Source organism: Vallitalea sediminicola, from assembly GCF_054408565.1.
Window position 1 is genome coordinate 1 of record NZ_BTPT01000017.1, and the last position, 57671, is coordinate 57671.

A 57671-nucleotide genomic window follows, 5' to 3' on the forward strand; every position below is an offset into this window, starting at 1 on the left:
GGATTCTCCACTGGTTCTTCTGGATTCTCCACTGGTTCTTCTGGATTCTCCACTGGCTCTTCTGGATTCTCCACTGGCTCTTCTAGATTCTCTGTTTCATTTTCAGATACTATAATATTACCAGTTAAATCTTGTTGCTCTGTTTGAGCATATACTAGACTACTCGTTAAGTACATGAAAGCAAACAAAAACACTAACGTTTTCTTTAACAACTTCTTCTTCAACTAATCACCTCTTATAATAGTTTTCTGCCCTTCTTTCTTATAGAGGTAGGCTCTCTGTTTTCAGCCTCGTTTTTTTTGGAACGTGGTTAACCTTAAGAAAATCATTAACAGTCTAATTTTCAATATAATATTGTCAACATGATGATATATATTATTATGTTGTTAATATTAATATATATCACAAATAAAGCAAAAATGCTTTATTATTATTAAATTTATACCTTACAATAATATAAAATTACTGATTTTAGGCAATATAAAAGCTGCTTTGAACATATATATTCAAAGCAGCCAAACTGTCATATTATTCACCTAAGATACATAACAAATATTAATAAATTATTCACCATGTACTACATCTACCAAATATTTACCATCCTTATTCTCTGTCACCCTTTTTCCATAATCTACTAATTTATTAAATGTTAATTTATATTCTATTTCATTATTTAATAAATCAAAATTCAAGATAATTGTACTTGGGTCTATATAATTAGCTCCAATTGGAATTTTACTGTATTCTACACCATTATCTAAATAAGTTAATTTGTAATTAGATGCTTGTACATTATCTATATTATAATCAATTTCTTTATTAAAACTTAATTTAATTGTATTATTACCAATAATTTTTGCATCTGTAATAAATATATCTGGTGAGTTTGATGTTGTAAAACTAAACTGTTTAGTCTTAATAACATTTTGTGTATTACCTAATGTATCTTTAAATGATATAATTCTCAATTTGTATGTTTGTGATTGATTGAATTTAACATTATTACCAAAATAAAGTTTAATTTGGTGTGCTTCCTTAGTGTTATCATAATATACAGCTGTTGGAACTGCTATAAAACCAGAAGTAGTTACTCCTTGCACTTGATAATTACCTAACATTTTTGCTGCATCATCGTCAAGGGCTTTATTAACATAAACTATTAAAGTACTTTCATCTAAAGGTAAAATAGCTTCTATATCAATATTTTCTACACTATAGTAACCACCATTAAAAGCGTATTGTTTCTCAACTATTGAAAATTGTCTTGTGATATCAGTCATATCATTAATTAAAACTTTATATTCTTTATTAATTATTATACTTGTATTAATAGTTAATCTTACAACTCTACCTGCATTACTACCTTCATTTATAACTTCAGCCTTATCAATTTTAATAGGTTGATTGTTATAATCCGTAACATAATAACTAAATATTTGCTCTGCTCTTACAGGATTTACTTCTTTATTAAATACTAATTGTATTGTTCTATTATTTATTGGTAAACAACTTTCTACCATAAATGGGTCATTAGATTTAATAGATGATTTAAAATTAATTGTATCCCCTTCACCATCATTTAATCTGACACCATAGATACTTGATAACATACCATCAACAGTTAATTTAAAATATTCTTCTGATTCAAATATTTGATTCTTAAAGAAAATAGATAAACCATTATCACATGTTGATAATTTAGTAATCATCATATTCATATTATTTCCCTTAATATACTCTGTATCATCCTTATTAATTGTATAGAATGCTGTTTGTAGAGCATTGTCATTAATAGGTTGAGTAAAATAAACATATATTACATTATTACTAATTGCTTCAATCTTACTAACTTCAAAAAGATCTGAAACTATTTCATCAGGACGATATCCAATAAAATTATTACTAAGAGTATTAGAAGGATTACCAAAAGTATCTATTACTTTATCTACTAATATAGTATATTCTTCATCTCTCTTTTGCTCTTGAGCTGTTTTTATAATATATGTATCAGCAGAATCTTTTTTTGTAACACTTTCAAAGGATAATACATTTGATGTCCCACTAGATTCATATATTAATAGATTTTCTGGTGTAATTGGTTGTATAGATTCATTAAACTTAATCTCAATAGTGGTTGAATCAGTTGGCGTAACACTTACTATTTCTGTAAATATTTCGTCTTCAAGCAAATTATAATCAATAGCTTCTGCTTTAGAAATAATACCCTTGTCCACAAATTTTTGTATCATACGAACTTTTGTCTTATTATGATTCATTTGAAGCGAACGATATATAAGATCAGCTACTTCGCCTCTAGTAAAATTCTTATCCTCTTCATGTCCACTGGAATAGCTTAAATCTTGTACAAGTCCTATACCATAAGCCGTTCCAAAAACATTATTCCAAGTAAAATCTACATTATATTCATGACCCATAGCTGTTAAAATAAGTTTCAGAAAAGCTTTTTCACCTAGAGTATCTTTTGGTTTGAATGTATCATCTTTGTAACCATTTATGATTCCATTTTGAGCACAATACCCGATATAAGGTGCAAACCATTCACTATAACGAACATCTGAAAAACCAGTATGATTATACTTACCTTTATTTTCCTTTACTTCGTTCTCCTCACCTAATAATCTTACAATAAAAGCTGCTGCTTCAGCTCTAGATAACTTACTATCAAGGTCAAGACTAACACCATTCCCTTTTAAGATTTCTAGTTTTGTTAATACATCAATTTTATTAACATTATTATTTTCGGCATATATGTATTGACTACTAGTAATAACCAGACAAACAACCAATAATAATGTATAAATCCTTTTCGTCATTAATACCCGCCCTTTCTTAATTAATTTATCATTGATAATATTATATCATTTGACAATATATGAAACAATAGGAAATAAATATAGGCTATTTGATGTTTTTTAACATTGAATAGCCACCTATTTAATAAATTATACTTTATTGTAATATATATTTAATTGTATTTGAATTTCTTTTTTAAAAATAAACCATTAGTCCTATGACTAATAACTATTACTCTACTATAAAACTGTAATTATTTGGACTTAAATCATGTCCATATACGCTATTTATATTTTCAATCTTAACCTCATATAAAGTATTACCTTTCATTTGAGAAGTAGTTAAGATAACTTTTTTATTCTCTACATCGTAGTTAACACCTGTTATAGATACTTCTTCTTTATTACCATACTTCTGATTAATCTTATAATTAATAACTATTGTAGCTTGATCAATTTCTACTTTCTGACTAAAAATAATTTCCACTGACGTATTAGAAATATTATTTACTTCTTTAACGGGAAAAGTTTCGTTGCTAGTATCTTGTTCAGTACTATCATTGGATTGCATGCCTACAAAAGCTTTTGAATATTTGTCCATTGTATTTCCTGCTAAATCAGTTATATTACTTATCTCAATATTAAACAATATCATTCCTTGATCTAATGTTGTTAATATTACCTTTTTACTTGTACTATCTAACTTAATCTCTTTAATAGTTAATTCTTTTTTACTACCATATTTTTCTGTAATTAAATAATTTTTTACTTCTTCTGCTGTTTTTTTATCTATTTCTTCATTAAATACAACTTCTACTTCTGTAGATGATAAAGAATTTATATTTGAAATTTGAGGTTTAGTTTTATCGTTAGTTGAAACATCTTTTTTAGTATCAACGATATCTTTTTCAACTTCATCTTTATCCATAATACAAACTGTTTTTGAATCTTGATCCCAATCTATATCTTTATTTAGTAATTCTGATATCTTTCTTATTGGTAGATATGTTGTATCTTTATAAGATATAGTATTAGGAACTTTATTACCATTATCAAGAGTATAATTCTCACCTATTTTACCTACAACTTCATTATTAACAGATATATTAACATTATTTAACATAACATTGATAGCTTCCTTAATATCCTCTGCAAAAACCATTGTTGACATACATAATAAAACTCCTACTGATAAACCTACTACAAATCCTTTGAATTTTTTCAATGGTGTATCCTCCTTGTGTGTAATAATATGAAGCAACCTAATAGCTTAATATCTACTAGGTTGCTCATATAATATTTTATTAATATTTGTACTTTAGAAATGCAAAATCTTTAATCTCTTATAGTTTAGCATCTAATTCAATAACATTTGAATAAGCACTTTCATTACCTTTATCATCAACTAATGTTATTTTTATAGATTTTGATTCCTTATATGCATCTAACTCAATTACTTCAAATGAAGCATGATTACTATCTGTACCAGCTGTTAAAGCTTTTTTATCAATTAGAGTTGTTGTTTCACCATCAATACCATAGATACGAATTTCTCCTCTAACTTTTGTTATGATATCATTACCTATAATTGTATCTTTTTCAGTATCTACTTTATCAATATAAGTAAAACCATCTTTTTCAGTATTACCCTCTAATGTTTGATTGGTAGTTAAATCACCTAATGGTGTTACTACTGTTCCATCTTCAACCCACTCACTAGCATTACCCACTTGGTCAATTAATCTATAAAAGATTTTTAGTCCAGCAGTTTGTTCAGGAATAGAAGTAATAATATCAGGTTCAGAAGTATTCCATCTCATGTCATCATCTAAAGTACTACTTCCAATATTTCCTTCTACAATATCAGCTTTATCATTAGCAAAAGCTACTTGTAATTTGCCTTTTTCAGCTACACTTGCTGCTACTTCTGCAATTGCTATCACTTTATTACTTGAGTTGCTGAATACTAATCCATCTAAGTCTGTTGCATCTAACATTGAAGGTGCTGTTGTGTCAATAACTACATTATATGTTTTAGATGGTATAGTTGTAACAATATCATTACCTGCTCTATCTTTAATAGTTCCAACTAATCCAGTAATGGTTAAATCATTACTATTTTGATTTTCAAGTACTGTATAATCAAATGTCAATGTAGTTGAACCTGTTCCAGTAGCGTAATCAACATTTCCAATACTATCTGATAATGTTACAGCTGGAGTATCAGTTACATTAACATCTTCTGAGAATGTAACATTGATTTGAATTAAATCATCTTTTTTATAAATTCCATCTGTAATACTAATACTATTTATAGTTGGTTTTGTAGTATCAATTACTATATCATATGAACCACTAAGAGCATTAGAAGCAACTTCTAAATTAGCATCATTATTATTATTACTTTTTATTGTACCATCGTTTAATTGTATGCTTGTTACATTTAAATCACTACTATTTTCACCTGCTACAACAGTATATGTGAATACTATATTTTGCGAATCTGAGCCAGTTAAATAAGTAGCTGTTCCTCCTGATGATAAACTTAGAGTTGGTGCACCAGTTATTTTAACTATTTCTGTAAAATGTACTGTAATAGGTATAACTTGTGACTCTTTATATGTGTTATTCTCTATTGATGTAGTAATATTATTTATTGTAGCCACATTATTATCAATGACTATATTATGCTCATCACTAAATGCTCCATTTAAAGTCGTATCAGCATTATTTAAAGCACTATCTTGAATTGTACTACTAATAGTTTCTATACCTTCTATATTTAAATCATTGCTATTATCATTTTCTCCAACAATATATCTAAATAATAATTTATCAGTAGTAGTTCCTGAAATATAGTCTGCTTTTGTATTAATACCTGTAAACTTAATTGTTGGTGTACCAGTAATATTAACCACTTCTGAAAAATCAACTGTAATAAGAATTTCTTCACCATTTGTGTATGTCTTATTTTCAGATGTTGTAGTTATATCTTCTATAGTTGGTTTTGTAGTATCAATTACTACATTATGTGAACCACTAAAAGTATTTGCTGCTACTGTTAACTCGGCATCATCTACGCCATCAGCACTTTTAATTGTCCCGCCGTTTAAATCTATGTCTATTACATCTAAATCATTACTATTCTGACCAGATTGAATAGTATATGTGAATATTATATCTTGTGAATCTGAGCCAGTTAAATAAGTGGCTGTTCCTCCTGATGATAAGTTCAGAATTGGTGTACCCGTTACTTTAACTATTTCTGTGAAATGAACAGTAATAGGTATTTCATCCGCTTCTTTATATGCTCCGTTTGTTTTTGTTGTAGTTATACTATTTACGACTACAGCTGGACTATCAATAACTATATCATGCGCATCCTTAAATAAGTTATTAGCAAATGATAGATTAGCATTATTATTACTACTATCTTTAATTGATGCTCCATTTAATTTAATCTCTGCAACATCTAAATCACTACTATTGTCACCTGGTTTAACAGTATACTTGAATGTTAATAATCTAGTACCAGTACCCGATGTATAATTTACCTCACCAATATTATCAGATAATAATAGAGTAGGTTTAGCTGCTGGTATACCTATTACATCAACATTTTCTGAGAATGATACAGTAATATCAATTTCATCTCCAGTTGAATATGTGTCACTTGGTGAAGCTGTTGTAATATTAACTACTTTTGGAACAAAGCTATCTATTGAAACAGTTATAGCTCCATTAATCTTATTATTATTGTTATCACTTATACTATTAGTATCATTAAAGTTGAATGAAACATTAACTGTTCCAGTACCTATACCTACAGTATTTTTCATATTGATAACAATTTTGTTATTATTTATAGTTAGATTATCTACATTTGTTAATTCATTTACACCATCTATTGTTATTGCAGATAATGCATTTCTTAATATACCAACTGTTCTTAATTCTTCATTAAACCCAACTTCAATTTTATTTATCTTACCATCATTATCTGTGTCATAAGCCACACACTCTGATTGAACTAAATTAGGTGGATAGTAATCAAATATACCTGAGTTAGGAGCTCCAAATGATACTTTTGATTCATAATCTGTCTTTGAACGTTTCATCATTGAGTAATTATATAAATCAGTATTATTAGTTGTATCATTCGTCTTAGTAGTTACATAACCATTAGCACCTGCTGCAATAGCTTTATTAAATGTAAATGTTAATGTTTTACCATCAATACCAATATTTATATTATTTACATCATTAGCACTTACAGTTTTTTCATTTCCACCTACAAAAGTGGTAACTATACGTAATGCTTTTAATATATCTTCAGTAACATTTAAAGTTTTAGTTTTTGGATTAGAAGCACTAACTGTATCATTAGTAATCTTATTAACGAATTCATCTATTGTAGTATAAACTCCATCAGTATCGACAGAATGGGAACCATCACCGAAAGCAATTGCTGAATCCATACCGACTTGTAATTGCATTCTATCTCCAGATACAGCTGCATTAGCAATTTTAGGTCCTCTATTTATTTCGTATTTATTATTAACAACTTGAACAACTAAATCACCATTATTATCTGGTGCTCTAGCAATAGTCTTATTTCCTGTCATACTTGCCATATTTGTATCAATCACAAGTCCAAACAAAGAAATTGATGAATCAATTGCATTATCTAAATATATTGTAGCTTTTGTATTACGCTCATCGTATTCAATATATTTAATATTTGGTAAATTTCCTGTCATTGTATTACCATATCTATCTCTTAACCTATAACTTGTTATATTATCAACATTTTGATGCTGTGTTGAAGTTGCTTGATTATTATCAATAACATCACGATCATAATTCATTGGTTCAGTAAAATGTACATCAATAGTTCTGTCATCTTTCATTATTCCATATACAGATGTAATATAAGTTACATTAGTACCATTACCAGCAAGCGGCCTAGTAAAATCTCTATTATGCTGTTCGTATGGTAATTCTGATAAAGTTACATTGTTAGCATATTTATCATGAATATATCCATGTCTAAATGTTGCTGTATAAGATACTGACTGCATTGCTGTATCTATTGGAATATACCACTCTCTATTACTAGTTCCAACAATGGCTATAGCATCTTTAGTTATAGATACTGGAGAGTTATCACTAGTTCTTCTAAGTTGTATTGCTGAACCATTAAAATTAGCTACTGGTTTAGAAAAATAAACTTTTATTGTTTGACTATCAATTCCTTCAACACCAGCTATTGTAGGATTTGCATATACCAAATTATTAGATGGAACTATTAATTCTGTATTATTATTATCAAATGATACGTATCTATTATCATAATTAGCTGCTAAGTCGAATATGAAACTATTATATCCATATCCTGTATCCCAAGAAGGATTATCATCAACAACAATTAATGCATTTCTATCATCTACATCTTGATATGCCTTTAATCCTGATAAGGTTGTAAATGAATTAGATGTTCCACTTTGTTTTATCATAAAGAATGGAGCTACATCATCCTCTGCATTTATTCCCCATAAAACACCTTTTATCTTACGATCAGTTACATCTCTATCAAAATATATTTTAACAGTCTGTCTGTCTGTAGAGAATGCTGCTTGAATCGCAGGAAGTCCCTGAGCAATACCTCTACCTGTGAAAACTCCTGTTGCTCCTGATGAATCCATTGCAACTCCATCAGCATTATAAAGACCTTTTACTGTCAATCTGTAACTAACTGTTTCTGTAGTTTTTGGAATAGTCAATATAACTGCATTAGGATTATCATTATCAGTTGTTACTGTTTCTGGATAACCTACTCCACGATCTATTGTATATAATGCAACGTCTGTGGCATTAGTCCCGACTTTTGAATTAAATATAACTTTAATATCTGTATCTGTAATTCTAGTAATAGAAGTTATACTAGTAATTCTAGCTTCTTTTTTCTGACCTACAAAACTTGTAGAAGCTTTAGTTCCTGTTTCTTGTGAATTACCATATATATCAACTAAATCACTAATAGTTAATGTATAGAGTTGATTTTCCATCTCACTTACATTTAATTTAACAGTTTTACCATCTTCTAATAATTCTGCTGAATAAATTGCAAGAGAAGTATCAGTTATATAAGTTCGTTTTATTTCATAGTTTCCAATATCTTCTGCTAGGTCTTTTTCTACTTTACGTTGGAAATAAACTTTTAGCGATGAAGCACTTGTAGGTACTACAGCATTAGCAGCAAAACTAAAAGCACCTGTTGGTTTTGGCTTACCTACAAATGTAGATTCTTTATCAGTTTTAGATGAAGACATTGCTTTTCCATATAATGTTCTTAATCCATCAACTGTTACCTTATATAATGTTGATGGTTTCATTGTTCCATCAACTGTTAGAACGACACCTTTTTTAATTGCATTTGCTTTGGATGCTTCACTATTATAAGATGAATCAAATTCAGCAGCTTCAACTGTAGTAGCTTGTTCTGCACCAAATACATTAACTACAACATCATGATAAGTTTCTTCTAATTTGAACGTTGATTGATCTAAAGAATCAAAATCAACATTAGTCTTGAATTCTATATAAATTTTATTATAATCAATTGCATCTGCTCTACTTATTGCTTGATTAGCTGTTGATTTAGCTTTACCTACAAATGACTTATCATCATCTGTATCCATAACATTTCCAGCTAAATCTGTTGCACCAGATACAGTTATACCATATAAAGTAGAACCTCTTTGATCTGATGTAATTACTCTTACTGTTTTGTTATCTAGATATTCAATACCAACTATATCAAGTGATTTTCTTGATAGGTATTTTTCACTTGATGTTACTTTTAAATTATCTATTCTTACTGCTTCTGAAAATTCTATAACAAACTCATTAAAATCAGTTCCGTATGTTTGAGATATCTTAGGTTTTTTGATATCTGTAGACTTACCACCGAAGTTAATAGTTGTATCACCACTTGTTACTGAATAAAGCGTTCCAGCCTTAAGGTTATCCTCTAATAAAACCAATACTGTTTTATTATTCTTATCCCATGGTGCTACCTCAGCTGATACTACTTCCATTATCATATTATCTGTTTTTATCTTAAAAACACTAGCATCTACTGCATCAACTGGATTAGTTAATTTTATTTCAACAACTTTTGAATTAAGGGCCATAGCTGATTTTATATCTTCTATAGTAAAAGTCTTTAATAAACCACATTGTTCAGCGATACTGGAATCAATAATATTAGCACTAACTAGTTCATCCACCAACTTATTGCCTTTATTATTGTTTGCTTTCAAAGCCTCAACAGTTAAACTTGCAATGTCTCTATTAGTAAATGTTTGAATACTAGATGCCTTCGTAAGTCCTTTACTTTCAGCAAATTTGAATACTTCATTCCATTCAAAATCTACTCCATGTTCGTATCCAAGTGCACTAAGCATTACTTTACAGTACTCCTGGGCACTAACAACATCTCTTGGATTAAATTCACCTTTTGTATTTCCTTGCCAACCTAAGTGTGGGTTAGCTTTAAGATATGCCATGATAGCTTTACCTTCTAACCATGTTATATCATTGGAATCTACAAAAGTTTCTTTACCTCTATATTGTTTAGCTTCATTTTCAAGTCCTTTTAGTCTCAAAAACATTATTGCCGCTTGTAATCTGGTAGTTCTCTTGGCTAGATATTCTTCTGTTACACCATCATTATCACCTTTCAACATACCAAGTAATTCTACAATCTGTACATCACTTATTTCTTGTGTTTTTGCTGCAAATGATATAGTATGAATAGACAATACCATCACTAAGGCTAACACAATAGAAAGTGATTTTTTTAATTTCTTCACATAAATTCCTCCTCATCATTTTTTTGATTCTAAAATTAAGTACACTATGCAGGCCCTTATGTTAAATTATACCATTATATCTATTTTATAGCAATATAACCAACTTTTATGTAATATTATTGTAATCATTTACTAATATGTTTGTATTATTAGTAATGTATTCGACATTAAAGCATGTCCATATATAAGCAATATTACCTATAGTACATAACAAAATATTTTGGTATTAAAAAAGACTTAACAAGAATAACTCGTTAAGCCCTAATATTATAATATCTTATTGTCCTAAACCAACACCATAACTATTAGATGATATATTAGTCATAATACCACTTTCATCAACTATACTATCAATTTTAAGTTCATATACTTTAGCTTCTATATTGGAAAAGTTCAATACAATTGTCTTAGGTCCAACAAAGTTAGGTCCGGATATAGGTGTGACAGATACATCTTTACCATCTGAATCAGTATATACTAAATGATAATTTGATGCTGAACTATTAGACCCTCCGCCAGAAATAAATCTGCTAAATATTACTTTGACTTTATTATCACCTATTGTCATTACCTCAACAGGTTCTGGGAATTCTGATCTATAACCTGTTCCAGCAAATTCTCTTACTTCTGATTGAGTTGTATTATTACCTACTAAATCTTTTAATAAAGATTGTGTTACTAATTCATAAGATTCTCCATCTTTCATAGTGTTTGATAATGATAGAATAACCATTTCTGGTGTTTTAATATCATAATAAGCTTCTAGTGGAGATTGAGTTGTATATGATGAATCAGATTTACCTCTAATCAAGTAAGATGATATCTGCTGTGCTGACATTGGATCTAATGGACGATCAAAAAATACGTATACTGTTTTATTATCATAAGATGATACATCAACGATATATGGCTGACCTTCTCTATTTTCTGGTAAAGCCATTTGTAACTTAGTATCTTCAACAGTACTCATTCTTGTATCATCTTGTACATTCTTAATCTCTATTTCATACACTTTTGATTTATCAAGAGGTGTAATTGTCTTTAACATTACAGTCTTGCCATCAGCCATAACTTTCGCTGTATTAACAGGTGTAGAATAACTTGCTCCAACTTCTTTTATAGTGTAGTTAGTAATTAGTTCTCCAGATGATTGATCTACTTGTCTATTGAACATTACTTTTACAGTATTTTTATCAATAGGTTCAGGGAATATAACACCTATCTTTTCATATTCTTCCATCTTAGCAGCAAAATCAATATTAGTCTCTTCACCTTCATTTACTCTTGTTCCAAAAGCTCCTGTTAAAGTTCCTTTTACTTTTAATGTATAGATTCTATTACCGTTAAAAGACTTATTACCTTTCAAGAATAAACGTACACCATTATTAGTTCCTTTTATAATTTTTGCACTTAGCTGACTAAAATCACCATAGTTGATAAAGCTTTTACCTTCTTCAAGTATTTCATAATATGTTACTACTTCAGCATTAGTATTAATCGGTTGTGTAAAGTATACATCTATTTCTTTATCAGAAACACCTTGTACTTCAGATATTTTTAATAAATCTGATTTTACAACTGTTTCAACATAACCCTTGAACTCTTTTGTAACAGTTGATGAAATACCTTGCTTATCTACAACATCCATAATATTAACAGTATAATCTTTACCCTCAGCTTGAGTTGATGTTTTTAATGTTAATACTTTATCTTTATAAGATTTTACAGTTACTGTTAATGTTTTACTTGTTTCTTCAGTTTCATATATTACAACTTGCTCTTTTGCAATATCTTCTACATCTTCGTTAAGTGTTATAACTAACTCTGTAGCTGATTTTACATCTATTTTTTCAATATCTGTAACTGTTTCATCAGTTATTAATCCAGCTTTTACTGCTAAATCAGTTGTTATGGCTTTATTATCAATTAAACATTCAACAACATTCTTGTCTTGACCTTTTACCTCTATACTAAGTGCATTGTATAGTGCATTAACTACTGCTTCTCTTTTATAATCCATATTGTCAGCTGTTTTTGTTTTATATCTACTATCCTTAACTAATCCTATCTTATAGGAGTAGCTATAAACTTCATCCCATGAAAAATCAACATCTTTTACATAACTTAAAACTCCTAGAGTTAACTTTAGAAAAGCCTTTTCACTAATAATATCATCTGGTTTGTATGTATTATCACTAAAACCATCAATGACACCTTGTTCTACACAATATCCTACATATGGTGCATACCACTGTGATGAATCTACATCAGTGAATTTAGTTTTGGAATAGCTATTTTCATTTTCCATTACCATATTTTCTTTACCCATCATTCTTACAATGAATGTTGCTGCTTCTTTCCTTGTAAGTGTTCCTGATAGGTTATAACCATTTCCATCCCCTTTGAGTACATTAATCGTATTAAGTACATCTGCCTTTGCATTAGTATCTACAGCAGCTAAACTTGGTACATAGATACATGTACAAAGCGCAATTATACATAATACAGCTGTTAGTTTTTTCATTATATACGCCTCCTATTTTTTTATACTGCTATATTATACCATATTTGGAATGAAATATTTATTACAAGATGAGAACAATTATAATTTTGTTTATTTATTATATTATTTAATTAAGTTTTTATTACTAGAGAGTTCTATTATATAAATAAGTAGTATATCTTTAACAATAACAATTTAATTTAAAAAGCATACCTGAATCATCAAATTCAGGTATGCTTTAATTTTAGTTTTATTTAATAACGTTAATTATTATTAATATTATACTGCTGGTGTAATTACTCCAATTGTAATTGCTCCAGTTGCATCTACTGTTACAGCTATTGTTGCTGTTTTAACTCCGTCAGTAACTGAAATTGTTGCTGCTCCTGCTGATACAGAAGTAATAACAATTTTTGTTGTATCTGCTGATATAGCAACTGTTGCAACAGCTTCAGCATCTGATGATGCTGTTGTTCCTACTACATTTAAAGTAGCTAGATCATTTGCAGTACTGTTATCTGTACTAGCTAAAAACGCTTTTGTAATTACTCCAATTGTAATTGCTCCAGTTTCATCTACTGTTACAGCTATTGTTGCCTCATTTCCTGGTGTATCATCATCAACTGAAATTGTTGCTGAGCCTACTGCTACAGATGTAATAGCTATTTTTTCATCAACTATAGCTACTGTTGCAACAGTTTCATCATCTGATGTTGCTGTTGTTCCTATTACATTTAAAGTAGCTAGATCATTTGCAGTACTGTTATTTGTACTAGCTAAAAACGCTTTTGTAATTAATCCAATTGTAATTGTTCCATCAGCATTTACTGTTACAGCTATTGTTGCCTCATTTCCTGGTGTATCATCATCAACTGAAATTGTTGCTGAGCCTACTGCTACAGATGTAATAGCTATTTTTTCATCAACTATAGCTACTGTTGCAACAGTTTCATCATCTGATGTTGCTGTTGTTCCTATTACATTTAAAGTAGCTAGATCATTTGCAGTACTGTTATTTGTTTGTACTGGAAATGCACCGGCTACCGTTTCATTCACTTCAGCTGTACCTAAATTATTAGTACTTGTATCTTTTAAGGCATCTGCCTCAACTGTAATTACAGTTGATCCTGTTAATGCATTTTCAAATGTAATTACTAATTTATTTCCTGAAATGGCAACTGTATCACTTGCACCTAATACTGGGGATGTTACTTGAGCCTTTAAATCAGATGCTTTAGATACTATATCTTCATCAAATATTAAAGTAACTATCTTTTTAGTAGTATCAATTGTAGCACCTTGGAATTGAGGCTTTTGTGAATCATATAATGGTGAACTAGCTACACCTGTTGTTGAGCTACTAGCATTAGAACCAGTATTTGCTACTTTATTATTAATTGATCTAATTTCATAAGTTAATTCACTAGAACTTGCTGGGTCAAATTTAACATATGAAATTACCTTAACTCTAACTTCTGAACCTTTTTTAAGAGCTTTGCTTAATGTAAATTCTAATGTTTTATTATCTGATTTTCTAACAACTGATGTTACGTAGTTGTTAAGAGCATTATCAACTGATGCATCATCACCAAATAAAGCATTTAAGTTAAAGTTCTTAGCAATTGCTTTTGCATCTGTACTAGTAAATGTTTGATCATTAGTAGTTAAGATATCGTTTAAACCTGTTCCTGTATAATCAACAGTTGAACCAAATACAATCATCTTATCCATTTTAACTGTTAATGTAGTTCTATCATCATCAACAGATAAACTATCAATACCAGGAGCTGCTACTTCAGTACTTGATTGAGCAACTAATGTTTCATAAGCTTGACTTCTACCAGTAGTATTAGACTTATCTTTACAAACATTAATACCTGCTGTAGTCTTAACATCTGTAGCAATTTGTAATTTCATTTCATTTTGGCTTGAGCCTAATACAACTGGAGTATTGAAATATACAACAGCTTTATTATCTTTAGCTGAATAAGTTACATATTTACCTACAGCGATTTGTGCTGGAGTACTATTTTGGTATCCATTTACAACAAATCTGTCTGCATGTAATACGATAGAAGATGAATCCATAGCTTGTGGGAACATTACTTCTAAAGTTCTGTCATCTGTAAATACTCCATAAATACCTGTATCTAATCCATTAACTCTTTCAGTAGTAGTACCTGCAAATGGAATAGTTTGATATCCACAAGTATCTTGATCATGTTTAGCACTTAATCCGTCTATACCTTTTACATTTGTAACATTAAGTATTTCTAAAACAAATTGATTATCTTTATCAGATGAGTTTTGAGGCTCTTCGATTTCATTTTGTGTGAATAAATCAACTTTTGTTGCATTATTTGGATCAATTCTATAAGTTACTGTACCAAGTTCTACTGGTCCATTATCTTTAGCAACATCAAATACTCTAAAATTACCAGTTGGGTTAGTGATAGTTCCAACAGGTTGGTCAAAATGTACTTCTAAATGTTGTTTATCCATAGCAACAACACCTATCATCTTTGGACCATGAGCTTCAGCTACACTAGTTGCTACAGTTAAAGTTCTATCTGTAGTACTAGAATTCCCTTTAATATTTTCTCTTCTACCAGTTAAAATAAGTTTATCATATGTAGTTCCTGTTGTTACAGGAGCAAATGCATCATTTGCACCAACTACTATTAAGCTATTTTTGTTTTGAGGGTTTTGATAAGCAAAAACTGTTCCTATTGGAGTTGTATTATTTGCATAATCTGCTACAATAGTTAACACACTTCCATCAAGTTTGTCTGTTGCAGAAGTAGTATCCCAAATTTTCCCTTGTACAGTAGAATCAGTTACATCTCTGTCAAAGTAGATTTCCATCTTTTTATTGTTTAATGTAACAGCACCAGTAATTTGTGGTAATGTAGCTTCAAGCCCTCTACCTACAAAAGTACCTTTAACACCATCAGCGTCCATAGCTATTGCATCAGCATTATTAAGACCTTTAACTGCTAATTCATAAGTTCTACCATCAGTAGTTTTAGGAATAGTTAATTTAACAGCAGTAGGATCATCATCAACTAAAGCAACGCTTTCTGGATATCCAACACCATTATTAATAAAGTATAATGCAACATCAGTAGCATTATCTCCTACACTCTTATCGAATTTAGCAACGATTTCTGTATCATTACCTGTACGAGAAATAGTTACTTTAGTGATCTTAGTTTGTTTTCCTTGACCTACGAATGATGGTTCAATTTTATCTTGATCATTTCCATAGATATCTTTTAAGTTAGTTACAGTTAATTTATATAATGTTGAATTTTTCATTTCTCCAACTGTTAATCTAACTGTATATCCATCAGTTTTTACTTCTGCTGCTAATACTTCTAATTCAGCATTATCACCATAAGCTTTTTTGATATCATAGTTAGCAATATCTTCTGCTAAATCTTTTTCTACTTTTCTTTGGAATTTAACATCAATAGTTGTTGCACTAACAGCTTTTACATCTCCATCTTCTTTGAATTTACCAGATGGTTTTGCCATACCTACAAAAGAAGTATTTTTATCAGCTGTAGTAGTAGACATTGGTTGACCATATAATGTACCAACACCTTCAACCGTTACTTTATAAAGTGTTGAAGCTTTCATATCTTCAACCATTAATACAACACCAGTTTTGATTGCAGTATTTTGTTCTGCAGTTGTATCATTACTTGAATTAAATTCAGCTGTTTCAGTAGTAGTCGCTTGTCTAACCTCTAACACTTGAAGTTCTGTAGCAGTACCATAAGCTTTTTCAAGCTTGAAAGTAGCATCATTTAATGTATCGAAGTCTACTTTAGTTTTAAAGTCAACGTATACTTTGTTATAATCTAAAGCTTTTGCTTCTTTAATTGCTTGTTTAGAATCATCTTTCTTAGTTCCTACGAAAGATTTATCATCATCTTTATCCATTGTATTTCCTGCTAAGTCAACTGCACCTTCAACTTCTACACCATAAAGAGTAGATGCTGCTTGATCATCAGTTTTAACTATAACAGTTTTTTCATCTAAATAAGTAAAGTCCATAGTAGCTAATTCAGCTTTATCAGCATATTTTTTAGCAAGTTTAACAGTTAATCCATCAATTCTTACAGCTTCTTTGAAAGTAATTGTCATTTCATTGTAATCATTTGATGAAACTGATTCGATAGCTGGTTTAGTTTCGTCTTTAGCTTTTCCACCAAAGTTGACTGAAACTTCTCCACTTGTTACTGTATAAAGATTACCACTTGTTGAATCTTCAGCTAATGTAATTAAAACTGTTTTGTTCTCAGCATCCCAAGGAGCTAATTCAACATCAGCAATTTCAACTGGTGTAGCATCTTTATCTACGATTGTGAATTGTGATAAACTTACATTTTCAGCAGCTTCTTTTAAAGTTACTTTAATCACTTTTGAGTTAAGAGCAACAGCTGATTTAACAGCAACTTCTGAAGAAACTTCTACTAAACCAACTTCAACAGCTTTTGCTTCATCAATAGCACCTTTTTCGATTAATGCATCGATAAGTTTAACACCTTCGCTATTTTCAGCATTTAAAGTTTCAACAGTTACAGCTGCGATATCATTGTTAGTGAAGTTTTCAACTTCTGAAGCAGCTTTTAAGCCTTTTTCTTCAGCAAATGTAAGAACTGCATCCCAAGTGAAATCTCCTTCTTCACCATATTCATAACCTAATGCTTCAAGCATTACTTTGTAATATTCTTGAGCAGTTACAACACGATTAGGATTAATCTTTCCTTCAAATCCAACCCATCCTAATTCTGGATTAGCTTTTAAATAAGCTAATGCATTTCTTCCAACTACCCATTGTAAATCTTCTGCATCTTCAAAATTCTCAGTTCCTTCAAAAGCTAACGCTTCATCTTCAAGATCTTGTAATCTTAGGAACATAAGAGCAGCTTGGAATCTTGTAGTTGATTTTGCAAGATACTCCTCAGTTACACCTTCGTCGCCATCACCTTTTAACATACCTAAGGCAGCGCACTTATCTGCATCAGTCATTGTATCTTCAGCAGCAAATGACATAGTGAATGATGACACGATCATTGCTAATGAAAGAACTAATGCACAAACTTTCTTTAAGTTTTTCATTAATATTTCTCCTCCTTTTAATTTGCTTTCTTTAAATTGGAAAGGTTATCCACCTTTCAAGCACATGGTAAATTATAGCACTACATTATTTTCCAGTCAATATAATATATCTATATGTAACAAATCTGTAATAGAATTCTTACATGAAAAAATTATATATTATGGATAATAATGACACTTAGCTAATTATATAACATTATTAACCATTAATACAAGCATTTTCCTGCATTGTAATATTACCGTAATATATAGTTATAGTATTTCTTGACTATGTTAAGAATTCATTGTGAAATCATTAATTAATAAGAAAAATCACCACATTATTATATTTATAATAGTGTAGTGATTAATACTGCTATTCAATATATAATTCTTAAGCTTTTATAAATCTCTCTAACCCTGCAATACCTTCCTCATCCATCTTATAAACTCCAGCACACTCAAGTACCTGAGCAAAGATGTTACCTACTTCTTTCCTAATACACTCTTTCGCTTCATCAACCTTCATATCTCTACCATACTCTTTGACTAATCTCTGGGTCCACACACAATGTTTCTCTAGCACTTCATACTTTTCAACATCTTTTATCTTACCTATTAGAATATCTTCTATTAATGAAAGCTCTTTCTTAAGTCTTGCAGGAAGTACAGCAAGTCCCATAACTTCAATAAGTCCAATATTTTCTTTTTTAATATGATGTAGATGTGCATGAGGATGGAATATACCATCTGGATGTTCCTCACTTCTTCTATTATTTCTAAGAACTAAATCAAGTTCATAATCCCCATCTCCATTAATCCTTGCTATAGGTGTTATAGTATTATGAGGAATCCTCTTACCATCTTCTTCTGTATAAGCTAATATACCAAGACTCTCATCAGAATAATTTCTCCACTTACCTAGAATCTCATCAGCAAGCTCAATCAACTTATCCTTATCCCCAGAAGATAATCTAACAACCGATAAAGGCCACCTAACCAATCCTATCTTAACCTCTTCATAACCATCTTTCCTTAACTCCTTAATAATAGATGCCTTTTCCATAGGAAAAACATGATGTCCACCTTGAAAATGGTCATGGCTAAGAATAGAACCACCAACTATTGGCAGATCAGCATTAGACCCAACAAAATAATGAGGAACCTTCTCCACAAATGACAATAACCTAACAAAAGTATCCTTAGATATCTTCATAGGAACATGCTTCTCATTAAAAACTATACAATGCTCATTATAATATACATAAGGCGAATACTGCAGATACCAACTCTCACTACTTAACTCAACTGGAATCACCCTATGATTATTCCTAGCCGGATGATTCAATCTCCCTGGATATCCAACATTATCTATACATAAAAAACACTTAGGATAATTGGCACTAGGCATACTCCTAGCCTTCTCAATCTCCTTAGGATCTTTCTCTGGCTTAGAAAGATTAATAGTAATCTCCAATTGCCCTACCTGAGTATCAGCAACCCAATACTCATTCTTAGCTATCCTATCCATCCTTATATAATTAGAATCCTTAGACAATTTATAATAATAATCCGTCGCACTCTCTATACCTTCTCCATCAGCTATACCATAAAATCTATTAACTAATTCAGAAGGTCTAGGCATAAGCGTAGCCATAATCCTAGCATCCAACATATCTCTATATGTAACAGTATCTTCTATTATATTATTATCCACAGCATACTGTAATAATTCCCCCAATATCCCCACGGGAGAATCTATCTCTTCATAACTATCTAGCTCTCCATCATAAGGCTCGGAAATTGCTAATATATCCATAATAGAATTTCTTACTAACTGAGTATCCCATTTTGTTATCATATTGTTACTAAGTCCAAACTTAATAAGTCTTTCAATATTACTCTGCACTTTTTCCACAGTTCTACCTCCAATTCAAGTTTGATTAATTAACACTCTACTTATTTATCACCATATCCATTAGGATTATTCACATGCCATTTCCACGCACTCTCAATAATTCTTTCCAAAGAATTATACTGTGGCTTCCAATTCAACTCCTTAACCGCCTTGTCAGAAGAAGCTATTAACACAGCAGGGTCCCCTGCTCTCCTAGCAACTTCTTCAACAGGTATAGAATGTCCTGTAACTTTTCTAGTTACTTCAATAACTTCTTTAACAGAAAATCCTTTTCCATTACCAAGATTAAATACAGTACTAACTCCACCATTTTGCAATCTTTCAAGAGCTAAGATATGAGCATCTGCTAAATCAGTAACATGAATATAATCTCTGACACAAGTACCATCTTCTGTAGGATAATCATTACCAAATATAGATATTTTCTCTCTCTTACCAAGTGCTACTTCTAATATAATAGGTATAAGATGAGACTCTGGAGTATGGTCTTCACCTATATGTCCATCAACATGAGCCCCTGCCGCATTAAAATATCTAAGTGCTGTATACTTAATTCCATAAGCATTATCCGACCACTTCAGCATCTTCTCAACAGATAATTTAGTCTCTCCATAAGGATTAGTAGGCACAGTTCTATCTGTCTCCACAATAGGAATACTCTCTGGTTCTCCATATGTAGCCGCTGTAGATGAGAATACAATATATTTAATTCCATATTCCTTCATCTTCTCTAATAAACACATAGTTCCATACATATTGTTGTTATAATATTTTAATGGCTCATTAACACTCTCACCAACAAGAGAATCTGCTGCAAAATCAATAATAGCATCTATCTTATTCTCACTAAAAACTTTATCTAGAGCATCTCTATCCCTAAGATCACCTATACATAACTTAACATTCTCTGGTACTGCCTCTTTATGTCCTTTTTGTAAGTTATCAAATACAATAACTTCTTGACCTTTCTGGACAAGTCTTGCCACTGTATGAGAACCAATATATCCTGCTCCACCACATACTAAAATTGCCATTGTAATATCTCCCTTCTATTTTTAGATTCTTCCAGCTCCATTACCAACATTAGCTACATAAAACTCAGGGTTCAACCCTATTTTTCTTTCATAATTCTTACCAACTTGTTCTATAAACTCATCAACACAATCTTCCTTCACAATGCTAACTGTACAACCACCGAAACCAGCACCAGTCATACGTGAACCTATAGTTCCTTTTATCTTTCTAGCTTCTTCTACCATAGTATCAAGTTCAACACCTGTAACTTCATACAAATCTCTGAGTGATTCATGAGAAGCATTCATCAATTTACCAAATGTAATAATATCTTCATTATTAAGTGCTTCTACTGCTTCTATAACTCTTATATTTTCTTCTACAGCATGTTTAGCTCTATCTCTAGGAATATCTTTATCAATAAAATGCTTATACTTATCAAATGTCTCTACATCCATCTCACATAGATTCTTGATATCCAATTCTTTTCGAATACATTCTAGACCATATTGGCACTCTGAACGTCTTTCATTGTATTTAGAATCTGCTAAACCTCTTCTTTTCTTAGTGTTTCCTATAACAATCTTATAACCCTCTAGCTTAAGAGGTGCATATTTATATTCTAATGTTTCACAATCAAGTAATATTGCATGGTTTAATTTTCCCATACCTGAAGCAAATTGGTCCATGATACCACAATTAACTCCTACGAATTGATTCTCTGCTTTCTGACTCATTTTTACCATTTCAACCATATCTTCCTTACAATCAAACAACTCATTAACAACTACAGCTGTCAGAACTTCAAGAGATGCCGAAGAAGATAACCCCGAACCATTAGGAATATTTCCATAATACAAAATATCAAAACCGCCAACTTCATGACCCTTATCAATAAACTCCTTAAGAACTCCCTTAGGATAATTAGTCCAATCATGTTCTTCCTTATAACTAATATTATCAACATCAATTTCTACCTTAAGATCAAAATTAAGAGTAGCAAACCTAACCTTACCATCATCCCTCTTCCTAGCCGCCGCATATGTACCAAAATCAAGAGCACATGGAAAAACATAACCTCCATTATAATCAATATGCTCCCCAATCAAATTAACTCTCCCCGGCGCAAAAAACTTATCTACACCACTCTCTTCTCCACCATACAACTCCACAAACTTACCAACAATCTCTCTCTCCATATCTATTTCATTCCTCTCTATAATTTTAATCTTATATTATTTTTATTATCTAATTATTATATCTCTATCAATATCTAACATAGCCCAGTAGGTAATATATATACAAATAAAGCGACTTTTTAATATTTGTTAGAAAATCTTAATGAGTGGAAATAAATATTACGTTAAGAACCTTGACTGTTTGACGTCAGGAGTTGTCAAGGTTTAGTAATATTTATTGGAACGAATTTAGTTTTTCTTCAATTATTAAATATGAGCTGTTTTGTATATATATTACCTACGGTAGCCACACTAAAATTTATAATCTCCCAGCTACGCTATCTCTACTAATTAACCTAGTTTCAATAATAATCTTCTTATTCTCCTTATCCCTATCTCTAATAATCTCACATATCCTATTACCCGATATCTGTCCAAGTCCTGTCATGTTCTGATCTACTGTTGTGAGACTAGGTTCTGTTATCTGACTTATAATAGTATTATCAAACCCTATAATAGAAAATTCTTGTGGTACCGATATATTCAGAGACTTAGCCGCATTCAATGCTCCTACTGCCATCCAATCATTACAAGCAAATAAACAAGTAGCTTTACCATTTCTCTTAATTATATTTTCAACTATCGCTTTTGACTGCTCAACAGCTTCAAGTCCATTACCATCTTCAATCACCAATATGTTTTCTTCATTAAAATCCAGCTTATTCTCTTCACAGAATTGTCTATATATATCCTCTTTCACATCATATGAGTAACTGTATCGTCCTCTTAGGAAAACTATATCCCTATGACCTAATTCATATAGATACTTTAATGCTTCATAAGTCCCTACTTCTCCATCATTAAGAACATAGTTACAGTGAATACCTCTGTTATATCCATTAATAATGACTAGCGGTATTTGTTTACTAATCCCCTCATAATAACCTGATTTGATATTCTTGGTTCTAGGGTTAATTGCAATAATACCGTCAACACTTCTATCTTTCATATTGTCAATCATTAGCTTTTCCTGCTCTGGATCTCCTTCAGTATTACACAAAAACGTTGTATACCCTTTGTTTTTAATAACACTATCAATTCCTTTTACCACTTCAGAAAAGAAAAGGTTTTCTATGCTAGGCGTAAGAATTCCTATAGTTTGGGTTTTGTTATGTATAAGTCCTCTAGCTAGTAGATTAGGCTTAAATTCTAGTTCTTCTATTGCTTTTTGAACTTTTTTTGCAGTTGTTTCTTTTACAGGATAGTTCTTATTCATTACTCTTGATACTGTAGTAATGGAAACTCCTGCTAGTTTGGCAACATCAGCGATTGTAGCTCTTTTTTGCTGATCCATCCCTTCACCTCCTATTATAGAAAAGGTTTTCTAAAATCATTATATGATATAATATTAATATTTGCAAGTACTAATATTATTTTTTATAGCTCTTGTCATATGAAACTTACTATGTCATAAAAAAACGGTTATATCTATTTATAATTATCTAGATATAACCGTTTCACCTATTATATATTCTTATATTCTGTCAGACTATCCACGAATGAATTTTAACTATTAATGTATCTTCTAGTTATTTTTGAAATAATATTGAAGTATTTATTCCATTACCATCAATATCCATAACATTTTCAATAAGTACTGCATATACAGATTCAGCTCGTAAATTATTAACATTAAGTATTGCTTTAGTACCAGTAATATCAAGTTCTGCTGATTGGATATCTACCACTCCATATGTTTCACATCCATATGTATAATATACATCACTTATATTATAATTAGAGATATTTTCAACTGATTTTTTATCTACTACACGATTAAAATTAATCTCTACTTTATTATTATCAATAATTTTCACTTGCATATTTTCAGCTTGTGGATGATAACAGAATATTCTCCAACAATTATCAATGTTAACACCATTTATATCTTTGATGTTGTTATTGATACCAAGCATGAACATATCATGACTTATATCACCAGTATTAAGTGTAACTACAGTGTTAGTTTCATCAAGCTTAGCTGATTTGATATCTACATAATAGAATACGGCTCCTATAGATGGATGTATATTATAATTAGAAATATCTTCAGCTGCTTCTTTGTCTACTGCTCTACTAAATGTAATCTGTAATTGATTTTCGTTCAAGATCTTAAAATCTGAAATACTTGTCCTCTCATAGTCATTAGTGCTAGCATAAGCAACTACATTAGTACAAAAAAGTACAGTTACCAAAAAACCCATACTAATTCTTTTAATCTGTTTCATAATTTGCATCGTCTCCTTTAATTAATATTATATTTGGTTTTCTACAAGCCATATTCTAATATTTTCGATAATATTTATCAATAGTTATAGTATAATTTCATGTTTTATTAAAGTATTATTTAGTTTTATTTATTTTATACTGTTTAATTATCAAAATATTTTATATAATTAATATAATAAAGATTTGTTAATTTATCTATTATTATTTTTAAAGCAATACTTTATAACCAAGTAATTATATTAATCATTTTTATGGATTGGCCTATTAATAAATATTAAGAGCAATCAACCTATACTTCAAAAAAACTTAGCCAACCGCTTCACAAAGAATAAGATTCATAAAGAAAGGTTATATTCATTAAAATGAATATAACCTTTCTTTTCAATTTATTTGATTTAAATTAAGCTTATCTACCCACAAAACATTTAGCAACAGGTTCTAAAACATTTCCCCATACGCTATTCACATTTTGGACTTTTAATTCATATAGCCAATTAGGCTCTAACTCATCTGTTGCTAATATTATTTTTTTTGAATCAGATGAAATAGAAGCACTAAGTACTTGTACTTTTTGTTTATCTCCATACTTTTTACTAATTTCATAATATGACATATTATGTATTGTTTGTTCATTGATTTCACAGTTGAAAGTTATTTCTACTGTATTATCAGCAGTACATTTAACACTTGTAACTACAAATTCTTCTGAAGAACTAACCCCCACAAATAGTGAATCTACCTCTCTAAAGATCTGTCCTGATGCATCCATAAGATTATTTATTACAACACTATATAAGATTGAGCCTCTCAATTCTTCTGTTATTAATGTAACTTCATAACCAGTTGAATCCAATTTTGCACTAAGTACTTTTAATACTGGTTTAACACCGTATTTTTCTTTAATTACATAATTAGTTAAATTTTCAGCCGAAACATCACTAATCTTTTTATTAAATTTTAAAATAATTTTTGTTTTAGTAATTGCCCTCACACTAACTATATCAAAATCCTTATCATCTACGATGTAATCTGATTCCAAACCAACAAAAACTTTATAGTCATTATCCATCACATTACCAGCTAAATCTGCTATTCCAGAAATATCAATTCCATATAGAGTACAACCTTTTTGTTTTTCTGTAGTAACAATAACCTTAGTCTTAGACTCGTCAACTACTGCTTCTAATACTTGTAACTGTTCTTTACTTCCGTATTTTTCAAAGATAGTATAATTGGAAATTTCTTCAACTGTAGTTTTATCTAGCTCTTCATTAAAAGTAATCTCTACTCTATTTCCTTCAATTCCCATAACTTTAGTTACTTCTGGTTTTGCCAGATCATCACTGTTAGCATACACACATGTAGTTGTACACAAAAGTACTGCAATTAATAAACACACACTAAATTCCCTTAATCTTTTCATAATTATTACTCACTCCATCTCTTTTGTTTTATTTTTTTATATTTTACGACTATATTCTACCGTTCTTTCATATCATTGTCAATGATGCGTTTTATTTATATAATGTTTTACGATAAACACATATTTTTATATGGTATTTTTAATACAAATATGCTTATTGAAAGATATTTTTATCAGCACTTTTACTATAAACCTATTGACATTTATTTTACCAAAAGGGATAATAATAATACAAACAGACTTAGATTCACACTGGAGGTAAAAAATGTGAAACGAATTGTATTAACAGGTGGAGGAACCGCTGGACATGTAACGCCTAATCTAGCTCTTATCCCTCATCTAGACAAACTTGGTTATGATGTTCATTATATAGGTTCTTACAATGGTATGGAAAAAGATTTAGTAGAGAAAAAAGGTATTCCTTATCATGGAATTTCATCTGGAAAACTTAGAAGATATATTGATTTCAAGAATCTATCAGACCCATTTAGAGTTGTAAAAGGCGTGGGTCAGGCAGCTAAAGTAATTAGAAAATTAAAACCCGACATAATATTTTCAAAAGGTGGTTTTGTATCAGTTCCCGTTATTCTAGGTGCCAAGTTAAATAGAGTACCTTCAATTATACACGAATCAGATATGACTCCAGGACTTGCTAACAAAATAAGTATTCCTTTTGCAACAAAAGTATGTACTACTTTTGCGGAGACACTTACACATCTTCCAGAAGATAAAGCTGTTCTTACTGGAACACCTATTAGAGAAGAAATATTGCAAGGTGATAGAGAAAAAGGTCTATCCTTATGTGAATTCAGTAGTTCAAAACCAGTATTATTGATGACAGGTGGTAGTCTAGGAGCTGTCAGAATCAATGACGTTCTTAGAGAAGCTCTTGACTTATTATTAAAAAAATATCAGTTAGTACATCTATGTGGTAAGAATAATCTAAAGGAAGAACTAGTAGGTATAGAAGGCTATAGACAGTTTGAATATGTTAATGAAGAAATGTCAGACATATTAGCAATGAGTGATGTGGTTATATCAAGATCTGGCGCTAACATAATCTCCGAGTTATTAGCTCTTAAGAAACCTCATGTACTTATTCCATTACCAGCTAATGCTAGTAGAGGTGACCAGATACTTAATGCTGCTTCTTTTGAAAAACATGGATATAGTTATGTTCTTAACGAGGAGGATATGACCCCTAAGAATATGATGAAAGCCATAGATACTGTATATAACAGTAGAAATGATTATATTGATCACATGAATCATAGTAAATCAAGCAACGGTATTGAAAACATACTAACTCTAATAAATGAATTAGTGAAATAGGAAATAATAATTTATTTTAATTAAGGGCATTTCTATTATAGAAATGCCCTCAGATAATATTTATAGCCTTCTTGCAATTTCTTGAGCAATAGCATCCAGCTCTTCTTTTTCAACTTTAATGGTTTCCCATTTAATCTTTACATTATCATTATTATATCTTGGTATAAGATGCATATGAAAATGAAATACTGTCTGACCAGCTGCTTCGCCATTATTTTGTATTATGTTTAGTCCATCGCAATTGTAAATACTCTTTAATACCTTTGCAATATGTGTTGCAAGAGCAAATAATCTCGATGCTGTTTCAGTATCTAGTTCATATATGTTCTCTATATGTTCTTTTGGAATAATCAATGTGTGCCCTTTTGCTGCTGGATATGGATCAAGGACAACTTTAAATTCACTATTCTCAAAAATTGTAGAAGAATCCATAGAGCCACTGGCAACATTGCAGAATAAACAATTTTGTTTAATCATAATTTCTCCTTCCCAATGCCTTATTATCTCAATATCTAAGTATCAGCCTATACCTAAGATATTATTCATAAGACATAATCCCTCGATGATAAATAAATACCAAGCCTGTATAGACTATACTAAACTATATTTTAACTTTTTTCAAGGATAATTTTGTAATAATTTATTATGGGTATTTATAATCATAAGGGCTAATTTACATACTATTAATATATATAAATAATATGATATTTATTTGGTATAAATTATACTATTTGTTAGTATTTTATCAAATATTGAGTTTTTTTAAATATTATTCATTGTATTATTCCATTTTCTTTGATACAATAGTAAACGTTAGGAGGTGGATAAATGAATTATCACGAAAAAAGTATTATCGAAAATTTTTCTGTATTACTTGACGATTGGTTAAATATCTATCAGCAAACTAGAAAACCAGAAATAATCGCAAAAATAGTTCATGAAATCAAGAATCCGATTTCATTGATCAGAAGCACCTTACAACTTATTGAAGTCCAGACTCCAGAAGTTAAGAGTAATACCCATTGGAGTTCTCTATATGAAGAACTTGATTACATATGCCTATTACTTAATGATTTCAACACTTTAAATTACTCATTCAATATACAAAAGACATGTGTTGATGTATCTTCCTTACTTGATTCTGTAGCCAAATACTTTTATTCATCAGCATATAACAAGAACATCAACTTGTATATGACCAAAACAAAAGATCTGCCTGTCATATCCGGTGACAAAACAAGATTAAAGGAAGCTTTTATGAATCTGATCAAGAATGCTATAGAAGCAACTGATGAAAACGGTACAGTTACAGTTGATGTCAACTATATAGATACCTATCTATTGATTACCGTTAGCGATACTGGATCAGGTATTAGAGACGATAGAGTAGACGAAATCTTCAAACCATTTGTAACTTATAAAGAAAATGGAACAGGTCTTGGGTTACCTATAGTAAAATCCATAATCGAACAACACAGTGGTACTATTGAAGTTGAAACCAAAGAAGGAGAAGGCACATCATTTATTGTCAGCCTCCCAATTAATACCGAGCAAGCTCTGCAGGTACAATAATTTAAATAAGATTAGATTCTCGTCATTAATAATTTTCTGTATCATATGCTTTATATCATAATCAATGGTATTAGCATATATATAATTTAACACCTCCCCATGATTACTTTCTTTTGCAAACATCTGAGCTAACCTATATTTTTTATCATAATTCATCTTCTTGTTTACATACTTCCTGCAACCCAATTTATTATAGAGATTAATTAATTCATTACATTGATTTATCTTTGATCTCATAAGCTCTTGTACGATATTTCTATTTATATGGGAAATTATTTTGTTGTGCATAGCTTTATAACCTGTACATAGGTTATATCCTTCATCAATTAGATTTTCATAAAGTAATAATAATTGTTCTCTTTCTATAATTTCACTTGAAGATTTATTATCCATCTTATTTATCATCTTCCTTTTCTTAGATATAAGATGAATTAAATATTTAGCTATATATGGTATAGATTCATCTATCTTAGATTATATACTAATTACTTAATTCATTTTATATATGTATACTCAATATTACCCTTAAATATTATTTTTAAATATACTTTGTTATAAATTACCACTCACCCTATTGTATATATTCTCTTGGTTCTTTCCATAATAATATTGGAAGGAAGTGACAGTATGAGAAGACGAATTAATAGACCCAAAATCTTAATGACATCGTTAGTTATTATCTTATTACTTAGTTTTTTAATACCAAATGTATCTACTGCTAAAAGTTTGATTTTTAAGTGGACCAATGTAAAACAGGTTGAAGTTACAGCCTATAAATTAAATGTCAGAATAGGTCCAAGTACTTCATATGGAAAAATCGGTAGTGTGTCCAGAGGAGATGTTCTAGATGTTCTTGGTACACTTGGCAGTTGGTATGTAATTCATATGAAAGATGGTTCGGTGGGTGTAATCTCAAGTACTTATACTCGTGTATACTCCTACTATAATCCTGCACCAACTACTAAAGAACCTGATAAATACAGTGGTAATCTATCACCAGAAGAAACACTTATGATTAATTTAATAAATGCAGAGCGTAAAAGCGCTGGTCTACCTGCCTATAAATTAGATATGGAACTTATGAGAGTAGCCAGAATAAAAGCAGAAGATTTATCAACCAACAAATATTTTAGTCATGATTCGCCTATATACGGTTCTCCTTTCAAAATGCTTTCGGATTTTTCTGTGGATTATAAAATGGCTGGAGAAAATATCGCTGGTAATAGTACTGTAGAAGCTGCTCAATATTCTCTGATGAACAGTTCGTCACACAAAGCAAATATTCTAAGTACAGATTTTAATTATGTGGGTATCGGTATATTTAATGATCCAAGATATGGTAAGGTATTTGTTCAGATGTTTGTTCAGAAATAATATATAGATAGTGAATTACTTTTTGTAAATCATTATTGGTCATAGTGTCAAAAGCATATAGTTAAACTTGAATGCATCATTCATTAGCGAAACTTGCTTTTGACACTAAAACCACTATTAGAACTCAGTGAATTTAAATATATTGTCAAACTCGTATAGTAATGTAAAATTACCCTTGGCTTTTAATTTACCTGTCAAAAAGCCTCTTTGAATGGTTAATTTACCATTTATAACTTGATCTAATGTATTAGTATCAATATTGATAATTACCTCAGCTGAAGGGGACGATCCTATATATCCAGCTAATTTTTTATCTTTCACTTTTAGTATTATGTTTTTATTCTTCTGATCTGTTATTATTATATTATATGTACAAGTGAATGATGGGTCTTCACACATGAATGTCTGAAGGAATCTATCAATATATTTATTTCCAGATAAATTATCATTCTGATTTAATTGTTGTTTCAGGAAATCTGATATTTCTAATATATCCTGTCTCTGCTCTACGATAAATGGATCTTCCTCAATGATCTTAGTATTATTCCTGCTATCTCCTACATATTCATCAATTATATTCATCTTAGTAAATGTATCGGATTCATTATTCTCAATTTCGTTAGATATATTCATAGCCCTATAAACAGTACCTGTTGGTAACGTATCACGTTTTTGATTAAGAACTCTATAAAAATCTTCAGTCTTTTTATCTATTATTGATATTATTTTTTCGTTAGTTTCTATCTCCACGAATTTTTCTATTTTACCACAGATATTTACGCCTTCCATACCCCCTAACATATCCCAACATTTTATTAGATGGTTAGAGGCATCTCTATCTCCACTTACCTTAGTTAATACTACTGACATTAAATACTTATCCTCAAACAGCTCTTGCTGGTTAGAATGATAGCATCTATCAAGAAATGTCTGCATCCTGCCCCCTATACCTATCCATTCTACAGTTGTTGCTAATACTACTCCTTCTGCTGTTAATAATTCCTTGAAAAATTCTTCTGTTATATCATCGTATTCAAGATTAAATTGTTTTACATTAACTTCTAATTCATTAAGTACAGTATGTATTCGTTTCACTGCTGCCAACGATAAATCATCAACCAACCCATTGCCCGTATAAATGATTATTATCTTCATATGTCCTCCCTCTAAGTAGATAGAGGGACAAAAAATAATGTCCCCCAGTTATTTTTAATCAATGTACTTGCTTATTTTACTCGAGTAATAATCTTTTACATCAATTATATCCCAAGTAGTATAGAAAAACCTTTTTTTGATTCTCATATTTATTACATCCCCACATCTCATATCTGATGCAAGAGAACTTTCTACTTTTATTTTAATATAAGTATTACTAGATTTCAATTTTCTTTTCTTTAAAATTATAATTCCACCTATTTTATCTATAATTTCAAAGTGTCCTTGCTCGTACATTTCTCTCTTAGATACTTCTACATGTTTTTTTCTCTTTTTGTAGCAATTCATATCAATTATCATTGGATTGAAACTAAGCACTGGTGCTTCTGTATATTTTTGTATTTTTCTAAGGATATAATACACCCTAGTAAGTTCATCAATATTAGCTGTGTAACTTTTTTTGTAATTCTTGTGCAAATTAATTCCATGACAGTTATTGATGTATTCAAGAAGTCTACTTAATTCAGTTAGAGTGAGCTTAAGTTCTTGTTCTGTCAATGATAAACTGTAACTTGGCATAAATAATAGAATGAATTTATTGTAAAAATCTTCTTCAATAGTTGATATAAGACTGTTTTTGTAAAATTTCATACAATAATTAGTAATAATCTTAAATACTTCTTCTCTCTCTTTATTTATCTTATCTTCCCATTTAGAGTAGTCATTATAATAGTCATTTAGTACTTCAAGCACTTCTTTGTCATCATATAGGACACTTGCTTCATTTTGTAAAACTTCTTTACTGAAAAACATAAATTCACCACCGCAAAAAGTTATTTTGTATGTTTATTTTTCTCTTTGCCGGGCTCTTTTATTCACTTCTTATGATGATTTATTAAATAAATATTGCAACTAGGCCTTCTTTCTAAATGTTAGCAGATAAGCTACTAGTGCTCCACCCAAAAAACCGCCAAGATGTGCCAAATTACTTATTCCTGGATTCGCAGTACCAAAAGCTATACCTACAATGAACATAATTAATATTGTATAGGAATTAATTCCGCCAATGTGCTTTTTGTATATTATTGAATAGACTAAGATAGCTCCGATGAGTCCATATATAGCACCTGATGCTCCAGCAGAAACTACTGGTCTTTCATTCACCATATCTACTGTTATACTAAGCAAACCTCCAGCGATTCCTGATAATCCATATAGTAATATATATTCCCATTTCTTCATGTATCTTTCAATTCTAGTTCCAAAGATGAATAATGAAAAAGAATTATATAAAAGATGAAGTGCACCGATATGAATGAACATTGAGGTTATTATTCTATAATACTCGCCTTTTGTAAAAAATGAATAATAGTCTATAGCACCAAATTTAACAAGATTGCGAATATTAGTTGTTCCTCCTGATCTCTCCATATATATGAAGAAAACAATATTAATGGCGATAAGACCATAGGTAATATAAGGGATACTAGCGTTTTCTTGAATAATTTTAGGTCCCCATGATTCATCATTTGATTCCAATAATTTTCTTATGTCCTTTTCTATACCTATTACATTGTTTACCTGCATACTTGGAATTATAAGTTTTCCTTCACCTTCATCAATAATCCAATTGATGTCTATAAGGTCTTCATCAAAGTCGGGCGTATAGTTAACATCTTTATATATATCTAATGTATTATCTGTTATTATTAGATTCAATAAAATAATTTTATTGGTATCTATATGACCAAATTGCTCTTTGGTTATAATTTTATATTCATTAAAATTTTCTTTACTGAAAGTATAAGCACTGTCAAGAGATATTATATTTATTAGATATAAACTGCTATTATTAAATGTTGCGTACATTTTAACTTTTTTACTATCAGTTGGAATGGTTTGATAATTATAGCTATCAAAAATATTACATATTTTGGTAAAAGTCTTCATTTCATGTGCCCACCCTTAAAGTTATGTTTTTTATTATTATTGTATCCATTACACAGAATAAGTCAACCATTATTTGTTAATAAAAAGAACATTAAAAACACCAGCCATAAAAATGGCTGGTGCTTTAATTGTATAATAAGAAAATTTCTTAAGCTTCTTCTCCACAAAGTCTTAATAATGTTTCCCATCTTTCGTCAATTACTTGTTGTATTTCAGCTACAATTTCTGGATTCTTAGCTACATGCTTGAATCTTCCTTGAGCTTCTAACCAATCACTAATTGGACGTTTGTTTTTAGGTCTGTAAGTTAACTTGTACTCTCCATTAATTACTTCATATAGTGGCCAGAAGCAAGTATCTATAGCGATTTCACATAATTCCATTAAACGATCAGCTTCGTATCTCCATCCACGTGGACATGGAGCTAATACGTTAAGGAATGCTGGTCCTTTTGTATAAATAGCTTTTTCAGCTTTTTCATATAAATCTTTGAAATTTTTGAAAGGAGCTGATTGAGCTATATATGGGATACCATGTGCAATCATAATTTTAGTTAAATCTTTTCTGTATTGTTGCTTACCAGGTACAGCTGTACCTGCTGGTGAAGTTGTTGTATCAGCATATTTTGGAGTAGCTGATGATCTTTGAATACCAGTATTCATGTAAGCTCCGTTGTCATAACATACGTATACCATGTCATGACCTCTTTCCATAGCACCTGATAATGATTGGATTCCGATATCATATGTTCCACCGTCTCCACCAAAAGCTATGAATTTATAAGTATCATCTAATTTACCTTGTTTTTTAAGTGATGTGTAAGCAGCTTCTACACCGGCAACTGTTGCTCCAGCGTTTTCGAAAGCTGAGTGAATGAAAGAATCTTTCCAAGCTGTAAAAGGATAAAGGAATGTAGAAACCTCTAAACATCCTGTTGCAGAACCAATTACTGCATGATCTTCTTCTTTTAATGCTCTAAGGATAGTACGTACTACTACAGGAGCACCACATCCAGCACACATTCTGTGTCCACCAGTTAATCTTTCTGGTTTTTGTGTTGTTTCTTTTAAATTATATGCCATCTTCTATTTCACCTCCAATTATTTTAAGCTTCTACTACGCCTAAGTAACGATAAGGATCGTTTACTTTGTTAGCAGCAACGATTTCTGTTAAATCAGCGTATACTTTATCTATATCATTAGTCTTAACGTCACGACCGCCTAAACCATAAATGTAATTCACTGCTAATGGTTTAGTTTCACCAAAGTATAATGCACTAACTGTTTCAGTAAATAATGGAGCACCTTTAGCGTTGAATCCATCACATTTATCTAATACAGCTACTGCTTTAACTCCTGCTAAAGCTTTTGCAATTTCTTCTGATGGGAATGGACGGAATACTCTAATCTTAATTAAACCAACTTTTTCGCCTTTTGCTCTAAGTCCGTCAACTACGAATTTAGCTGTTCCTGATGTAGAACCGATAACAACGATTGCTCTTTCGGCATCTTCCATTTTATATTCTTCAAATAAGCCATATTCTCTACCAGTTAATTTTGCAAAATCAGCTGATACTTCTAAGATAGCTTTCTTAGCATCTCTCATACTTTCTGCTTGTTGACGTTTGTGCTCGAAGTAATGAGTTGTAATAGCTAATGGACCTACAGCTATAGCTTCATCTTTGTTTAATAAGTAATTCATTGGCTCATATTTACCAACGAAACCTTTAACTTTTTCGTCTTCAAGAAGTTCAATATTCTCAACAGCATGAGAAGTGATGAATCCATCATAACAGTTCATTACAGGAAGTTGTACGTTTTTGTCTTCACTGATTCTAACTGCCATAATACAGTTATCATATGCTTCTTGGTTGTTTTCTCCATATATTTGAATCCATCCTGAATCTCTAGCACCCATAGAGTCTGAATGATCATTATGTATGTTGATTGGACCTGATAATGCACGGTTAACTACTGATAATACCATTGGTAATTTACATGATGCAGCGATATATAACATTTCCCACATTAATGCTAAACCATTGGCTGATGTTGCTGTCATTGTTCTTGCACCTGCAGTTCCTGCTCCGATACAAGCTGACATAGCTGAATGTTCTGATTCTACAGGAACGAATTCTGTATCTACTTGACCATTTGCAACAAATGCTGAGAAGTATTGAGGTACTTCTGTTGATGGAGTAATTGGGAATGCTGCTACTACATCAGGATTGATTTGTCTCATTGCAATGGCTACAGCCTCGTTACCTGATAATTTATCACGAATTGCCATATCTTCATTTCCCTCCTATCTATTATTCACCTTCTGGTACAAAATCGAATGCATTGAAAGGACAAGTGTTTACACAAACTCCGCAACCTTTACAATGATCGTAATCTATTCCAGTCATTTTTTTATCTTTTATTATAATTGAAGCATCTGGACATACTGGGTAGCATAATAAACATTGCTTACATTTATCTGCATTCCAAATAGGTCTCATTGCTCTCCAGTCACCAGTCTTGAAATAATTAGCATTTCCAGACTCAGTTATAAGACCACCTGGAGTTGTTTCTTGCCAAGGCGTATAAGCTGGCACTATATCATGTTCAAATTTCTTACTCATGCACCTTTCACCTCCGAAAGTGATTTCTTTAATGCTTCCATGTTAGGAGCAATTACTTGTGGTTTATTAGCAAACTTATGATGGAATGAAGTTTCCATTGATTTGATCAATGTTTTTTCGTCCATAATCTTTGCTACTTTCACTACTGCTGCTAGCATAGGTGTATTAGGGAAATATCTTCCAAGAGTTGCCATAGAGATTTCTCTAGCATCAATTGTGTATACTCCACCTTTGTAACCTTTTAACTTAGATTTTACTTCGTCTGGTGTCTTAGATGTATTAATAACAATACCACCAGTTTCTTTTAAACCTGCAGTTACATCTACTACATCGATTAATGTTTCGTCTACTACTACTACAAAATCCGGTTCATAAATGTTTGAATGAATTGGACATCTTTCATCACTTATACGATTGTATGCAGTGATAGGTGCTCCCATACGCTCTGGACCGTATTCTGGGAAGCCTTGGATGAATTTTCCTGTGTCAAACGCAGCCTCAGCCAACAATAATGATGCTGTTTTAGCACCTTGTCCGCCTCGACCATGCCAACGAATTTCTAACATGTTACCCATTGACAAGTTCCCTCCTTATATATAATTAAATTTTTTTAAACAATTTTCAACATTGTTAGTGTAACACTAATATATACTCGATGTCAATAGTAAGTATATTGTATGCACGGTTATTTTTTTAACGATCTTATGGCAAATTTATAAGACCTGATTACCCTATTTTTACTAGGATTCTTGTTATTGTACACTTTTTATCTATGGGGCAAAATTTATTTGTAAATTTTTTATCAATATTATTATAACTAACCCTGTAATTTCGTACTTTTTCTAACTTTTATTACATTTTAGTTAAATATTTTTTATCTGTGATTAATTGATACTCACCACTTATGAGATTACTATATTTTGAATAGAATTCTAGTCCTTATTACTTCTGTGAAGTAATCATCTGTCCAGATATTCATATGCCGATGACCTTACAGCATCTTTGAGTCGAAGAAATTTTAATCTAAAAGATGGTTTTCCAACATTGATTACCACTATTATAGTAGGTTCTGCTATAAGCTTGGTAAATCTATTCTGATCATCTGTATAAGAATAGGGGAAAACGGTATTACTATTGTCAAAAAATACTGTTTTATAATTAATAGTATCTTTCCAATAACTTGTACTAGATGGTGTATGATCATCTAACAAACCTAGATTTTTTTTTATAATATGTTTGATTGCTTTTATACCCTCTTCTTGATTATAAACAGTTATTCCTGTTGAATAAGCTTCTTCATCATAAAAGAGTCCTGCGGTAGCGGAACACTCATCTGCTACCTGCTTAAGTTTTTCTAGTTGTCTATTATAGGTATTGTTATCAGTTTGATAAGTTAGAAATATTGAAAAAAGTATCAACATGGCAAGTGTGAATATGAATGGTTTCATTATTGTATCGCCTCACTTGCTGCATAACCCTCTACTATATACATAGTTTTATTTTCATCATTATTGATTCCCCATAAAATTGGTACTGCTATTATTTTTCTTATGGGTATTTCAATTTTATAATATATGAGATTGTCTTTATTGAATTTGCTTTGTCTATATTTACGAACTTTTTCAGTTGTAATATGTACATCACTATCCTTAAGATGGAAGTTCTTAGTAATATTCTCTATTAACTGTTCTTTTATCTCAGGTGTAAAATATCCTTCTTGTTTTGCTTTCTCTTTAGCTGTATATACATATGATTGTATTTCTGACTTTTGATTGTGGTTATATTCTTCTAAAGCATATTGCAGCGGGAATGGTAATAGAAGAATTAATACTGCAATTAGAACTATAAAATCTTTCATTTTATACATATCCCCTTTTGATATGTAATTGTATGAGTTAGAATTATAACTCATACAATTATCTTTACTTATTTAATTTTACGGGTAATTTTTTTGGAATTCTAAATTCTGTTGCATGACATTCTTTGTTTTGTGTAGTAAACTATCATTAGCAGAACCTTTAATAGTACCTAATATCAATGCTCCTGCTATAAATATTCCAAGGGCTATTTTTGCACACATTATTATGAAGTCTTTCAATTACATAAACAATCCTTTCATAGTAAGTGAATACTATACCATTATTTAGAAGTATCTGGTACAGACTCAAAATTTATAGTAGTAAAACCAGCAGAAACATTTGTATTAACAGTTTTTGCTTTTTGTTTAAGTGAATCAGTACCTCCATAAATCAATGTAAACCCAATAAGCAACCCTAAAGCTACTTTTGCACATAAAATCAAAAAATCTTTCATAATATTTTCCTCCAGTTTTCATATTACTTATTTTCATTTATTTGTTGTCTATTATTATCTTTTTATTAATTAAAAAATATTACGCTATCAATTTTAGGAATCCAAATTGTTATCATAATAAAGTTAAGAAATAATATAAATACAGGTATTATAATAGGAAGATAAATTAAATCTGATATAGCATTTTGCCTTCTATGTTTTTCTGTAATATGCTCTTCTCTATTTCTATCTTTAATAATATCAATCTGCTCTACTAACTCTAATGGATTAAGTTTATCAAGTTTTAGTAGAATCACTCCGATATCATTTCCCATTTTGGTATTTATTTCTTTCGTAAACTTTTTATATGCTTCATCTTCTTTTCCCAGATTATAATACATCAAGAAATTAATTAAAGCATTTTTAGTGAGTTTTGAAAACTTTATTAATTGATTAATGGTATAATCAGCACTATAAGGTCTATCTTGCTGAGTAATAGCTATGTTCTTGAGCTGAATAAGTATCCTGTATATTTCTATATCTTTCTTTTTATTTTGCAGCGTTCTAATCATCTTTATTACTATCATAAAAGGACTCTCTTTTTTACCAAAACTTATCACAGGAGTTGTTAACAAGTAACACATTAATAATAATCCAATGATTATAGGTGATTTATTGCTATGATAAGAAATACATATTGCTCCGACAGCTACTATTAATATAATTAATCTAAAATTATTATATTTATCCATTGTTATATTAATCCCAGCATCTAAAAATGCACTATTAATTTCTTCATTTAGACTATTGCTCTTAGTAAATTTCATCTTAGAACGAAATATATATTTGTAGTTCTTCTTTTTCTTCATACTTTTAAAAATTAACCATGCAAAATATAATAAGGTAATTACAAAACAATAATATAGTATAGTAATATTAAATTTCATTTTGGCTCCTATTCATTAAAATCATCTAGATGTCAAATTTTTGTTTTTTTAACAATATAAGCAAACTACTATTAAATATAGTCATCATTACAATAAGCATGAAATAGTTAAAACCTGTACGTGTATTAATCTGATAATCCAAAAACTCTCTAATGGAAATATTAAATACACTTTTAGCAAGTATCATTGAAAGTAGATATAGCACTGGCGTTACATACTTTACAATACTAACACTTTCAAGGTTTATTCTTTTTTCTCTTTCTTTATCAGCAATAGCTTGTTTTATTTCTTTCTGAATATCTTCAAGTCCTGGTGTAATATCTACATTATCGGTTATACTTATATAAATGTTGTTAGCAAGTAAGATGATCCATTCTGTACCTACTGCATAAACAAAATTCTCTATAATTTCTTCTAACTCTTCAGGTCTTCTATACTCCTTTAACTTCAAAGACATAATAAACAATTGCAGTTTCATAACAGGTGCTTCTTTAATTTTTAAAATTGTTTCATCAATTGAATCACAAATATTTCTATTATTCATTTTATACTGATTCAAAAATTCATTAATCAATATGTCCGCTTCATAACTACCCTCTACTCTTATTTGCTTAAGTTTCAATCGCAAGAAAACATAAGGAACTAAGGATAAACTAGTTGCAAAAAAAAGGCTTCTTACTAATGATGTTCTCTGTATAACCATTAAAAATGTAAGACAAAATAATAATATACTAATTAGATAAAAAGTAGATACTTTTTTATCATCATCTTTTCCATATACAATTAATAAAAGTCTTTTTATATGTTTATATAGATTAGAGGTGGATACTTCATCATTATTTCTAAATGTTTTTTTAGGCTTCATCACCTTTAGAAAATACAAAATATTCTTAGAAAAGATTACCCAAATACCCACTATCACCATACAATATAATAATATTTTTATTATTGTAATACCTGTATTTATCATTTTTCTTCACCTCTTAAACTATCATATCTAGGCTCATAAACTAAATAGTTTTTAAAAGGATATTTCTCTTCTAATTTTTTTAGTTCGTTTTCGAAATTAGCTAGTGCTCTTTTATCCTCTTCTTGACCTATTTCTTGTTTATCATCACCAATATCGTATTTAAATTGCCAGTTATCAGTACTGTAATTATATTTACATATTTGATGAATACTTATTTTATGATCATATCGATTGAATCTTATTTCATAGATACCCTTTAATCTTTTTTTACTTTTATCAGCTAATTGGATAAAATGAAAAACGTAGTGAAAAGACTTTGCTACCTTAAAAATAGTATTATACAAGTCGCCTCCATAGAACTTTACTATTTCATCTGCAATATCATAACAAATATCTGTTGGATCAGTAGTATGGTAAGTAGTCTTACATCTTCTAGTACCTTTATTAGCAGCTCTCATTGATACATTAAGAGCTCGTCCATCTCTGGCTTCTGCTGAAATAATATAATCTGCATCAGAACGCAAAATAGGTTTCATGATGTTTCCTAACTCGTCATCGTCTGCTATTAACTGAATAATTGGTGCATAAGGTTGAAGCTTATGTGCAGGAATTTCTGCACCAGTTTCAATCATAAGCCCTTCTAAAGTAGTATCTTCATACATCTGCCAAGTTTCTAAGAACGTCGTTTTTCCAGTTCTTACAGCTCCAGTGAAAATAACATTGTATCCAATGTCAACCATGCTTTTTAACATAGGTATAACTTCGCATGGAATCGTATTTCTCTTAACTTGCTCTTCAAATGATAGTTTTGGTATAATATATTTTCTAAATATTATTACCTCTAAATTTTCCTTAACTAGTTTCTCGCCATATATGGTTATTCTAGTTCCATCATGCATAGATACCTCTGCATGTTTTTCATTATAGTGTATATTTTTCTCATTGAGTAATAATGCTTTTATTAATTGTTTTCTTCTATCATCTGTTATGGACTGTTGTTGCAACTTCATTTTCCCATTTTCCATAAAATATATCTTGTTACCTATTACTTTTGCAGATTGGGACAAAGCATATTTTTTACTGTATTTCCACTCAGCAATACCCCCTAATCCCCAACACTCTTGATAAATAGCATCAACTATATCCATATACCAGCTAGGATACCATTCAATTAACTTATTATTTCTCTTCAAATAATCTTCTATATTCTCCTTGAAATATTTAACTTCTAATTCTTTTCCCAAAATAGCATTTTTTTGTCTTATCAAAGTGCTTGTTTCAAGACCTTCATGTTCCCACCCAGAATGAAAATATATAAAAATAGTATCACAGAGTATTTGAAACCTTGTTAATTCATCTCTAGTAATATTTGTTACCCGTTCTTTCTTTTCACCTGTAATAGAATATATATATTCTTCTAAATCAAATTCTTTTATATTAGTTTTATTATAGAAATCCACTTTGTCAGTCACTAAATTATTCATCGTTGTCATCCCACCCCTTGTTTATTAAACCATTTCTTTTTTTTAGGAGTCTTTTTCTTACTTAGATTAAGTTGTTCAATAATACTTTCAGCTAATCTATCAAAATCTCTGTTAACCTCTTTATCATTGTAATGGATTAACACTTTTCTATCGTTCTCAGCTTGTAATGCATATTTAGAAAATTCAATTTTAGCAAGGAAAGGATGACCATATTCTTTTGCAAGATCATAAGTGGTTAATAACGAACCATCTGCTATGTGTTTATTCACTATAACTTGAAAATCATTTAGAGATAATCTTTCTAAAATAGGTTTTTTTTGCATATACCTTCTTAAGCTATTAGCTTGCTGAGTAGTTACTAAATATCTATGGTTAGTAGATGTTAATGCAGTTATTGGCATGGCTCTATCTATGCAACTGCCTGCATCAACCACCACAAGGTCACAAGCCAATGACAAAATATTAAGTAAATAAGAAATATTTTCCGGCTGATATTCTTTTCTATAGAGAATTGATTTAGTTCCTTCTATTATATAGAGGTTATCTTTAACCTTCTCAGCAATATCAAATATTTCATCAACTGTTGCTAATGCAGATATTAATTTTATCTTAATTGTATCAATATTATTTCTAAAATTAATATCTGTGTAATCAGTTCCTGCTTCTCCATCAAGAAATATCAAACAAACTTTTGCATAAGATTTGTCTATTATCTTTTCCGCTACACTCTGAGCTATCTGAGTCGTTCCAACTTTGGAATCAGAACCATAAAAGGTAATTATGTTTTTGTTAACAGTGAATTTGTATTTATCTATGACTTCTGAGCAAACATATTCTACTATATTTTCATCTGTCATATATGGTTGAATAAGCTTAATATTATTGGACTCTATTATACTTTTTGTCGAGAATTTAAATTGTTTTTGGGATACTTGATAAAATATGTATTTTGAAGATATCTTATCCTTATTTTCTAACAAATCATTAATATTAATTATTCTATCATCAATTATAATGATCTCTTCTTTTATATCATCGAAGGAGGTACTCATAAATACTTCATCAAAATAATTAACATTATGTAATTTTCTTCGTAGATTCTCATTGTTAGATATTAAATGTATTTTGTAATTATTAGTAGCCATAGTTGCCTCCCAGTTCCATATAACTCATTAGATATTAAGTAATTGAAGAATCTATTGATACATAATGATAAATACCTTCTCATCATTGATTGAATTCCTTAATAGATTAACCGTATCTAAATCAGTAATTATTTCTATTTCATTGATTTTACTTGAGCCATTATATCTCTCTTCTTCACTCAGAGTGATGACTTCTCTGTTAGCACCATCTTTTACATAAGCCACTGTAGCACTTGTTATCGATTCATTTTCTAAAGCTTTTTTGTTGTTTATGGCTATTTCTCCCTCAGTAGAATTATAAGTTTCAATTTCAGTCCCAGTCCCCTCACTTACTTCATAAAAATAAATTATATCTCCCCTTCTTAGAGATTCTGGAAATGCTTTTATCCATTCTAAAGGAATTTTAAATATGTATTCGTCTTCATCAAGAACTAAATTAGGATTTTGAAAATATTTATCAACAAGTTGAACCCCCTTAGGTATATAGTTATTGGCTGCTTTTCCAATAATATTATTCGCATCTATTATAGGATCATCTATTAAGGAACTTTCTTCTCTTTTCTGATACTGAACCATATTACTGGTTATAATTTCATTCTTGTTAACATCTTCTATTAATACAATTATATCCTTGTATAATAAACTTTCTCTACCATACACCTCCCAATAAAAGATTGAGCCAATGGCAATTACAATTAGAATAATCCCCATTAATCCTTTTACAAAGTTTTTCATTACTGTCCTCCTTAGTTAGTAAATGATTTAGTACTAATAAAATATAGAACTTTAATATATAATCCAAACAATTGAATTTAATTATTGAATTATCCAAATAATTTTCTTCTATGCTTCTTGCCATTGAGTTCTTTTGGTAATAGTTCTCTATATATTGATTGAAATTTTTCATCAAATATATTCTTTAATTTTTTTTCTTCATAAGGAAACTTTTTTTTATATGCACATCTGTACATTAATTCAGCAGATAGCCTAGGTATTGTAACATCAGGTCTTATCTCTAAATAATTATTAAGGGTTTTCATGTTTATCCCTGTATTATTACTATTAAGTACATATCTGATATTATTATTTTTTTTATTATAGGCCTCTAGTTTTTCTAACTTATTATAGTTAGCCATTAAATCTGGAGGCATGGCATCATATAGAACGTATATTAAATCAAATTCTGGAAGAAGATTCTCGATATTTTCATAGTTATACCCTATATCAACTATAGAAATTAAGGATTCTTTTGCCGAATATATTAACTTCATAGTTTTATTATCATCCCAATTGTCTATCTTTCCCCTAGTGGGATCTCTTACAAGATACATAATGTTGTTTATAGTTGTAATTTTGTCCCTTTGTATTGTTTTATTATTGTTAATTTCATTCAAAATAGAATAATAAGTTACTTCACTATAATTAGAAATCCCTACTAAATCATAAATATAAGGATTATCATAAGGTAATTCTATTATTGATATAAGCACGTTTTTCTTCCCTAAAGCTGCTGCTAAATTAGTGGTAAAAAAAGTTGCTCCTGCTCTATTAGTTAATGACATAACCCCTATTGTTTTCTGTTTAACAACTGAATAAACCGTATGTACTTGTGATCTTTCAGTATCTTTCTTCTGCATTAGCTCTTCTTTAATTTCTATTACAGATTGATATCTCTCTTCTGGTTGTATTCTTATACATCTTTCAATTAGATTTTCCAGTGTATCTGAATAATTACCATATTCTTTCAGAGACAATTCTTTATAATTCAAGGATATGTTATTACCAGATATTAAATAATATAATGTTACTCCAAAACTATATATATCAGTTCTAACGTCACTTTGCCTTAATCCGAATTGCTCCGGAGCTGCATAGCCCATAGTTCCTATTAATACAGTATCTGTATTAGAGTTATATTTATATTCTCTAGCTATTCCAAAATCAACAAATTTTATTTTGTTGCCTTCGGTAAGCATTATGTTGCCTGGTTTCATATCTCTATATATTATTGGATATGGTTTCCTTGTATGTAAATACTCAAGTACATCACACATCTGAATAGCAAAATCAATAATAATACTTTCATTGATATCTTTATTTTGATTTTTATATTCTTGTAAATTAATGCCTTCTACGTATTCTTCAATAATATACAGATAATCTGTATCTTCTTCTATATCTACTATTTGTGGAATTAATGGATGATTAAGATCTTTTAATATACTTGGTTCAGCTAATAGATTAATGGGGCTACCACTTTTTTTTATTCTTTTAATGGCCCATTTATTACCAAGCTTAATGTTCTCTGCTAAGAAAACATTACTCATGCCACCTTTGCCAATTTCTTTAATCACACGGTATTTACCAAAATGAATTCTTCCTACCATATAATTTCTCCTACCTTATCTTAAAGATAATTGATCATAGACATAATATTAAAATATAATAGAATTGCGACGACAATATTACCAATAAATAAAATACTCCCCTCAATGTATTTTATTTATTATACTAATTAAATTTATTGTATTTCTTTGTATTTTTGTGCAACATACTGGTATTATATATCATATTATGTAGTTTTGCAATCTTTTTTTGTTGTTTTATAAATAATAATGTATTATTTTAGCTTTTCACTACCTTTTTACACCTCAGCCAAATTAAATTAAGTTTTTTTCAAATATTTGAAAATATTCCATTGAAAAAATAGGTCAAATATATTAAAATAACAGTACATTATGTCTAATAATGGTGAATAACATAAAAAATTGCAAGTTATAAATATAAAATTGAAGGGAAGTAGTATTTAATGAAAAAATTAATAATAGCAATAATTCTATTAATATCTTTATCTGTTAATCCAATGGGAGTATGTGCAGATAATCAAAAACAATTCTCTGATATTCCAAATGAGTTTTGGGCAACACCAAGTATTAATTATCTAGTTTCTATAGGTGTTATTAAAGGGTTTCCTGATGGTACTTTTCAACCTAACTTTAATGTCCATATTGATGCTTTTATCAAGATGACCGTTACCGCATTAGGTTATACAGATATTGAAAATGGTTCCAATTATTGGGCCCAAACTTATATTGATAAAGCTATTGAATTAGGTCTAATTGTTAAAGATCAATTTTTTGATTATGAAGAGCCAATTACTAGGGAAGAGATGTCTAGTATAATTGTTAATGCTATTAAAAATGAAAAGAAATCTGATACTAGAGATTTAGTTGAGGATAGTGTAAAAGATTTCAGTAATACTTCTTATAGATATAAAGAAGATGTTAAAGATGCGTATGCTCTAGGAATCATCACTGGTTTTCCAGATGGTACTTTCCAACCTGGTACTTATTCTACTAGAGCTCAGGCTAGTGTTATTATTCATAGGATGATAGATAAAGAAGAAAGAGAACCTTTTGAGATTGAACAAGTAGAACCTAGTATGCCTGATAATGATAATAGTAATGATAACGGCATTACTGGAACAGATGAAAATAATAATGGTGCAGGGTTAGATCTTAATACACCTGTTGAAGATATTCATAGAATTGAAGATGGTAAAGTTGTTTATAGTACTGAGAAGATTATGAAGATATTAAAGGGGTATCCGATTATTGAGAATTCAGTAAGTAATGATTTTAAAGAGAATAATAAAATATTTACTGATCAAGAAATAGAACTTGGTTGGTATAGTGAATTATCTACTGAAACAGAAAATTTCTTAGAAACATTTTTTACACGAGATTATACTACGCTTAATAAAGAAAATGAATTAAATAAACTTTTATGGTGGTTTCAAGGATGGTGGATGTATAGAGATAAAGAATTTGCCCCAAAAGATTTTGTTAAGTTATGGCTTAATGAAACAGAAAAATGGAAAGTACAACAAGATATGATATTTGTAACAGATAGCTATCGAATGGTATATGGTACTGATGATGGAAAAGCTGTTAGGGGTAGGATGTACTTTAAGTTTATTAAGCATGATAATCCTGATAATATTTTTTATGAAATGGATTTATCTATAGATAATTTACAATATGGTAAATGGTATTATGTGGATGTAGATGTAATAATGTTTAATCCTGCATCTAACGCACCTGTAGATTGGGATACTGCTACTTGGATGCTTTATAGTTTCCATTATCTTAATAAAGTCAAATTAGTAGAGGTGCAATAGGAGGTAATTTATGTGGTATATAAAAGAAAATGTATTAGCTTAATTATTATAGTTGTATTGATATTTAACGTCTTAAATGTTAACTCTTGGGCTACCGGTGGTGGAGGCAGTAGTCATGAAAAAGTTAAAATAGATGATTTTGACGGGGATGGTTTTCAAACCTTCCGTTTCTACGTATCTTCAAAGATAAGTACATCTAAGTATAAATATAAGACAATTGGATGGAAAGTACATATAGCTCCTGATAGTACAGATGAAATATTTCATGGTGCCATCCCTTTCCAATTCAAAGACAAAACCAATGATCAAGTAAATCTTGAATTGATTGATATATTTAATACAGCTGGTGTATCACAGATATATCGTGAAGCAGGAGGAAAAATTGAAACTGATGCTATTCAAGTTATTCTAATTAATGGTACTCCAATGGGAAATGGTAATCAACCTGTTGATCCAACAAGTATCAGTGGATGGGAAGACAATACATCTATTTTGCTAAATAATCCTAATGTTTTAAAGTTTAGTGATAGTGAAAAAGATAGTGAATGTTTTGATGGTAACAGCAAAACAACATCAAAATCAATATTAACAGCATTACCTAATGGACTCTCATGGAGTACTACAACATATAGTAACTTACAAGATTATTATGATAATATAGAAAACTATAAACCTGTTGCAGAAGCTGTTCCAGTAACACTTAATTTAGAAGTAACGTCTTCACTTGATGAACAAACCCTTGATATGTCGAAAGGAGAAGGACAAGCAACTGTTAGAATACATGCTAGTGGAACAATTGATCCAAAATCTGATCAAAAGTATGCACAAGATTATAACAACATACGTTATATTGCAATTACAATAGGAAATCAAGAAAAAAAACTATATCCTGGTACAGATTTTACAAGCTTAGACTATGCCACTGACTTTACTTTCACCTATCTACCTAACGATATTGAGGACGGTGATAGTGATATGAACGATGAAGTTAGAAAAGACTATTCAGGTAGTAGTGTTCATGTTGAATATAAGAAAAAGTATTTTGGTGATGCAGTAGCTAAAGCAGAAACAGATGTTATCAAAAAAGCACCCATCCCCGATGGTGATCCCCTAGCGATTCTATCAGCCCCCGACCAAGTACTAGTAGGAGAAGAAATTCTTGCAGATGGTACAGGTTCTATTGCCCCTGAAGGAGCAACTATAGTTAACTATGAATGGAAAGTAGAAACCAAAGCCTTACCTACAGAAGAAGGGAAAAAAAGTATTACACTAACCTATGATGAACCTAAAACTATAACTATTGCTTTAACCGTTACAGATAGTAGAAAAAAGCATATATAAAAATAGAAGCTATAGAAATAATGAAATACAACAGTAATGTATTTAATCCAAATTTACTAAAAACATTTATTAGGCTTATAGCTTATAAGTAATAGCAATAAAATAGGGGAATTGACAATGTAAATAGAAACGAAAGGATTGAGAGAATGATTGAAATAAATAACTTGGTTTATAAGTGTAACGAATGTGAATGGTTTAAAGAAAAAAGTATTCTGGTAGAAATTATTCTACAAAACCTTATCTAAATGAGCAAAAAGAAGGTAATGAAATTTATAATCACAAACAAAAAAATGTTAATCAAAGGAGAGAGTTTTAAATGAAAAAATTATCAATTATAATTTTAGTATTAACATTAATAATTAATGTTGTAGGTGTAAGTGCTACTAAAAATAAAGTGAACTTTACAGATATTCCTAATGAATTTTGGGCAACACCAAGTATTGATTACTTAGTTTCTAAAGGTATCATTAACGGATTTCCTGATGGTACTTTTCAATCTAACTTTAATGTTGGTATTGATGCTTTTATTAAGATGACAGTTACAGCATTAGGTTATACAGATATTGAAAATGGTTCTAATTATTGGGCTCAAACTTATATTGATAAAGCTATTGAATTAGGTCTAATTATTAAAGATCAATTTTTTGAATATAAAGAGCCAATTACTAGGGAAGAGATGTCTAGTATAATTGTTAATGCTATTACGAATGAAAAGAAAGCTGATACTAGAGATTTAGTTGAGAATAGTGTAAAAGATTTCAGTAATACTTCTTATAGATATAAGGAAGATGTTAAAGATGCGTATGCTCTAGGAATCATTACTGGTTTTCCTGATGGTACTTTTCAACCTGGTACTTACTCTACTAGAGCCGAAGCAAGCACTATTATTCATCGTATGTTAGATAAGAAACAACGAAAGCCTTTTGAAGTTCCTAGTGAACCTGATAATGGTGGTACAGATACAGGCAACGATAACAACAATGGTAATGATAGTACTGGTGGTTTAGATCCTGATACACCTATTGAGTATATACATAAGGTTGAGGATGGGAAGGTTATTTATAGTACGGAAAAGATTATGAAGATATTAAAGGGATATCCTATACTTGAAAATGAAGTGAGTAATGATTTTTACGAAAATAATAAAAAGTGTACAGATCAACCAATAGAAATTGGTTGGTACAGTACATTATCACAAGAAACAGAAGAGTTTTTAGAGACATTTTTTACACGAGATTATTCCACACTTAATAAAGAAAATGCTATAAATAGATCATTATATTTCTTTCAAGATTGGTGGTATTACCGTAATAAAGAATTTGCACCAAAAGACTTTGTTAAATTATGGTTTGATGAGACAGAAAAATGGAAAGTACAACAGGATATGATATTTGTTACTGATAGCTATAGGATGATTTATGGTCCTGATAGTGGAACTGCAGTTAGAGGTAGAATGTACTTTGAATTTAATAATCATGAAAATCCTGATAATATTTTTCATGAAATGGACTTGGCTATAGATAACTTACAATATGGGAAATGGTACTATGTGGATGTGGATGTAATAATGTTTAATCCCGCATCTAACGCACCTGTAGATTGGGATACTTCTACATGGACACTTCATAGTTTCCATTATCTCAATAATATCAAATTAGTAGAAGGGCAATAGGAGGTTAATTATGGTACACAAAAGAAAGTGTATTAGTCTAATACTTATAGTTGTATTAATGCTTAATATCTTTAATATCAACTCTTTGGCTACAGGTAGTGGAAGTAATAAAAAAGTTGAAATATCAGACTTTAATCGAGACGGTTTCCAAACCTTCCGGTTTTATGTATCTTCAAAAATAAGCTCATCCAAGTATAAATATAAAACAATTGGATGGAAAGTACATATAGCTCCTGAAGGTACAGATGAAATATCTCATGGTGATATTCCTTTTCAATTTAAAGACAAAACTAACGACCAAGTAAATCTTGAATTGATTGATATATTTAACACAGCTGGTGTACCACAGATATATCGTGAGGTAGGAGGTAAAATTGAAGCTGATGCTATTCAAGTTATTTTAATTAATGGTATTCCAATGGGAACTAATAATAAACCAGTCGATCCTTCTAGCATTACTGGATGGGAGAATGATACTTCTGTTTTATTAAATAATTCGAATGTAAAAAAGTTTTCTGATCTATATTTTTTTGATAAAGAAAAAAACAAATTAACTAAAGCAATAATAACTGGATTACCTAATGGTTTAAAATGGAGTGATCCAACGCAATCCGATTTACAAAACGCTTACTATGATCATGTAGAAAATTATAAACCCGTTGCCGAAGCTGTTCCCGTAACACTTAACTTAGAAGTAACCTCTTCACTTGATGAACAAACCCTTGATATGTCAAAAGGTGAAGGACAGGCAATTGTTAGGATTCATGCTAGTGGGAAGATTGATCCAGATGAAGAGAAAGGTCAAATATATGCAGAGAACTATAACAACATACGCTACATTGCCATTTCAATAGGAGATCAAGAAAAAAAACTATATCCTGGTACAGATTTTACAAGCTTAGACTATGCCACTGACTTTACTTTCACCTATCTACCTAACGATATTGAGGACGGTGATAGTGATATGAACGATGAAGTTAGAAAAGACTATTCAGGTAGTAGTGTTCATGTTGAATATAAGAAAAAGTATTTTGGTGATGCAGTAGCTAAAGCAGAAACAGATGTTATCAAAAAAGCACCCATCCCCGATGGTGACCCCCTAGCGATTCTTTCAGCCCCCGACCAAGTACTAGTAGGAGAAGAAATTCTTGCAGATGGTACAGGTTCTATTGCCCCTAAAGGAGCAACTATAGTTAACTACCAATGGAAAGTAGAAACCAAAGCCTTACCTACAGAAGAAGGAAAAAAAAGCATTAAACTAACCTATAATGAGCCTAAAACTATAACTATTGCTTTAACCGTTACAGATAGTAACGGAAAAACTGACACAGCCATGAAAGACGTTGTCGTTAAGAAGAAAGCAAGTCCACCCACTAATTGGTCACCATCTGTTACGCTTACAGGACCCAATATTGTAATGCAAGGTGACAGTCTAACCCTTAGAATAAGTGCAACGGATAAAGAAGATGGAATATTGAAACCTACTCTTAGTAAACCATCTTGCTTAACACTTGATAGCTCTCCTAGAAATGGCGAAAACTCAGCTAAATTTATACAAAGTGGCATCTTTACTGTAACCGCCAAAGCAACGGATAGTGGTGGTAAGAGCGATAGTGCTAGTATACAGATAGAAGTGTGTCCCCCCAAGCCCTTAGCCATTATAAGCGAAGATGGAGATTATAAAATAGGTCAAACTGTTATCCTAGACAGCTCAAAGTCTAAAGCAGTAAGTAAGACATATCCTATTGATTGGACGTTGACTAAATGGGAAATAACACCCCTTGGAAGTTTAAAACAAGAAGATGTCTTCTATAAAAAACTGAATGATAAGGAAATTGCTTTTACTTCAAAGAAAACTGGTAATGTAGAGATATCGTTAACTGTTACAAATACATTAGGTTATTCAAATACAAGAACAATACAAAGAACTATTGTAGGGGATACACCACCAAAAGCAGATTTTTCATTGATAAAGAAAGTTTATCGAGACAAAGATAATGACAAAAAGGCTATTGTAAGAGCATTTGATATGTCTTCAAGTCCTGATGGGGATTCTATAACCAAAAGAGCATGGTTTTATGCCTTTGATAGTGATAATGATGGTATTTTTTCTGATGAGACATGGTATTACAATAATGGTAATACATGGGTAGATTCCAAGACCTCATATGGCAACATATTTAGTTTTGCCGATACTGTAGAAACAGGAAACTTAACTGATGTGACCGTTGAAACTAAGCATGTCGGTAGATATAAGTTCGAGTTAAAGGTATATGAAGAACACGATAATAGGCTTTTAGAATTTGTTGACTCTTCATATATACTTACAGATGATACAAAAAACAAACCTGGTACAGAATGTATTGCAGAAGTTGATAACATTGCACCAGTAACAGCTGTAAAAGTAGATGTTAGTAACAATGATGTCTATGATATAGTTGTTGCAACGGACTACAAAGATATGGATTTGATTCAATTACAAACTCAATTAAATTTGTTAAAAGCTGAAGGATTCGCTAATAACAAAGAATTTAAAATACATATGATAACGGATAAGGTGAAAACTGGACAGCAACATAAAATTAGGAATTACTATACCTATGCTAGAAATATCTATCTCTCTTACTATTTAGAGAGCGGAAGGTATGAGTTTTCAGGTCCAGGTGGTAACAGTGAAGAAAACTATAATCATGATTATCGCTCGACAACGATTCAATATGAAACTACCCAAGGGTATACAATGCCTACAATTTCATTCCAAAAAGGGGATAAAGCCGAATGGCAAAGAGGAAGTTTCTCAAAATCAGGTGACGGATATGAAGAATCAGGCGTAGAATTTCGGTTTTTTAATCCTGATAATAAAATAGGTACGTTGTCAACAAATAGAATAACAACCCAAGGATGGATGCAAGGTATTAACTTTTGTCAGACATGGAATAACATAAGAGTAGAAGATGAAAATGTTAATATTACTAATCATTGGTCACGAACATCATCCTTTACACCCCATGATTTCTATTATGATATTCATTCCATGGATTTCTCAAAGGTAAAGGATATCCCTTATACCAATGATAGTAAAAAAGTATTTCTCTGCTTTACAAAAGGAAATGGATATGACTATGAAAACGAAAATGGATACAATTATTCAGTAACCAGTCTTACAAAAGATTTTATGGATTATTTGATCTATAATGATTTTGAGACATATGTTATAGCACAAAATAAGGAAATGTTGGATATACAATTCAATAATAATAATTATTCAACGGATGTTAATAATCAATATGCATCTTTAAGAGAATTGGCTCACTGCTCTCCAGTACGTGGTAAATACGTTATAGGTAATGCAAACACTGATATATGGCAAGACCAATTAACACATATAACTAAAAAAAATGTTGTGATGCCTAATAAAGTGACAGTTGAAAATAATGTTGTCACATATGAGTTTGATGAGAATTTCAAAGAAGGAGAAGAACTGGATCTAACTTTACTACAACAGGAGCTTAAGATTTCTGATTTGGTAGGGAACAAACTGGAACTACCTAAAATTACTTATAAAGTTAAAAATGAAGATAATGGAATCAAGCAATTATCTAGCCTGTGTTTTACAAATCCTACATTACAAACACAATTGAAAGAGGATATTGAAATCATTAAAGTTACTGATGAAGTAACTATTTATAAGGATAATGAGAAAATTAAGATTGCCATAACAGATAAAGAAAAAGCAAAAGATAAATTTGGAGATAATATAATGGAGCTTAACAGCTTCGATTATACTAATGTTAAAGATATCTGTACCTTAAATAATTTAATCGTTATTTTATATGATAATGGTACTGTTAAGGCATATGGCAGTTATGTAACAAATCATTATTCAGCATATAAAATAGATGAAAGTAAATGGACAAGTATAGATAGATTATTTTCCACTAGGCAGGTTGTTATAGGATTGAAAAGAAATGGTTCAATAATACTTTTAGGTGGATATCAGGGTTCTTATTCTGGAAATTATTATGATAATGTAGAGACACAAAATAACAATCATTATTATGATGGAGTAGCGTTACAATCTTCAGTAGTAATGTTATATAGAAACGAAGAAGGAAATATAAGATATTCAAGTTATGGAAGTAGTTACATCCGATTTTATCCAGATGAAATAAAAAAGAAATTTCATACAGATAACTATAAACTAGTAGGAAACAGCTTAAGCAATCAATTAATCGTAAAAATCTATAATAATTATTATAGATCTGATGATTATAGTTTTACTAGTCCAATAGAAGAATTGGGAGGTATTAATAATGTTAAAAAATTAATACCTATCAACTACAATGATTTTATAGTTGTTAAGCAAGATGATACCCTATATTTCTCAGAATCACTGAGAAATAGATATGAAAGTATGAGTTATTACCCAGGGTTAATGTCAAAATTAAATAATCTTGGTAAATTCAAGAATATTACTTTTATAGATTCAGATGCATGGATTACAGGGACAAACGATGAAGCTTTTATAGGAAGTTCAAATAGGAATAGTTGTAAAACTCTTATTACTAGATATATACCAATTGATGACATTAAAAAAATAATACCTGGAGGTGGTTATGGTTACGGTTATGATGAGATGATAATTATAATGAAGAATGGTAAAAGATGTTATTCGAGTGGTTATATCCATTCTATGTTCGTTCCATCATCCGCAAAATATTATTTTGTCGATGATAAAGGTGTTTCCTATATGAATGATAATGGTTATTTCTATTCATCCATAGTTCCATATTATACTCAAAACGGTTGGACAGAGTATAACTATCGTAAATTTAATAGAAAATTCGATAAAGTTGTTAATTGTGGCTTACACATAGGACTAATAGGTATTCTTGATGGACGAGCATCTGTCTATCGTAAAGATAATGAGGACTATTATCGTTTAGACTCTGTGAAATATTATAGAGATATAGTAGATATAATACCGAATGGTAGCCAACAACCTTGGGTATTTAAAAAAGATACAAATATATTTAGAGATAGAAATATAAGCAAATATATTGTAGGTAATTATAATAATGGAAAATATAGTGGAATCTTTGGATTAGATGCAGAGGGTAATGTATGCTATAACACTGAGAAAAATGAGTTAATAATCATTGAAACTAATGTAGAAGATATCTTTAAGCTTGAAGGAGAGATAATCTGTCTTAAAAGAGATGGAACACTCAGTAAATACGGTGAAAGTAAACACTTTGAAAAATATGATGGAATGTTTATTACACCAAAATTTATTACCTTAAAATTAAAAGATAGAAATGAGAAAGTTTGTATATCTAAGAATGGCGTTCAAGTTGGATATATAGGTGGATTTAATAATAAAATTGAATTCAAACAATTTTTGAGTTCTACACAAATTCATCTAGGTAAACACTTAAATAATGGAATTTCATTTAAGTATAAGATTTTTACTGATGATGAAGATTCCATTGAAGAAATATTATATAACCAAGAATTAGATAGTACATGGTTAGAAGTAAAAGATAAAGATATCATATCTGTTGAAGATGGGTATTACATAGGGGTTATAGAAGTTGATTCACTAAATAGAGCTGTAAGATATAGTTATATGAAAGCTATAGCAGAAAACCTATAGGAAGGGTGTTTAATATGAAAAAGAATAAGCTATTATCTTTTATATTAGTAATTATGGGTATTTTTCTATTATTTAATATACCCTCTTATGCACAAGACATAATAGAATGGAACGGAAGAATACCTATACCACAGAAACAGAAATTCAATTTTTCTGTTCCAAAGATCAATCAGTATGAATCAAATGAGGACTGGACATATTGCTCTATATATTCATCTGGAATACAGCTCCAAATACTAAAGGTAGAAGAAGGCTACAATGAGAACTATTGGGAAATAACATATAAAGGTACTGGAACTATGTCAGCTGGTACAATATGGGGTAGTAACAATTCAAGAACTGCCAATATAAGAATTAATAATCATAATATATATTGGGACGATAGTAATTATGGTGAAAATTCTAAAAGTCATTCCCTTGATGGAACTGAACATACTATGAGTGTATCAAAAGACTATTATAACCCGATGCAATTGACAATATCATACAGTTTGTATGCCAGATCCTCTGATCATCGTGTAGATTCAAGTCGCACGCAACATTTTAATATGAATACATCACCGTATGTTGCAAATCAGATTGATAGAAAGCATATGAACGGAAAAGATAGTACATCTATTACGGTCAAAGGAAAAGTGCGGGATATAGAACAAGATGATATCACCGTAACTGCTGAAATAAAAGATGAAAACCGTCAAACTATTTTAACTAAGACAAAATATATTGATATACCTAATAAAGAATACGGACAAAACTACGATTACCAATTCACATTTAATTTATCGGAATTTACTACGGACGTAAATGGAAAATTATGTGTTACAGCAAAGGACCATTATGGAGATACCTCTGCTGCAAGTTATCCTATTTATATTGATAGAATTGATCCTATCATATCAACAAATGATAATCACATTATAAAAGGCGGAACGAAAATGAAAATTTCAACAAACGAGCCTTGTGATGTTTACTTATTAAAAAACAATAGAGACTATAACTTGTTTACAGATGTAGAGAATGCCCTATCTATAGATGGATATAGAATAGGAAATTGTGATGAAACTGCTATTTTACCAATATCTAGTGCAATTACTGGAAGTTATAGATTGTATGCAGTAGATAGAGGTAAAAATGTGAGTAACCCTTTCAAAAATATTATACAGATAGATAGTCAAAAACCCGAACTACTAGACGTTATAGTAGAAGGTAACAAAATAAAATTTATCTATGAAGAATTAATGAATCCTAAAATATCTGCAAGTGATAACCTTTTACTTCCTATAGGAAATATCATATCTTCTTCTGTATGTATACTCTCAGATGAAGACCGAGTAGACTACGAATTCATATTCGACGATTACGAAAGTGATGAAAAATTCACAGATAGATTTGTTTTCAGTGCTTTTGATAATTCTATGTTTACCAATCCTAATGGCATTCCAGACATAGTAGGTAACACAGCAACCACAATAAACTCCTTTCATGAAGTCGGCAGATATAGTCTAGAATACCAAGCCCAAGATACACCTATAGAACCTACCCAAAACAATTTCTCAAATTATCGTAAATGGAGTAATAAGAATAATATAGATTTATTAGTTCATAGAAGACCAATTGCTAACTTATCAGTAACAGCAAGTATTCGAAGTGGTAAGTGGATTATTAACAATATTAATGGTAGTGGTTATGATTTAGATCATATGGATATGTCCAATAAAGGTATTGTAGAAGAAAAATATGAATGGAAAAATACATCAGATACTAAATTCACTTTAGGTAAAATGCCAAATGGATTACCTACCAAAATAAATAATAAAGATACCAATTATATTATTAAATATATGGTAAAAGATA

39 protein-coding genes (1 of these 39 running past the window's edge) are annotated in these 57671 nt (G+C 30.3%); 8 read left to right on the forward strand and 31 right to left on the reverse strand.

The window, feature by feature from the left end; genetic code table 11:
- From ACX6CF_RS07460 to ACX6CF_RS07515, 12 genes are all read right to left on the reverse strand, one after another.
- Nucleotides 1-224, reverse strand: a 224-nt coding sequence (locus ACX6CF_RS07460; protein WP_458784687.1) for a hypothetical protein, incomplete at its 3' end; no start/stop codon positions are given.
- 339 nt (nt 225-563) lie between these two features.
- A complete protein-coding gene (locus ACX6CF_RS07465; protein ID WP_458784688.1) occupies nt 564-2834 on the reverse strand; it encodes an S-layer homology domain-containing protein in 2271 nt (756 codons plus the stop codon).
- A 211-nt stretch (nt 2835-3045) separates the two neighbouring features.
- Nucleotides 3046-4038 carry a stalk domain-containing protein gene (locus ACX6CF_RS07470; RefSeq protein ID WP_458784689.1) on the reverse strand — a complete coding sequence of 331 codons (993 nt, stop codon included), beginning with the start codon at nt 4036-4038 and terminating at the stop codon, nt 3046-3048.
- Between the two features lie 118 nt (nt 4039-4156).
- Entirely contained in the window at nt 4157-10690 is a 6534-nt protein-coding gene (locus ACX6CF_RS07475; RefSeq protein WP_458784690.1) for a beta strand repeat-containing protein, read from the reverse strand.
- 277 nt (nt 10691-10967) lie between these two features.
- The gene (locus ACX6CF_RS07480; RefSeq protein ID WP_458784691.1) at nt 10968-13214 is read right to left on the reverse strand and encodes an S-layer homology domain-containing protein; all 2247 of its coding nucleotides are present in this window, start codon (nt 13212-13214) and stop codon (nt 10968-10970) included.
- A gap of 258 nt (nt 13215-13472) precedes the next feature.
- A complete protein-coding gene (locus ACX6CF_RS07485; RefSeq protein ID WP_458784692.1) occupies nt 13473-18323 on the reverse strand; it encodes an autotransporter outer membrane beta-barrel domain-containing protein in 4851 nt (1616 codons plus the stop codon).
- A 373-nt stretch (nt 18324-18696) separates the two neighbouring features.
- Entirely contained in the window at nt 18697-20220 is a 1524-nt protein-coding gene (locus ACX6CF_RS07490; protein ID WP_458784693.1) for a UDP-glucose--hexose-1-phosphate uridylyltransferase, read from the reverse strand.
- Nucleotides 20221-20261: 41 nt separating this feature from the next.
- Nucleotides 20262-21254: a UDP-glucose 4-epimerase GalE gene (galE, locus tag ACX6CF_RS07495; RefSeq protein ID WP_458784694.1), complete on the reverse strand. Its 993-nt coding sequence runs from the start codon at nt 21252-21254 to the stop codon at nt 20262-20264.
- A 21-nt stretch (nt 21255-21275) separates the two neighbouring features.
- Nucleotides 21276-22433 carry a galactokinase gene (locus ACX6CF_RS07500; RefSeq protein ID WP_458784695.1) on the reverse strand — a complete coding sequence of 386 codons (1158 nt, stop codon included), beginning with the start codon at nt 22431-22433 and terminating at the stop codon, nt 21276-21278.
- Between the two features lie 298 nt (nt 22434-22731).
- Nucleotides 22732-23766: a LacI family DNA-binding transcriptional regulator gene (locus ACX6CF_RS07505; RefSeq protein ID WP_458784696.1), complete on the reverse strand. Its 1035-nt coding sequence runs from the start codon at nt 23764-23766 to the stop codon at nt 22732-22734.
- A gap of 235 nt (nt 23767-24001) precedes the next feature.
- Complete coding sequence (locus ACX6CF_RS07510; protein ID WP_458784697.1) at nt 24002-24700, reverse strand: hypothetical protein; 699 nt, start codon at nt 24698-24700, stop codon at nt 24002-24004.
- Nucleotides 24701-25107: 407 nt separating this feature from the next.
- On the reverse strand, nt 25108-26124 hold the full coding sequence (locus tag ACX6CF_RS07515; protein ID WP_458784698.1) for an Ig-like domain-containing domain: 1017 nt from the start codon (nt 26122-26124) through the stop codon (nt 25108-25110).
- A 267-nt stretch (nt 26125-26391) separates the two neighbouring features.
- On the opposite strand from ACX6CF_RS07515, the gene ACX6CF_RS07520 reads away from it, so the two are divergent.
- Nucleotides 26392-27456, forward strand: coding sequence for an undecaprenyldiphospho-muramoylpentapeptide beta-N-acetylglucosaminyltransferase (locus tag ACX6CF_RS07520; protein ID WP_458784699.1), 1065 nt, complete (start codon nt 26392-26394; stop codon nt 27454-27456).
- A 60-nt stretch (nt 27457-27516) separates the two neighbouring features.
- On the opposite strand, the gene ACX6CF_RS07525 is transcribed toward ACX6CF_RS07520, so the two are convergent.
- Nucleotides 27517-27933: an HIT family protein gene (locus ACX6CF_RS07525; protein WP_458784700.1), complete on the reverse strand. Its 417-nt coding sequence runs from the start codon at nt 27931-27933 to the stop codon at nt 27517-27519.
- A 351-nt stretch (nt 27934-28284) separates the two neighbouring features.
- Here ACX6CF_RS07525 and ACX6CF_RS07530 point away from each other — a divergent pair, with 351 nt between their 5' ends.
- The gene (locus ACX6CF_RS07530) at nt 28285-29028 is read left to right on the forward strand and encodes a sensor histidine kinase (RefSeq protein ID WP_458784701.1); all 744 of its coding nucleotides are present in this window, start codon (nt 28285-28287) and stop codon (nt 29026-29028) included.
- Here the strand turns inward: ACX6CF_RS07530 and ACX6CF_RS07535 are convergent.
- Nucleotides 28975-29421, reverse strand: a complete 447-nt coding sequence (locus ACX6CF_RS07535) for a hypothetical protein (RefSeq protein WP_458784702.1) — start codon at nt 29419-29421, stop codon at nt 28975-28977. The two genes, ACX6CF_RS07530 and ACX6CF_RS07535, sit on opposite strands and share 54 nt — an antisense overlap.
- Nucleotides 29422-29655: 234 nt before the next feature.
- On the opposite strand from ACX6CF_RS07535, the gene ACX6CF_RS07540 reads away from it, so the two are divergent.
- Nucleotides 29656-30402: a CAP domain-containing protein gene (locus ACX6CF_RS07540; protein ID WP_458784703.1), complete on the forward strand. Its 747-nt coding sequence runs from the start codon at nt 29656-29658 to the stop codon at nt 30400-30402.
- A 117-nt stretch (nt 30403-30519) separates the two neighbouring features.
- Here the strand turns inward: ACX6CF_RS07540 and ACX6CF_RS07545 are convergent, their stop codons facing one another.
- The 17 genes from ACX6CF_RS07545 to ACX6CF_RS07625 form a co-directional block, all read right to left on the reverse strand.
- Nucleotides 30520-31557, reverse strand: a complete 1038-nt coding sequence (locus ACX6CF_RS07545; RefSeq protein ID WP_458784704.1) for an SCP2 sterol-binding domain-containing protein — start codon at nt 31555-31557, stop codon at nt 30520-30522.
- Between the two features lie 54 nt (nt 31558-31611).
- Entirely contained in the window at nt 31612-32370 is a 759-nt protein-coding gene (locus ACX6CF_RS07550; RefSeq protein ID WP_458784705.1) for a hypothetical protein, read from the reverse strand.
- 99 nt (nt 32371-32469) lie between these two features.
- Nucleotides 32470-33507 carry a rhomboid family intramembrane serine protease gene (locus tag ACX6CF_RS07555; RefSeq protein ID WP_458784706.1) on the reverse strand — a complete coding sequence of 346 codons (1038 nt, stop codon included), beginning with the start codon at nt 33505-33507 and terminating at the stop codon, nt 32470-32472.
- 148 nt (nt 33508-33655) lie between these two features.
- Nucleotides 33656-34588: a thiamine pyrophosphate-dependent enzyme gene (locus tag ACX6CF_RS07560; RefSeq protein ID WP_458784707.1), complete on the reverse strand. Its 933-nt coding sequence runs from the start codon at nt 34586-34588 to the stop codon at nt 33656-33658.
- Nucleotides 34589-34611: 23 nt separating this feature from the next.
- Nucleotides 34612-35796 (reverse strand): pyruvate ferredoxin oxidoreductase, encoded by a 1185-nt coding sequence (gene porA / locus ACX6CF_RS07565; protein WP_458784708.1) that lies wholly within the window; start codon nt 35794-35796, stop codon nt 34612-34614.
- A gap of 22 nt (nt 35797-35818) precedes the next feature.
- Nucleotides 35819-36130 (reverse strand): 4Fe-4S binding protein, encoded by a 312-nt coding sequence (locus tag ACX6CF_RS07570; protein ID WP_458784709.1) that lies wholly within the window; start codon nt 36128-36130, stop codon nt 35819-35821.
- The gene (locus tag ACX6CF_RS07575) at nt 36127-36705 is read right to left on the reverse strand and encodes a 2-oxoacid:acceptor oxidoreductase family protein (protein ID WP_458784710.1); all 579 of its coding nucleotides are present in this window, start codon (nt 36703-36705) and stop codon (nt 36127-36129) included. The genes ACX6CF_RS07570 and ACX6CF_RS07575 overlap by 4 nt, the downstream gene beginning before the upstream one ends.
- 384 nt (nt 36706-37089) lie before the next feature.
- Entirely contained in the window at nt 37090-37578 is a 489-nt protein-coding gene (locus ACX6CF_RS07580; protein ID WP_458784711.1) for a hypothetical protein, read from the reverse strand.
- Complete coding sequence (locus ACX6CF_RS07585) at nt 37578-37988, reverse strand: hypothetical protein (protein WP_458784712.1); 411 nt, start codon at nt 37986-37988, stop codon at nt 37578-37580. The genes ACX6CF_RS07580 and ACX6CF_RS07585 overlap by 1 nt, the downstream gene beginning before the upstream one ends.
- A 78-nt stretch (nt 37989-38066) precedes the next feature.
- Nucleotides 38067-38228, reverse strand: a complete 162-nt coding sequence (locus ACX6CF_RS07590; RefSeq protein WP_458784713.1) for a hypothetical protein — start codon at nt 38226-38228, stop codon at nt 38067-38069.
- Between the two features lie 41 nt (nt 38229-38269).
- On the reverse strand, nt 38270-38443 hold the full coding sequence (locus tag ACX6CF_RS07595; RefSeq protein WP_458784714.1) for a hypothetical protein: 174 nt from the start codon (nt 38441-38443) through the stop codon (nt 38270-38272).
- 65 nt (nt 38444-38508) lie between these two features.
- Nucleotides 38509-39369, reverse strand: coding sequence for a hypothetical protein (locus tag ACX6CF_RS07600; protein ID WP_458784715.1), 861 nt, complete (start codon nt 39367-39369; stop codon nt 38509-38511).
- A 25-nt stretch (nt 39370-39394) separates the two neighbouring features.
- Nucleotides 39395-40339: a hypothetical protein gene (locus tag ACX6CF_RS07605; RefSeq protein WP_458784716.1), complete on the reverse strand. Its 945-nt coding sequence runs from the start codon at nt 40337-40339 to the stop codon at nt 39395-39397.
- Entirely contained in the window at nt 40336-41823 is a 1488-nt protein-coding gene (locus ACX6CF_RS07610) for an ATPase, T2SS/T4P/T4SS family (RefSeq protein WP_458784717.1), read from the reverse strand. The genes ACX6CF_RS07605 and ACX6CF_RS07610 overlap by 4 nt, the downstream gene beginning before the upstream one ends.
- Before the next feature lie 5 nt (nt 41824-41828).
- The gene (locus ACX6CF_RS07615) at nt 41829-42968 is read right to left on the reverse strand and encodes a hypothetical protein (RefSeq protein ID WP_458784718.1); all 1140 of its coding nucleotides are present in this window, start codon (nt 42966-42968) and stop codon (nt 41829-41831) included.
- A gap of 51 nt (nt 42969-43019) precedes the next feature.
- Nucleotides 43020-43703, reverse strand: a complete 684-nt coding sequence (locus tag ACX6CF_RS07620; protein ID WP_458784719.1) for a hypothetical protein — start codon at nt 43701-43703, stop codon at nt 43020-43022.
- 89 nt (nt 43704-43792) lie between these two features.
- Complete coding sequence (locus tag ACX6CF_RS07625) at nt 43793-45355, reverse strand: serine/threonine-protein kinase (protein ID WP_458784720.1); 1563 nt, start codon at nt 45353-45355, stop codon at nt 43793-43795.
- Between the two features lie 422 nt (nt 45356-45777).
- On the opposite strand from ACX6CF_RS07625, the gene ACX6CF_RS07630 reads away from it, so the two are divergent.
- From ACX6CF_RS07630 to ACX6CF_RS07650, 5 genes are all read left to right on the forward strand, one after another.
- On the forward strand, nt 45778-47148 hold the full coding sequence (locus ACX6CF_RS07630) for an S-layer homology domain-containing protein (RefSeq protein WP_458784721.1): 1371 nt from the start codon (nt 45778-45780) through the stop codon (nt 47146-47148).
- Nucleotides 47149-47160: 12 nt separating this feature from the next.
- The gene (locus ACX6CF_RS07635) at nt 47161-48489 is read left to right on the forward strand and encodes a hypothetical protein (RefSeq protein WP_458784722.1); all 1329 of its coding nucleotides are present in this window, start codon (nt 47161-47163) and stop codon (nt 48487-48489) included.
- A gap of 316 nt (nt 48490-48805) precedes the next feature.
- On the forward strand, nt 48806-50161 hold the full coding sequence (locus ACX6CF_RS07640) for an S-layer homology domain-containing protein (RefSeq protein ID WP_458784723.1): 1356 nt from the start codon (nt 48806-48808) through the stop codon (nt 50159-50161).
- Between the two features lie 10 nt (nt 50162-50171).
- Entirely contained in the window at nt 50172-55817 is a 5646-nt protein-coding gene (locus tag ACX6CF_RS07645; RefSeq protein WP_458784724.1) for a hypothetical protein, read from the forward strand.
- 14 nt (nt 55818-55831) lie between these two features.
- Nucleotides 55832-57671, forward strand: the 5' portion of a protein-coding gene (locus ACX6CF_RS07650) for a hypothetical protein (protein WP_458784725.1). Its footprint extends 1139 nt past the window's final position; the window shows 1840 of its 2979 coding nt (coding positions 1-1840); it begins with the start codon at nt 55832-55834; its stop codon lies beyond the right edge, outside the window.

Bases quoted from the DNA above. Each gene is read 5' to 3' on its own strand.
- ACX6CF_RS07465 (WP_458784688.1), bottom strand. From the start codon at position 2,834: ATGACGAAAAGGATTTATACATTATTATTGGTTGTTTGTCTGGTTATT.
- ACX6CF_RS07480 (WP_458784691.1), bottom strand. From the start codon at position 13,214: ATGAAAAAACTAACAGCTGTATTATGTATAATTGCGCTTTGTACATGT.
- ACX6CF_RS07485 (WP_458784692.1), bottom strand. From the start codon at position 18,323: ATGAAAAACTTAAAGAAAGTTTGTGCATTAGTTCTTTCATTAGCAATG.
- galE (WP_458784694.1), bottom strand. From the start codon at position 21,254: ATGGCAATTTTAGTATGTGGTGGAGCAGGATATATTGGTTCTCATACA.
- ACX6CF_RS07500 (WP_458784695.1), bottom strand. From the start codon at position 22,433: ATGGAGAGAGAGATTGTTGGTAAGTTTGTGGAGTTGTATGGTGGAGAA.
- ACX6CF_RS07505 (WP_458784696.1), bottom strand. From the start codon at position 23,766: ATGGATCAGCAAAAAAGAGCTACAATCGCTGATGTTGCCAAACTAGCA.
- ACX6CF_RS07510 (WP_458784697.1), bottom strand. From the start codon at position 24,700: ATGAAACAGATTAAAAGAATTAGTATGGGTTTTTTGGTAACTGTACTT.
- ACX6CF_RS07515 (WP_458784698.1), bottom strand. From the start codon at position 26,124: ATGAAAAGATTAAGGGAATTTAGTGTGTGTTTATTAATTGCAGTACTT.
- ACX6CF_RS07525 (WP_458784700.1), bottom strand. From the start codon at position 27,933: ATGATTAAACAAAATTGTTTATTCTGCAATGTTGCCAGTGGCTCTATG.
- ACX6CF_RS07530 (WP_458784701.1), top strand. From the start codon at position 28,285: ATGAATTATCACGAAAAAAGTATTATCGAAAATTTTTCTGTATTACTT.
- ACX6CF_RS07535 (WP_458784702.1), bottom strand. From the start codon at position 29,421: ATGGATAATAAATCTTCAAGTGAAATTATAGAAAGAGAACAATTATTA.
- ACX6CF_RS07540 (WP_458784703.1), top strand. From the start codon at position 29,656: ATGAGAAGACGAATTAATAGACCCAAAATCTTAATGACATCGTTAGTT.
- ACX6CF_RS07545 (WP_458784704.1), bottom strand. From the start codon at position 31,557: ATGAAGATAATAATCATTTATACGGGCAATGGGTTGGTTGATGATTTA.
- ACX6CF_RS07550 (WP_458784705.1), bottom strand. From the start codon at position 32,370: ATGTTTTTCAGTAAAGAAGTTTTACAAAATGAAGCAAGTGTCCTATAT.
- ACX6CF_RS07555 (WP_458784706.1), bottom strand. From the start codon at position 33,507: ATGAAGACTTTTACCAAAATATGTAATATTTTTGATAGCTATAATTAT.
- ACX6CF_RS07560 (WP_458784707.1), bottom strand. From the start codon at position 34,588: ATGGCATATAATTTAAAAGAAACAACACAAAAACCAGAAAGATTAACT.
- porA (WP_458784708.1), bottom strand. From the start codon at position 35,796: ATGGCAATTCGTGATAAATTATCAGGTAACGAGGCTGTAGCCATTGCA.
- ACX6CF_RS07570 (WP_458784709.1), bottom strand. From the start codon at position 36,130: ATGAGTAAGAAATTTGAACATGATATAGTGCCAGCTTATACGCCTTGG.
- ACX6CF_RS07575 (WP_458784710.1), bottom strand. From the start codon at position 36,705: ATGGGTAACATGTTAGAAATTCGTTGGCATGGTCGAGGCGGACAAGGT.
- ACX6CF_RS07580 (WP_458784711.1), bottom strand. From the start codon at position 37,578: ATGAAACCATTCATATTCACACTTGCCATGTTGATACTTTTTTCAATA.
- ACX6CF_RS07585 (WP_458784712.1), bottom strand. From the start codon at position 37,988: ATGAAAGATTTTATAGTTCTAATTGCAGTATTAATTCTTCTATTACCA.
- ACX6CF_RS07595 (WP_458784714.1), bottom strand. From the start codon at position 38,443: ATGAAAGATTTTTTGATTTTATGTGCAAAAGTAGCTTTAGGGTTGCTT.
- ACX6CF_RS07600 (WP_458784715.1), bottom strand. From the start codon at position 39,369: ATGAAATTTAATATTACTATACTATATTATTGTTTTGTAATTACCTTA.
- ACX6CF_RS07605 (WP_458784716.1), bottom strand. From the start codon at position 40,339: ATGATAAATACAGGTATTACAATAATAAAAATATTATTATATTGTATG.
- ACX6CF_RS07610 (WP_458784717.1), bottom strand. From the start codon at position 41,823: ATGAATAATTTAGTGACTGACAAAGTGGATTTCTATAATAAAACTAAT.
- ACX6CF_RS07615 (WP_458784718.1), bottom strand. From the start codon at position 42,968: ATGGCTACTAATAATTACAAAATACATTTAATATCTAACAATGAGAAT.
- ACX6CF_RS07620 (WP_458784719.1), bottom strand. From the start codon at position 43,703: ATGAAAAACTTTGTAAAAGGATTAATGGGGATTATTCTAATTGTAATT.
- ACX6CF_RS07625 (WP_458784720.1), bottom strand. From the start codon at position 45,355: ATGGTAGGAAGAATTCATTTTGGTAAATACCGTGTGATTAAAGAAATT.
- ACX6CF_RS07630 (WP_458784721.1), top strand. From the start codon at position 45,778: ATGAAAAAATTAATAATAGCAATAATTCTATTAATATCTTTATCTGTT.
- ACX6CF_RS07640 (WP_458784723.1), top strand. From the start codon at position 48,806: ATGAAAAAATTATCAATTATAATTTTAGTATTAACATTAATAATTAAT.
- ACX6CF_RS07645 (WP_458784724.1), top strand. From the start codon at position 50,172: ATGGTACACAAAAGAAAGTGTATTAGTCTAATACTTATAGTTGTATTA.